Source organism: Liberiplasma polymorphum (assembly GCF_043951795.1).
Taxonomy (GTDB): Bacteria; Bacillota_I; Bacilli_A; order Izemoplasmatales; family Izemoplasmataceae; genus Liberiplasma; species Liberiplasma polymorphum.
In genome coordinates this window covers 1-56,592 of the sequence record NZ_JBIOAG010000002.1, presented here as the reverse complement: position 1 = coordinate 56,592, position 56,592 = coordinate 1, and the positions used below count along the sequence as shown (strand labels likewise).

At 33.6% G+C, this 56,592-nt stretch carries 71 protein-coding genes and 2 tRNA genes (1 of these 73 only partly in view); 66 read left to right on the top strand and 7 right to left on the bottom strand.

What is annotated here, in order from left to right:
* The 3 genes from ACHAJD_RS00845 to ACHAJD_RS00835 all read left to right on the top strand — a co-directional run.
* A protein-coding gene (locus ACHAJD_RS00845; protein WP_435583950.1) for a YczE/YyaS/YitT family protein crosses the window boundary here: on the top strand, positions 1-285 show its final stretch. Its footprint begins 366 nt before the window's first position; 285 of the gene's 651 nt are visible here — the last part of the coding sequence; the start codon falls outside the window, past its left edge; its stop codon occupies positions 283-285.
* A gap of 78 nt (positions 286-363) precedes the next feature.
* Positions 364-438: transfer RNA gene (locus tag ACHAJD_RS00840), tRNA-Val, on the top strand.
* 1 nt (position 439) lies between these two features.
* A tRNA-Leu gene (locus ACHAJD_RS00835) sits at positions 440-525 on the top strand.
* 236 nt (positions 526-761) lie between these two features.
* Here ACHAJD_RS00835 and ACHAJD_RS00830 read toward each other — a convergent pair.
* The 4 genes from ACHAJD_RS00830 to ACHAJD_RS00815 all read right to left on the bottom strand — a co-directional run bounded on the left by ACHAJD_RS00830 (position 762) and on the right by ACHAJD_RS00815 (position 5,110).
* Complete coding sequence (locus ACHAJD_RS00830; RefSeq protein ID WP_435583949.1) at positions 762-2,411, bottom strand: recombinase family protein; 1,650 nt, start codon at positions 2,409-2,411, stop codon at positions 762-764.
* Positions 2,401-4,116, bottom strand: a complete 1,716-nt coding sequence (locus ACHAJD_RS00825; RefSeq protein ID WP_435583948.1) for a recombinase family protein — start codon at positions 4,114-4,116, stop codon at positions 2,401-2,403. Before ACHAJD_RS00825 ends, ACHAJD_RS00830 begins: the two co-directional genes overlap by 11 nt.
* Positions 4,117-4,193: 77 nt before the next feature.
* Entirely contained in the window at positions 4,194-4,337 is a 144-nt protein-coding gene (locus ACHAJD_RS00820; RefSeq protein ID WP_435583947.1) for a hypothetical protein, read from the bottom strand.
* A 176-nt stretch (positions 4,338-4,513) separates the two neighbouring features.
* Positions 4,514-5,110 (bottom strand): helix-turn-helix transcriptional regulator, encoded by a 597-nt coding sequence (locus tag ACHAJD_RS00815; RefSeq protein ID WP_435583946.1) that lies wholly within the window; start codon positions 5,108-5,110, stop codon positions 4,514-4,516.
* 233 nt (positions 5,111-5,343) lie between these two features.
* On the opposite strand from ACHAJD_RS00815, the gene ACHAJD_RS00810 reads away from it, so the two are divergent.
* The 36 genes from ACHAJD_RS00810 (at position 5,344) to ACHAJD_RS00635 (ending at position 29,986) form a co-directional block, all read left to right on the top strand.
* On the top strand, positions 5,344-5,631 hold the full coding sequence (locus ACHAJD_RS00810) for a helix-turn-helix domain-containing protein (RefSeq protein WP_435583945.1): 288 nt from the start codon (positions 5,344-5,346) through the stop codon (positions 5,629-5,631).
* 296 nt (positions 5,632-5,927) lie between these two features.
* On the top strand, positions 5,928-6,548 hold the full coding sequence (locus tag ACHAJD_RS00805) for a tyrosine-type recombinase/integrase (RefSeq protein ID WP_435583944.1): 621 nt from the start codon (positions 5,928-5,930) through the stop codon (positions 6,546-6,548).
* Positions 6,549-6,578: 30 nt separating this feature from the next.
* Entirely contained in the window at positions 6,579-7,340 is a 762-nt protein-coding gene (locus ACHAJD_RS00800) for a BRO family protein (RefSeq protein ID WP_435583943.1), read from the top strand.
* Positions 7,306-7,491 (top strand): helix-turn-helix domain-containing protein, encoded by a 186-nt coding sequence (locus ACHAJD_RS00795; RefSeq protein ID WP_435583942.1) that lies wholly within the window; start codon positions 7,306-7,308, stop codon positions 7,489-7,491. The genes ACHAJD_RS00800 and ACHAJD_RS00795 overlap by 35 nt, the downstream gene beginning before the upstream one ends.
* Positions 7,492-7,569: 78 nt before the next feature.
* On the top strand, positions 7,570-8,442 hold the full coding sequence (locus ACHAJD_RS00790) for a Lin1244/Lin1753 domain-containing protein (protein ID WP_435583941.1): 873 nt from the start codon (positions 7,570-7,572) through the stop codon (positions 8,440-8,442).
* Positions 8,402-8,839, top strand: coding sequence for a hypothetical protein (locus ACHAJD_RS00785; RefSeq protein ID WP_435583940.1), 438 nt, complete (start codon positions 8,402-8,404; stop codon positions 8,837-8,839). The genes ACHAJD_RS00790 and ACHAJD_RS00785 overlap by 41 nt, the downstream gene beginning before the upstream one ends.
* Before the next feature lie 108 nt (positions 8,840-8,947).
* Entirely contained in the window at positions 8,948-9,583 is a 636-nt protein-coding gene (locus ACHAJD_RS00780) for a hypothetical protein (protein ID WP_435583939.1), read from the top strand.
* A gap of 3 nt (positions 9,584-9,586) precedes the next feature.
* Entirely contained in the window at positions 9,587-10,201 is a 615-nt protein-coding gene (locus tag ACHAJD_RS00775; protein WP_435583938.1) for a hypothetical protein, read from the top strand.
* 14 nt (positions 10,202-10,215) lie between these two features.
* Positions 10,216-11,316 (top strand): AccI family restriction endonuclease, encoded by a 1,101-nt coding sequence (locus ACHAJD_RS00770; protein ID WP_435583937.1) that lies wholly within the window; start codon positions 10,216-10,218, stop codon positions 11,314-11,316.
* A gap of 3 nt (positions 11,317-11,319) precedes the next feature.
* A complete protein-coding gene (locus ACHAJD_RS00765; RefSeq protein ID WP_435583936.1) occupies positions 11,320-12,855 on the top strand; it encodes an HsdM family class I SAM-dependent methyltransferase in 1,536 nt (511 codons plus the stop codon).
* Positions 12,856-13,505: 650 nt separating this feature from the next.
* Positions 13,506-14,024: a hypothetical protein gene (locus ACHAJD_RS00760; protein ID WP_435583935.1), complete on the top strand. Its 519-nt coding sequence runs from the start codon at positions 13,506-13,508 to the stop codon at positions 14,022-14,024.
* Positions 13,963-15,168, top strand: coding sequence for a DNA modification methylase (locus ACHAJD_RS00755; RefSeq protein WP_435583934.1), 1,206 nt, complete (start codon positions 13,963-13,965; stop codon positions 15,166-15,168). Before ACHAJD_RS00760 ends, ACHAJD_RS00755 begins: the two co-directional genes overlap by 62 nt.
* A gap of 76 nt (positions 15,169-15,244) precedes the next feature.
* Positions 15,245-15,676, top strand: coding sequence for a hypothetical protein (locus ACHAJD_RS00750; protein WP_435583933.1), 432 nt, complete (start codon positions 15,245-15,247; stop codon positions 15,674-15,676).
* Positions 15,669-16,043 (top strand): hypothetical protein, encoded by a 375-nt coding sequence (locus ACHAJD_RS00745; protein ID WP_435583932.1) that lies wholly within the window; start codon positions 15,669-15,671, stop codon positions 16,041-16,043. The genes ACHAJD_RS00750 and ACHAJD_RS00745 overlap by 8 nt, the downstream gene beginning before the upstream one ends.
* Before the next feature lie 3 nt (positions 16,044-16,046).
* Positions 16,047-16,328 (top strand): DUF6329 domain-containing protein, encoded by a 282-nt coding sequence (locus tag ACHAJD_RS00740; protein ID WP_435583931.1) that lies wholly within the window; start codon positions 16,047-16,049, stop codon positions 16,326-16,328.
* Positions 16,329-16,394: 66 nt separating this feature from the next.
* Positions 16,395-17,534: a methionine adenosyltransferase gene (gene metK / locus ACHAJD_RS00735; RefSeq protein ID WP_435583930.1), complete on the top strand. Its 1,140-nt coding sequence runs from the start codon at positions 16,395-16,397 to the stop codon at positions 17,532-17,534.
* Positions 17,509-17,796, top strand: a complete 288-nt coding sequence (locus tag ACHAJD_RS00730) for an HNH endonuclease (protein ID WP_435583929.1) — start codon at positions 17,509-17,511, stop codon at positions 17,794-17,796. Before metK ends, ACHAJD_RS00730 begins: the two co-directional genes overlap by 26 nt.
* Before the next feature lie 52 nt (positions 17,797-17,848).
* Positions 17,849-18,565 carry a hypothetical protein gene (locus tag ACHAJD_RS00725; protein WP_435583928.1) on the top strand — a complete coding sequence of 239 codons (717 nt, stop codon included), beginning with the start codon at positions 17,849-17,851 and terminating at the stop codon, positions 18,563-18,565.
* Between the two features lie 68 nt (positions 18,566-18,633).
* Positions 18,634-19,155 (top strand): hypothetical protein, encoded by a 522-nt coding sequence (locus ACHAJD_RS00720; protein WP_435583927.1) that lies wholly within the window; start codon positions 18,634-18,636, stop codon positions 19,153-19,155.
* A gap of 104 nt (positions 19,156-19,259) precedes the next feature.
* Positions 19,260-20,393 (top strand): DUF3800 domain-containing protein, encoded by a 1,134-nt coding sequence (locus tag ACHAJD_RS00715; protein ID WP_435583986.1) that lies wholly within the window; start codon positions 19,260-19,262, stop codon positions 20,391-20,393.
* Between the two features lie 82 nt (positions 20,394-20,475).
* Positions 20,476-20,661 (top strand): DUF4314 domain-containing protein, encoded by a 186-nt coding sequence (locus tag ACHAJD_RS00710; RefSeq protein WP_435583926.1) that lies wholly within the window; start codon positions 20,476-20,478, stop codon positions 20,659-20,661.
* Positions 20,662-20,764: 103 nt separating this feature from the next.
* A complete protein-coding gene (locus ACHAJD_RS00705) occupies positions 20,765-20,986 on the top strand; it encodes a hypothetical protein (RefSeq protein ID WP_435583925.1) in 222 nt (73 codons plus the stop codon).
* Complete coding sequence (locus ACHAJD_RS00700; protein WP_435583924.1) at positions 20,986-22,629, top strand: terminase large subunit; 1,644 nt, start codon at positions 20,986-20,988, stop codon at positions 22,627-22,629. Before ACHAJD_RS00705 ends, ACHAJD_RS00700 begins: the two co-directional genes overlap by 1 nt.
* 31 nt (positions 22,630-22,660) lie before the next feature.
* Positions 22,661-23,488 (top strand): GIY-YIG nuclease family protein, encoded by an 828-nt coding sequence (locus ACHAJD_RS00695; RefSeq protein WP_435583923.1) that lies wholly within the window; start codon positions 22,661-22,663, stop codon positions 23,486-23,488.
* Positions 23,489-23,550: 62 nt separating this feature from the next.
* Positions 23,551-24,768, top strand: a complete 1,218-nt coding sequence (locus tag ACHAJD_RS00690; protein WP_435583922.1) for a phage portal protein — start codon at positions 23,551-23,553, stop codon at positions 24,766-24,768.
* Entirely contained in the window at positions 24,752-24,949 is a 198-nt protein-coding gene (locus tag ACHAJD_RS00685) for a hypothetical protein (RefSeq protein WP_435583921.1), read from the top strand. Before ACHAJD_RS00690 ends, ACHAJD_RS00685 begins: the two co-directional genes overlap by 17 nt.
* On the top strand, positions 24,942-25,541 hold the full coding sequence (locus ACHAJD_RS00680) for an HK97 family phage prohead protease (protein ID WP_435583920.1): 600 nt from the start codon (positions 24,942-24,944) through the stop codon (positions 25,539-25,541). The genes ACHAJD_RS00685 and ACHAJD_RS00680 overlap by 8 nt, the downstream gene beginning before the upstream one ends.
* A 14-nt stretch (positions 25,542-25,555) precedes the next feature.
* Positions 25,556-26,686 carry a phage major capsid protein gene (locus ACHAJD_RS00675; protein WP_435583919.1) on the top strand — a complete coding sequence of 377 codons (1,131 nt, stop codon included), beginning with the start codon at positions 25,556-25,558 and terminating at the stop codon, positions 26,684-26,686.
* A 16-nt stretch (positions 26,687-26,702) separates the two neighbouring features.
* Complete coding sequence (locus ACHAJD_RS00670; protein ID WP_435583918.1) at positions 26,703-26,993, top strand: phage head-tail connector protein; 291 nt, start codon at positions 26,703-26,705, stop codon at positions 26,991-26,993.
* A complete protein-coding gene (locus ACHAJD_RS00665; protein ID WP_435583917.1) occupies positions 26,983-27,321 on the top strand; it encodes a hypothetical protein in 339 nt (112 codons plus the stop codon). Before ACHAJD_RS00670 ends, ACHAJD_RS00665 begins: the two co-directional genes overlap by 11 nt.
* Entirely contained in the window at positions 27,305-27,688 is a 384-nt protein-coding gene (locus ACHAJD_RS00660) for an HK97 gp10 family phage protein (protein ID WP_435583916.1), read from the top strand. The genes ACHAJD_RS00665 and ACHAJD_RS00660 overlap by 17 nt, the downstream gene beginning before the upstream one ends.
* On the top strand, positions 27,685-28,032 hold the full coding sequence (locus tag ACHAJD_RS00655) for a hypothetical protein (RefSeq protein WP_435583915.1): 348 nt from the start codon (positions 27,685-27,687) through the stop codon (positions 28,030-28,032). The genes ACHAJD_RS00660 and ACHAJD_RS00655 overlap by 4 nt, the downstream gene beginning before the upstream one ends.
* Positions 28,029-28,604, top strand: coding sequence for a major tail protein (locus ACHAJD_RS00650; protein WP_435583914.1), 576 nt, complete (start codon positions 28,029-28,031; stop codon positions 28,602-28,604). The genes ACHAJD_RS00655 and ACHAJD_RS00650 overlap by 4 nt, the downstream gene beginning before the upstream one ends.
* A 1-nt stretch (position 28,605) precedes the next feature.
* A complete protein-coding gene (locus ACHAJD_RS00645; RefSeq protein WP_435583913.1) occupies positions 28,606-28,953 on the top strand; it encodes a hypothetical protein in 348 nt (115 codons plus the stop codon).
* A gap of 31 nt (positions 28,954-28,984) precedes the next feature.
* A complete protein-coding gene (locus ACHAJD_RS00640; protein ID WP_435583912.1) occupies positions 28,985-29,143 on the top strand; it encodes a hypothetical protein in 159 nt (52 codons plus the stop codon).
* 39 nt (positions 29,144-29,182) lie between these two features.
* Complete coding sequence (locus ACHAJD_RS00635) at positions 29,183-29,986, top strand: DUF6946 family protein (RefSeq protein WP_435583911.1); 804 nt, start codon at positions 29,183-29,185, stop codon at positions 29,984-29,986.
* Positions 29,987-30,177: 191 nt separating this feature from the next.
* On the opposite strand, the gene ACHAJD_RS00630 is transcribed toward ACHAJD_RS00635, so the two are convergent.
* Positions 30,178-30,636 carry a hypothetical protein gene (locus ACHAJD_RS00630; protein ID WP_435583910.1) on the bottom strand — a complete coding sequence of 153 codons (459 nt, stop codon included), beginning with the start codon at positions 30,634-30,636 and terminating at the stop codon, positions 30,178-30,180.
* Between the two features lie 76 nt (positions 30,637-30,712).
* Here ACHAJD_RS00630 and ACHAJD_RS00625 point away from each other — a divergent pair, with 76 nt between their 5' ends.
* From ACHAJD_RS00625 to ACHAJD_RS00510, 24 genes are all read left to right on the top strand, one after another.
* Positions 30,713-32,932 carry a phage tail tape measure protein gene (locus tag ACHAJD_RS00625; RefSeq protein WP_435583909.1) on the top strand — a complete coding sequence of 740 codons (2,220 nt, stop codon included), beginning with the start codon at positions 30,713-30,715 and terminating at the stop codon, positions 32,930-32,932.
* The gene (locus ACHAJD_RS00620; RefSeq protein ID WP_435583908.1) at positions 32,929-33,753 is read left to right on the top strand and encodes a phage distal tail protein domain-containing protein; all 825 of its coding nucleotides are present in this window, start codon (positions 32,929-32,931) and stop codon (positions 33,751-33,753) included. Before ACHAJD_RS00625 ends, ACHAJD_RS00620 begins: the two co-directional genes overlap by 4 nt.
* A gap of 1 nt (position 33,754) precedes the next feature.
* Positions 33,755-34,867 carry a hypothetical protein gene (locus ACHAJD_RS00615; RefSeq protein ID WP_435583907.1) on the top strand — a complete coding sequence of 371 codons (1,113 nt, stop codon included), beginning with the start codon at positions 33,755-33,757 and terminating at the stop codon, positions 34,865-34,867.
* Positions 34,867-35,640, top strand: coding sequence for a hypothetical protein (locus ACHAJD_RS00610; RefSeq protein WP_435583906.1), 774 nt, complete (start codon positions 34,867-34,869; stop codon positions 35,638-35,640). The genes ACHAJD_RS00615 and ACHAJD_RS00610 overlap by 1 nt, the downstream gene beginning before the upstream one ends.
* 15 nt (positions 35,641-35,655) lie before the next feature.
* Positions 35,656-36,507 (top strand): hypothetical protein, encoded by an 852-nt coding sequence (locus ACHAJD_RS00605; RefSeq protein WP_435583905.1) that lies wholly within the window; start codon positions 35,656-35,658, stop codon positions 36,505-36,507.
* Entirely contained in the window at positions 36,507-37,178 is a 672-nt protein-coding gene (locus tag ACHAJD_RS00600) for a hypothetical protein (protein WP_435583904.1), read from the top strand. Before ACHAJD_RS00605 ends, ACHAJD_RS00600 begins: the two co-directional genes overlap by 1 nt.
* An 8-nt stretch (positions 37,179-37,186) precedes the next feature.
* Complete coding sequence (locus tag ACHAJD_RS00595) at positions 37,187-37,537, top strand: hypothetical protein (protein ID WP_435583903.1); 351 nt, start codon at positions 37,187-37,189, stop codon at positions 37,535-37,537.
* A 2-nt stretch (positions 37,538-37,539) separates the two neighbouring features.
* Positions 37,540-38,208, top strand: coding sequence for a hypothetical protein (locus ACHAJD_RS00590; protein WP_435583902.1), 669 nt, complete (start codon positions 37,540-37,542; stop codon positions 38,206-38,208).
* The gene (locus tag ACHAJD_RS00585; RefSeq protein ID WP_435583901.1) at positions 38,186-38,506 is read left to right on the top strand and encodes a hypothetical protein; all 321 of its coding nucleotides are present in this window, start codon (positions 38,186-38,188) and stop codon (positions 38,504-38,506) included. The genes ACHAJD_RS00590 and ACHAJD_RS00585 overlap by 23 nt, the downstream gene beginning before the upstream one ends.
* Entirely contained in the window at positions 38,493-38,981 is a 489-nt protein-coding gene (locus ACHAJD_RS00580; protein ID WP_435583900.1) for a hypothetical protein, read from the top strand. The genes ACHAJD_RS00585 and ACHAJD_RS00580 overlap by 14 nt, the downstream gene beginning before the upstream one ends.
* A gap of 130 nt (positions 38,982-39,111) precedes the next feature.
* Entirely contained in the window at positions 39,112-39,540 is a 429-nt protein-coding gene (locus tag ACHAJD_RS00575) for a hypothetical protein (RefSeq protein ID WP_435583899.1), read from the top strand.
* Positions 39,541-39,657: 117 nt separating this feature from the next.
* The gene (locus ACHAJD_RS00570) at positions 39,658-40,470 is read left to right on the top strand and encodes an SIR2 family protein (protein ID WP_435583898.1); all 813 of its coding nucleotides are present in this window, start codon (positions 39,658-39,660) and stop codon (positions 40,468-40,470) included.
* Positions 40,446-42,218 (top strand): ATP-binding protein, encoded by a 1,773-nt coding sequence (locus ACHAJD_RS00565; RefSeq protein ID WP_435583897.1) that lies wholly within the window; start codon positions 40,446-40,448, stop codon positions 42,216-42,218. Before ACHAJD_RS00570 ends, ACHAJD_RS00565 begins: the two co-directional genes overlap by 25 nt.
* An 81-nt stretch (positions 42,219-42,299) precedes the next feature.
* Positions 42,300-43,217, top strand: coding sequence for a DUF2971 domain-containing protein (locus ACHAJD_RS00560; protein ID WP_435583896.1), 918 nt, complete (start codon positions 42,300-42,302; stop codon positions 43,215-43,217).
* Between the two features lie 287 nt (positions 43,218-43,504).
* Complete coding sequence (locus ACHAJD_RS00555) at positions 43,505-44,566, top strand: DUF4365 domain-containing protein (RefSeq protein WP_435583895.1); 1,062 nt, start codon at positions 43,505-43,507, stop codon at positions 44,564-44,566.
* 113 nt (positions 44,567-44,679) lie between these two features.
* Positions 44,680-45,654 (top strand): Shedu anti-phage system protein SduA domain-containing protein, encoded by a 975-nt coding sequence (locus ACHAJD_RS00550; protein ID WP_435583894.1) that lies wholly within the window; start codon positions 44,680-44,682, stop codon positions 45,652-45,654.
* Positions 45,655-45,726: 72 nt separating this feature from the next.
* Positions 45,727-47,490, top strand: coding sequence for a hypothetical protein (locus tag ACHAJD_RS00545; RefSeq protein ID WP_435583893.1), 1,764 nt, complete (start codon positions 45,727-45,729; stop codon positions 47,488-47,490).
* 55 nt (positions 47,491-47,545) lie between these two features.
* Positions 47,546-47,677, top strand: a complete 132-nt coding sequence (locus tag ACHAJD_RS00540; RefSeq protein ID WP_435583892.1) for a hypothetical protein — start codon at positions 47,546-47,548, stop codon at positions 47,675-47,677.
* Positions 47,678-48,060: 383 nt separating this feature from the next.
* Positions 48,061-50,247 (top strand): peptidase domain-containing ABC transporter, encoded by a 2,187-nt coding sequence (locus ACHAJD_RS00535; protein ID WP_435583891.1) that lies wholly within the window; start codon positions 48,061-48,063, stop codon positions 50,245-50,247.
* Positions 50,237-50,827: an HlyD family secretion protein gene (locus tag ACHAJD_RS00530; RefSeq protein ID WP_435583890.1), complete on the top strand. Its 591-nt coding sequence runs from the start codon at positions 50,237-50,239 to the stop codon at positions 50,825-50,827. Before ACHAJD_RS00535 ends, ACHAJD_RS00530 begins: the two co-directional genes overlap by 11 nt.
* Positions 50,828-50,938: 111 nt before the next feature.
* Positions 50,939-51,274 carry a beta-barrel domain-containing protein gene (locus ACHAJD_RS00525; RefSeq protein ID WP_494337896.1) on the top strand — a complete coding sequence of 112 codons (336 nt, stop codon included), beginning with the start codon at positions 50,939-50,941 and terminating at the stop codon, positions 51,272-51,274.
* Between the two features lie 16 nt (positions 51,275-51,290).
* Entirely contained in the window at positions 51,291-51,761 is a 471-nt protein-coding gene (locus ACHAJD_RS00520) for a hypothetical protein (RefSeq protein ID WP_435583889.1), read from the top strand.
* 172 nt (positions 51,762-51,933) lie between these two features.
* Positions 51,934-52,242 (top strand): hypothetical protein, encoded by a 309-nt coding sequence (locus ACHAJD_RS00515; RefSeq protein WP_435583888.1) that lies wholly within the window; start codon positions 51,934-51,936, stop codon positions 52,240-52,242.
* 18 nt (positions 52,243-52,260) lie between these two features.
* A complete protein-coding gene (locus ACHAJD_RS00510; RefSeq protein ID WP_435583887.1) occupies positions 52,261-52,488 on the top strand; it encodes a hypothetical protein in 228 nt (75 codons plus the stop codon).
* Positions 52,489-52,716: 228 nt separating this feature from the next.
* Here the strand turns inward: ACHAJD_RS00510 and ACHAJD_RS00505 are convergent, their stop codons facing one another.
* Complete coding sequence (locus tag ACHAJD_RS00505; protein WP_435583886.1) at positions 52,717-52,947, bottom strand: hypothetical protein; 231 nt, start codon at positions 52,945-52,947, stop codon at positions 52,717-52,719.
* Positions 52,948-53,035: 88 nt separating this feature from the next.
* On the opposite strand from ACHAJD_RS00505, the gene ACHAJD_RS00500 reads away from it, so the two are divergent.
* On the top strand, positions 53,036-53,320 hold the full coding sequence (locus ACHAJD_RS00500) for a hypothetical protein (RefSeq protein ID WP_435583885.1): 285 nt from the start codon (positions 53,036-53,038) through the stop codon (positions 53,318-53,320).
* A 705-nt stretch (positions 53,321-54,025) separates the two neighbouring features.
* Positions 54,026-54,304, top strand: coding sequence for a hypothetical protein (locus tag ACHAJD_RS00495; RefSeq protein ID WP_435583884.1), 279 nt, complete (start codon positions 54,026-54,028; stop codon positions 54,302-54,304).
* On the opposite strand, the gene ACHAJD_RS00490 is transcribed toward ACHAJD_RS00495, so the two are convergent.
* A complete protein-coding gene (locus tag ACHAJD_RS00490; protein ID WP_435583883.1) occupies positions 54,257-55,375 on the bottom strand; it encodes an IS3 family transposase in 1,119 nt (372 codons plus the stop codon). The genes ACHAJD_RS00495 and ACHAJD_RS00490 overlap by 48 nt on opposite strands.
* Before the next feature lie 76 nt (positions 55,376-55,451).
* Here ACHAJD_RS00490 and ACHAJD_RS00485 point away from each other — a divergent pair, with 76 nt between their 5' ends.
* Complete coding sequence (locus ACHAJD_RS00485; RefSeq protein ID WP_435583882.1) at positions 55,452-56,177, top strand: nitrilase-related carbon-nitrogen hydrolase; 726 nt, start codon at positions 55,452-55,454, stop codon at positions 56,175-56,177.
* The last annotated feature ends 415 nt before the right edge of the window (positions 56,178-56,592 follow it).

Here is a 56,592-nt window from a genome sequence, read left to right as displayed (position 1 = left end):
TTAGTCTATGTCACGAGATATCCGGCGATGATTTTTGAAGAGTTCACGTTTGTTCTGATGAAATTACTAAGAATTAACAGTTTTTTAGTAACAAGAATCATTATTGAAAGTTTAGCCATTACATTAGCGATTATATTTGGGTTTATGGCATCAATTGGGTTTGGCCAAGTAAATTATGGCAGTGTATTATTAGCGATTACAATTGGGCCAATTATTGCATTTCAAATAAAATGGTTATCAAAAATAAGAAGTCATTTCGAATCTGATCCTAATACATTAAATTAAATCAATTTCTTGTCTAAAAACAGGTAGTTTTTCTTGACTTTAAAGGTTTTAAAGTGATATAATTCTACTCGTCTCATAGGAGGCTTAGCTCAGTGGGAGAGCACTTGCTTGACGTGCAAGGGGTCGTGGGTTCAAATCCCTCAGTCTCCACCACGCGAACGTGGCGGAATTGGTATACGCGCATGGTTGAGGGCCATGTGAGCACAGCTCGTGGGGGTTCAAGTCCCCCCGTTCGCACCATCATAATCATACCGAGTTTATTTATCACGCCTAAAGCCTATTATATGGCTTTGTTGAGCGGTTTAATGATAGATAAACTTTTTTATTTTAAGAAATAAATGCTTATTTTCAAGAGATTTAAAGGTGTATTTTCACTGATTTTTGTATCATTTTCAGTGAAGCGCACCTTTTTTTGTTATTTTAGTACCGGGGGGATTTGATGGTTTTTAGGGTAGTTTTTTAGGGGGATTTGAACTTTAAACAATCACTATACGATGCTTGAGTTTGTGTTTTGTTTTTCGTATAAAGTATTCAACATTTCCTGAGAATATTACTTCATTTTTTTTGGATTCTGTATCAGCAAAACGTATCTTAAAATCAATGGTTTTATTCTCATGAATGACAATGTCATTAAATATTAAGTTATAATCAACTTCGTTTACATTTTCTACAAAGGCTGGTAGCTCAGATATAACATTCTTTAGGATTTTCACTTTGTTTTTTACATTTAGCGTAGTAATTAGTGAGTTTTCGATTTCGATTACTGTCTTGTTCATTAGATTGATTTGATCTCGCAGTTCTTCTAAAATTTTATTGTCATATTCATCATTGGAATCAACATAGTGATTTGATTTGCTTTTTAAGGCCATCATTTTGCCCTGTGTTTCGGTTAGTTTCTCTTTTGCTTCTATGACCAATGGATGCTTATTAAAAGCGAGCTCGAGGGCTTTTATAAAGCCATTTTTGTTCTTAAGAATTAAGTTAATCTGATTCATTAAAACCTCATCAAATGTGTCACAAAATATATCGTTATTGACACATGTTTTCTTTCCTTTATTTGAAGCACATTTAAGGATTCTTTTTTCATAAGGAGTCCCTATATTGTTACGTTTAAATCGGTATGTCTTACCGCAAGTTCCACATGTTATTAAGCCGGCATACTCTGACCTGACATTAAACTTTTCTTTAAGTTCATCCTCGTTGGTGCATGAATGGTATTTTTCAATTCTTTTTAACCGTATCTTTTCTGCCTCTTTGAACTGCTCAATGGGAATGATTGCTTGATGAGAGTTTTGAACATAGTACATAGGTAAATCATGCGTTTTAGTAATTAAGTTCTTATTTCTAAAATCAGGCCTTAATGTTTTTTGAAGCAATGCATTTCCTGTATATTTCTCGTTTTTAAGTATTCCAAGAACAGCAGTAGAGTCCCAAACTTTTTTACTAAACTTAGTCTTAATACCCTCATGATTTAATTGGTCGCATATTTCTGCAACAGGTGTTCCTGTCGTATAAGCATTAAAAATATGTTTAACTATCTTTGCTTCATTTTCATTAATAATTAGTGAACCATCATCAGCATTGTCATAGCCTAAGATTCGTTTACTTACAGCGTAAAACTTTCCTTCGGCAAACCTTGAACGAACATTCCATTTAACATTTTCACTGGTATTTTTAGATTCTTCCTCAGCCATACTCGCAAGTAGTGAGATAACAAACTCAATTTTTGGATCAAACGATGATATGTTGTCTGTTTCAAAATAGACCTCTACATTATGACGTTTAAGCTCTTGAACAACACGTAGACAATCAACGACGTTTCTTGCGAAGCGCGATATGGATTTAGTAATGATTAAATCGATGAACCCTGAGGTTGCAAGTTGAATCATTAATCGAAAGTTATCACGGTAAGTTATGTTCGTTCCACTTTTGCCTTCGTCCGCATAAACACCTATGAAGTTCCAGTTTTCATTCGCAGTAATCAGTTCAGTGTAGGTTTTAACTTGATACTCATAGGATGTATATTGTAAATCCTTAGTTGTTGATACCCTTGCATAGGCACAAACATTACGCTTCTTTTTTTGTTTTTCATAGTGCTCAATTTCAAATATCTCTCTAACTTGCATGTGCTTGGCCTCCTAATTCTATGACTTTATAGTTGATGTATGCTTGGCGAGTTTTAGAGTAAACTTGACCGTCATATAAATGTTCGGTGATTTTCAAGCTAGATAAATTTGTTTCGATATATTTTTTCGCTATTTTTTGTGGACTCATAATAAAGATGACTTCATTTTGACTTAGTGCAATAATTGCTTTATAAGCAGTTGTGAGTATTGTTTTGTTAAGTGGCATTTCATTTTCTAAAAATTCTTTTATTTGCATGAGTCTATCTTGTTCTAGGTGTGTTTCAGCAAACTGGTTCTGCATGGTTTCAAGCGTTGCTTTTTCTTGTAATAGAAGTTCTTTTTTTCTTTGATATATCTCTTTGTAAAAATCAGCGTTACCATCTGTGATGTTGGCAACATTCATTTCAATAAGCGCTCTAATCTCATCTTCTATGCCAGCAATCTTAGCTTGGACTTTCATAATATCTTCATGTAAATGCTTCATGCTGAAGTTTGATTGAAGTAACGCTAACGTTTCATCAATTAAAGAAGAATCTTCCATGTTAAGTTCTTTAATAGACTTTTTAGCTGCTAACTCCAAATGAGTGTTATCAATTGGCTTGTTTGCACATTCGATTTTTTCCTTGATGGTATTTTTGCAACTCAGAACAACTCTTTGGTTGGGTTTGTTATAGTTGAAGTAGTGTCGATGCATCACGCGTCCACAACAGCCACAATAGACGATACCACTTAATGGATAATGGTTGCCAAACGTAGAAGAGGACTTTTTCTTTCCACGTTTTTTCTTTAGTTCTTGAACAAGCTCGAATGCTTCTCTAGTTACAATGGGTTCATGATTATTCATAATATGATATTTCGGTGCTATACCATTGTTTTTAACAGATTTGTGCGTGAGATAATCGACGGTGACATTTTTTTGCAATATGGCATCGCCGCAGTATTTTTCATTGGTTAGTATCGACTGTATACTTGCGACAGTCCATTTGACGAGCCCACGCCCATTTTTAAAGTTGTTTTTCATGAGGAAGTGCACAATTTCTCTTTGCGATGATCCAGCTAAATACATATCGTAAATCGTACGCACTGTTTTGGCTTCTTCATGGTTAATAGTGATTTTTCCATTTTTATCCTTATCAAATCCAAGAAAGGTTTTTGTGTTCACATGAACAATACCTTCTTTGAATCGTTGTTGATAACCCCATTTGATATTTTCGCTTATGTTACGTGATTCTTCCTGGGCAATTGATGAGAAAACAGATAACATGAAGTCAATTTTAGTATCAGAAGAAGCAATGTTTTCTTTTTCAAAATAAACCTCTACACCTAAACTTCTAAGTTCTCTTACCGTAGAAATACAGTCAATGGTGTTTCTGGCAAATCTTGATATTGATTTTGTTAGAATTAAATCAATTTTTCCTTCTTTAGCATCTTGAATCATTTGCATGAACTGCGGTCTTTTCTTGATACTTGTTCCTGATATGCCTTCGTCTGCATACATGCCTTGGAAGATCCATTCTTCATTATCGTTGATTTTTTTAGTGTATTCATTAATTTGAGCCTTATAACTATTTAGTTGATCTTCAAAATCAGTAGAAACCCTAGCATAAGCACATACACGTTTTTTTGATTGATATTTTGAACCGTGTGAACCACGTGAAGAGTTATGTGATTTTGGCTCAATAACAATTACTTTTTTATTTTGCATTTCATTTCCTCCTATTCAGCTTAGCACCATATATCACTTAAAAAGCAATAAATAGCAAGCCAAAACCAAGCATTTATTTATGCAAGTGCAGTTCGTATGTTATATTTTGTCAATAATGCGCTAAGTGCACTTAGCCATTCATCACTATCAATGAGGTTGTTTTTATAAAGTGCATCAAGTATAGTTTTTTGTTTTTCAAATTTTAGTTCGTCTTTATTCATACATAACCTTTCTTTAAGCAAAAGAAAAAAGGGGCTGCCCAAGAGCAACCCCTTTTAACGCTGAAAGGATAAAAGGATGTGGGGATATTAAATGTCTGCCTACAAAACCGATATCTAACCTACCGATAGTAGTATATCAAAAGCATAATCGAAGCGATACCGGCATAAAGCACGAATTAAAAAAAGTATGGAATTTCCATGCGTTTATCCATTGTGGCCATTAAAACGCCTTTGAATAAAATGTATTCAGCTTTTGCTTTGGTGAAAAAGTAGGGTTCATTATCTATATAGAAATAACCATTCCCTTTTGAATCGTAATATACCTTTGAAATGTAAAACTTACCTTGATATTCAAAGAGCATGGCTTGCCCTTTTTGATTGGTGTTCGTTTTCCAGAAGTATTTAAATGTTAAATCATCTTCTTTAACCACGATAACATCATCCAAGATAGTGGATATCTCTATCGGTGTTGTTTCTTGGTAAGCAACATGATCTTTTTTAAATGCCATAAAAGATAGAGATAATTCTTTTTTGAGTGAGTAAGGGTTATCGACAATTTCATCAATCGTTACGTTGTAATAACCAGACAACGTTATTAAATCATGAATATTTATTTCGCGGTTTCCGGTTTCATAATTAGTGTAACCTTGTCTAGACTTTCCGATAATTTTAGCAACATCTTCAGTTGACAACTTATGTTGTTTTCTGAGTTTTTTCAAATTAACACCAATAAATAACTTGTTGTGATTTTCATTTTGGGTAGGTTTTTCCATGTTTTAGCACTCTCTTTCGCTGAAATTCTAATTAAAGTATACGCAACAGCTAGTTGCAAGTCAATAAAAAAATGCAACGTTATGGCAGTAAAAACGCTTATTTGAGTATAGAAAACAGATGAAATATTAAACGATTTGTTGCTATTTGAAAAAAGTATATCCAAGTTATTTATTAGAAATTAATTACATTATATAATCTAATCACCGTCGAAAATTACATAAGGAGGATAGGTTTGAGTCAGAGCAAATCATTAAATAGTAATCAAGGTAGTTTTTTTCTTAAAAACCGTGAGTATTTAATAAAAAGACGCGAATCATTAGGTTATTCAAGAACCTTTGTTGCTGACGCGCTAGATATGTCGCTGGATTACTATTATCAAATTGAGAATGGACAACGTGGGAAAAGGATGAGTGTGGAGATGCTCGCAAGAATTGCAAAAGTACTTAAATATGAGCGAGCTCGCCTACTAGAGAATGAGGTAGATTACCTCATTCAATGCAACTTAATAAGTCTTAACTAAAACACAAATTGGATTACACATCGCTTAAAGAGAAAGTGGATGCCTACTTAGAATATGCAGATATTAAATCGATATCAAGAGCTAACTACAGAAGGATATTATATAAGTTCGCTGATTACATTAACGATTTACCTAACCTACCAACTAGGAAAGACGTTATAAATTATCGCGAAAGTCTTATTAATAGAGGGCTAAAATCTACAACCGTACAAAATACAATTGTGTGTATCCGAAATTTCTATCGATGGTTTTACGCGAACGGTTATGGACCTGATATAGCCGTAAATGTAAAGGGAATGAAGATTGATGCAAGTACATTTAGAAAAGAAGCATTATCGAGTGATAATTCTAAGCGATTAGTCGAGGCAACTCGAGCAGAGTCAGAAGTCAATATTTTTAAGTTAAGAAATTATGCAGTGATTTACTTACTTATTACAACAGGATTAAGAACGATAGAGATAGAACGAGCCGATGTTCAAGATATTGTTATGTTAAATGACACTTACGTATTGTATATAAGGGGAAAGGGACATGATGATAAAGACTCCTATGTGAAGTTGGGGACAGAAGTTTATGAAGTAATCCAACAATATTTAATTGCTCGTTCTGACGAATACAAGCCACTTTTCATTAATCATAGAAGGGATCGTGGCCAACGAATGAAGGCGGATAATATTAGTGTAATTGTGAAGGAAGAATTAAGAAAGATCGGCATAGATCATTCCAATTTCACAGCACATAGTTTGCGCCACACAGCTGCAACTTTATCGTTTGAATTAGGAGCTAACATCGAAGATACGCAGCACTTGCTTAGGCATACGTCTCCAACAGTGACACAGCGCTATTTGAACTCAATTAATAAGAAGAAAAAGAACTTTGAACAATTGATTTCGACGCTCTTATCTGGTAAAGACTAAAAATTCACATTAGACATGAGAGGATAAGAAATGATTAAGGAATTTGTGAATGCTCAGTATGGTGTTATTAAAACAACGTTAATAGAAGAAAAGCCCTATTTTTGCTTAAAAGACTTAGGAAACATACTCGATATTAAAAATGTTAATGAAATTCGATCTAAGATTCCATCATCAGATATCAAAACCGTTAATGTTGATCCTACCAACGCAAGAAAAGGTCAACTATTTATAAGTGCTGAACACTTAAGTAAATGTCTGTTCAGTTCAAAAAAACCAGAAGCAGAACTGATTAACGATTGGATCTATAGAAGCATATTACCAGAATTGTTAAAGTATGGTGAATATGCCATTGATGATTTTAAAGATCCAGATGTCGTTATCAAGTTTCTAGATGAGTATCAGGATTTAAAAATTAGAAACAACGTACTTGAAACTAACCGAAGACTCGATCAAAAGAAAATTGACTATATAAATAGATTACTAGGAACAGCGAATTGCGTTGATTTTGAGTTAGTGCATTTGGTTATAAAGTACAAAGGGATTCAGCTTGTCGAACTATTTAGGATATTAAGGCTGAGACATGTTATTAACGAAGCCAATCACCCCTACCAAGAGTTTTGTGATAGAAAGTTTTTTAGAAAAATAGAATCACATACAACGTGTGGAGGTCAAACAATCGTATGTACAAGAACATTTGTATACAAAAGTGGAATAGCGTTTATCGAACGTATTATCAAAGAACACGAGGTAAAAGCTCGTGTTAAAGCAGAAGGAAAACTATTATACCATTAACGATCTTATTAAAATGTTAAACGTCTCGCGCTTCACATTACACAAATACATCAAGAAAAAAGAAATCAAAGCATTTAAAGTCGGTAATAGTTGGCGCGTAACAGAAACAGAGCTACAAAGATTTATTGAGAAAAAATCAAATATTCATTAGTAAACTGACACTGCATAAGAAATCATAAACACTATGAGTGATGCAGTGTCAGTATGCTTTATATGAGAGGACAAAAACATGCCACGTAAAAGAAACCAGGGATTAGAGTATTTCCCATTGGATGTGAATGTTTTTGAGGATCCGAAACTGGAGGCGTTGCACTATCGCTTTGGACCCATTGGCGTCATGGTGTATATCCATATCTTAGTACTTGTCTATAAGAATGGTTATTACATAGAAATGAGCCTAGATGAGCTAACATTAGCTATTCATCGAAGAATTGGACCCAAGTGGATTAAGTTTCAACGCGTTTACGATATGATTCTTGGATGCGCTAAGCAGAGCTTGATACATCAAGACCTTATGTTGCAGGGGGTTATCACTTCGAAATCAATCCAGGAACAGTTTATTATGTCTACCCAAAAGCGGCATAATATCGATACAGACAAGTATTGGTTGCTTGACCAGCAACTGAAACTAAAAAACGGGGTCCTTTTAAGCATGCCAAAAAATGAAGAAAAACCGCCTGAAATTGAAGAAAATCGCCCGAAAAACGATGATTTCACAAATTTAGGTACACAAAGTAAAAGTAAAAGTAAAAGAAAAAAAGATAAAGAAGATAAATTAGATAAAAGCGTTTATGGGGAACCCAAAACGCATTTTCTTACAAATCTTATTTTTAAAAACAATTTAGAAACAAATGAAGGCTTTATTTTAAAATACAATGAAATGCTAGAAGAAGTGATAGAGATGTTTGGTTACGATGCAGCACTTAGTGGAGTAAACTATCTTATAAAATATTTTAGACACACTCAAGAGCCAATTGATGATCCGTATAATTACATAAAGACATCACTTCACAAAAACCTTGAAGACTTAAAGAAACGAAACGAAAGGGGAAAGCTATCCATTGAAGACATGTTCAAAGACCTTATTCAAAAAATGGATTGATGATGTAAGAAGAGCATATAGACGCATTCCAGAAATTAAAGCGAAGATTGCGTATTTTGAGTCACAACTCGACGGATATCATGCAGTAACATACGATAGTATCGGAGTAAAAACATATGGAAACTCACAAGAAAGAAGTTTGTTATCAGCAATCTATAAAATTAGTTATTATGATGAAAAACTTAAAAAATTCCATACAATAACGTCAGAATACAAAAATTTAAGTGATAAATTAAAAAAAAATGAAAAAAATCTATTATTCTATCTTATAGAAACCAATATAAAATCATCTGAGATATGTGTAATTATAGGAATCTCAAAGTCTATGTATTATCAACATCTAAACAACATAATGAAAATTTTTAAGTTAAGTGTTATTCCAGTTTCAAAGAATTAAGTATTTCATAAACAATCTTAAATTCGTACACGACCTTTATCCGGCCTCTATCTTTTTAATAGAACATATTGTAGAATAAAATGTATACAATTGATTGGAGGAATTTAAATGGTGGAGAAGATTGCTAAAGAAAGACATAAATTAGAGTTAGGGTTTCAAGCACTAGCAGATAACTTAGGCGATGTTCCGATTGCATCAAACATACTAATGCCATATGGTTGGAGAAAAGCAAAAAAAGGAAGGACTGTTTGGAGAATCCTTGAAGAAATTATTAGTCAAAATTTAGAAAAAGATGCAAAGAAGTACGGATTTCATAAAGTTATTCCAGCTACATCTGAAGTAGGAGTATTTGACTTTATTGTTTATTTAGATGAAGAAACTAAATGTTATGTGAATATTAAGTCATCAGTAAAAGGTGGCAGAACTAACAAAGATGACATATCAAAGGCACCTAAACTAATTGAATATTACAAAAACCATGTTGAAAGTTTGTTTGTTGCAACTTTTATTATTGATTTTAAAAAAGATATGACAATTGATGTTGAGAGAGCAATCGTCATGCCAGTATCCTGGATCCCTGATGTATATGTTAATCCTAGTAATAACGGAAACTTACAATCATCTAAATATAAAAACCTAGATGTAGCTATAAAAAGAACTAATTCTGAGTTTTTACAACTTCTTGTACAAGAACTTATAATTGCTGATGAAAAACGTAAAAGGAAAAGAGATAAGGTGGAGTAAGCTTTGAAACTTACAGTTGAAGAAATAAGTATAAGAAAAGATAGAGTTAGTAAACTATTTGATGATTTGGTTAAAGTAATACCAAACATTCCAATTTTAACAATGAGTCATTTGCCGTTAGGACTAGGGAACATATCAACTGCAAAAGGCTTTTCATTCCTTTTAAAAGAGGTTATCATTCAAAATCTCGTTTTTTCTAAGGACAAACTGGAGATTTTCAAGTTGAATTATTCTAAGGATGCAAAACAACCATATGATTTAGAGATACAGTTTGAGGATCATGTAGATGTCTTTATTAAGCTGAAATTTGCAAATATATCTGGAAAACCAAATAAAGACGGAATTACTCGATCAAATAAGTTGATTAGATTTTTAAATGACAAAGAAAACTCATGTTTATTTGTGGTGACATTTCATTTAAAGTTTTTTGAATCGAACAGTATTAGTCTGAAAAATATTGTAGTTATGCCAATAGATTGGATTGCAGATATATATGTAACACCAAATAAAACTTCTTATATGCAATCCACATATTATAGGTTTAATGAAAAGGCTATTAAAAGATCTAGACATACATTCTTAATCGAGTTTGAAAAAGTGTTAAGTAAAAGAAACTAACAGGAGTGTCATTAATGAAAAATAATATATATATTGAACAAGTTTTAAGTTTAATCAATTCTTGTGACAATGATTTGATTGACCTCAGTATTGATAGGATAAAGGGAACTGCTCCAACTCAAGCATTTTCCGAATTTTTAACAAATAAAAATCAAGGGGACTGGGCAGAATTAACTTTTCAGAAAACCTTTAATGATACATTTAATGAATATGTCGCAGTTAGATATGGTTTAGATAATGATTCTGTAGCAGGAGATCCAGGATTCAAGGATTTTTATAATGGATACCAACAAGAACTGGATACTATAGGAAAAAAACCAGATCTTTTGATATTTAAAATAGAAGACTATCAGGAGTGTTGGGATTACAATATTAGTAATTTTGATGAAAATAAGCTAGAAAAAATCGTACCTAAAGCAGTGATGGGACTAGAAGTAAGGTCTAGTTCATTTTTATATAATATTTATGAAATAAAACAAGAACAAAAGCAACAACATTCATCGACTATTTTATTAGATATTAGAAAAAATATAATTGATAGATATGGAGATTTACTTAAAGAAAAAAATGAAGCAATTTATGATCAGTTAGTAAATTTTAGTTTAGATTCCATTTATGACTTAACCTTTCGAGCAGTATCATGGAAATCATCAAGAGATTTGGTTGAGTTATCAAGACTTATAAGGAAGTTTAAATCTGTTTTAACTGTAATAAAAAAACGAGATTATTTGAGTGTAACTCCTAAGGTTGAAGACTTAAAGGTTGTTTATAACTGGATTAATAGATATGGTGTTCCACATTACTATTGCCAGATTTTTTTTGATTGTGCATTTATTATTGGCTTTTTAGATATATTAGAGTTAATATCAAAGTACGGCAAAGAGAAAAATGAATATTACTCTATTGAAAGTGGTGATGCTAAGAATCAAAATAAAACAACAATTAAGATCAATACTAGGAAATGTCATAAGATTATTGATAATATAACAATGCCTAAACACACTAGTATGTATAAGAAGTTAGATAAAGGTAGACTTTTGTTTTATGTAACGTTTGAGCCAAGTAAAGGTGAAATAAACAAAGAACTTATGAAAGTTGTGATTGGAGATGAATAGTAGATGCACGATGAAAGTGTTTATATTAAAAAGTTTGGAAGAACCAAGATAAAAAAATACTCGCAGTTTTTCACACCATACGAATTAGCTTCCTCAATGACTAAGTGGGTGTTAGAAAAGAATCCAAAAAAAATACTTGATCCAGCAGTAGGAAATGGAATTTTTTTAGCAAATGTTTCTGATAATATCGAAAAATTTGGTTATGAAATAGATTCAGAGATAATACAACATTTTAAAGAAAAAAATAATATAAATTATACACTACACATAAAGGATTATTTGAGAAATGATTGGGTTGATAAATACGATGGTATTGTATGTAATCCACCTTATAACAAGTTTCAAGCGCTAGAAGATAGAGAGCCAGTATTTGATAGTTTTCGCAAAATTATTGATTCAAAAATTACTGGTTATACAAACCAGTATTCACTTTTTTTATTAAAATCATTATATCAACTAAATGATAATGGAAGAATGGCTTATATTGTACCTGCTGAATTTATGAATGCAGGTTACGGAGAAATTATTAAAAGAAACTTATTAAAGAGTAAAAGTTTAAAGGGAATTATATTGTTTTCTCATAGTGTTAAGGTATTTTCAGAAGCGACTACAACTGTTTGTATAATTCTCATTGATAAAAGTAATGTTAATGAAGTAAGTTTTTCAGTCGTTAATAGTCTAGAGGAGTTAGAAAAATGCGACTTTAATCTGAACTTAGTATTAGAAAACGGTAAACACCTAGTTTTAGATGAGCTTGATCCTAAAGATAAATGGCTTATTAAGTTCAATAGTGAAGAAATATTGGAGTATAATACAACAGTTTTTTCTGATTATGCTAAGGCGAAGAGAGGTATTGCGACTGGAGATAATGATTTTTTTGTTTTCAGTAAATCTAAATTAAATGTTCACACTTTAAGTAAAGATAGCATGATTCCATGTATAACTAAGTCACAAGATGTTAAAGGATGTATTTTTTCTCCTAACACTTTTAAGTCACTTAAGAATCTGGATAAAAACGTTTATTTATTTGATGGGACGTTAGTAAAAACTAAGTATGTTGATGAATACATTAAGTATGGTGAAGATAAAGGATCTAATTTAAAATATTTGACAAAAAAGCGTTCTCCGTGGTATAAAATAGAAAATCGTAATCCAGCACCTATCTGGATAAATGTTTTTAGTAGAGACAAGTTAAAGGTTATTCGTAACTTAACTGAAACTAAAAACTTGACAACTTTTCATGGCATTTATTTAAATAAAGAAAAATCTAGTTTAACAAACATATTGTTTTTGTATTTGCTCACTCCAATTGGACAAGAGATTCTATATAGAAACAAAAGAGAATATGGGAATGGTTTAGATAAATTTGAACCAGGCGATATAAATAAAGCTGAAGTCCTTAAGTTAGATGATATTAACGTGATTGATCGAATGAGGTTAGAAGAATTATATGAAGATATTAAGGCTAACGAATCAAATGATTTCATTATTAATAAGTTGATAAGTAAAGCTGATAATGTTTTTAGAAATTATCTATAATTGATTAACAAATAAGCTTCAAATTTTTGATTATGTAAGCTAAAATAACTATAAACGTAAAAAGAGTCATTGACTCTTTTTTTGTATATTAGAAGCTCAATAATAAAAATAAAGAGTACGTATTTTTTAAAAATAAAACTATGGCATAATAAAATTAAAAATCTAGTTTTATTGAAATTGAAACTAAAAAAAGAAAAAGTTAAATTAGTTGGAAAGTTGTTATAGTTTCTTGAAATGAAACAACAAATAGTAACTACTCAATTGTTTTAGTGAATTCTAAATCTCAAATATTTATTGATTATTCCGATTTCAACTAATAACTTGATAGCGCCAATTATTAAGCAAGTATTGCCAAGTATATATTAAGTGATACAGCCAAAGCGGCTATATAGGGCTTAAATCGTGCTTAGTGCAGGTAGACAAAAATTGACTTTTTAAGTAGACTAAAAGTACGATGGAGTACTGGCTTTCAAGCGTATTCACTTAAAAAATGATTTTACCGCTTAATTTAGGCATTAAACGCTGAAACCTAGGAGTAAAAGGGTCTGATTTTTGGATCCTTTTTCTTTTGCAAAAATACATGTAGTGCTCAACTAGTAAATAACTTCAGTTTTTGGCAAAAAAATGAAGGTTTAGGAGTTGAAAATGGCATGCCAAAGTTGTTAGATACATATCAAGAATGGCTTAGAGACGACGTTTTGGAAGATAAACTCAAAACGATACAGGAACTTACTAGTAAGAGAGTCAGTCAGGCCGAAATTTGCCGTGTTTTAGGGGTCTCTGAGCGCACTTTGATAAAACTCAAAAAAACACACCCAAGATTGAACCAAGCGTTTCTTTTTGGCAATGATGATCTAAAGTATAAATTAATCGACGCTTTATTCTTAAAAGCGACCGGTTATGAGTTTGAGGAAATACAAACAACTATAGAGGAAAGTAAAGCTGGAACGAAAAAGAAAATCGTTAAAACTAAGAAGAAGGTTGCGCCAGACTATAACTCTATTGTTTATTTATTAACCAAGAAGTTTGGTAAGGAGTATCATCCAAGATATGAGGATTTTGAGTATCGTTTAGAAAAACTAGAAAACGCACAGGAGACATGGTCCAATGAAAATCGTGATGATCAAAGTAACACAACTGAATCCGTATCAGAAAAATCCAAGGCATAATGACACAGCAGTTGATGCTGTTGCATCAAGTATAAAAGAGTTCGGATTTAAAGTACCGATAGTGATCACACACGATCATGTGATTGTAGCAGGCCATACAAGGCTCAAAGCTGCCCAAAAAATCGGCCTTACAGAGGTTCCTTGTATTATTGCGGATGATTTAAGCGAAGACCAGATAAAAGCCTTTAGGTTGGCAGATAACAAGACCAGTGAGCTTGCAACGTGGGACTTTGAGATGTTAGAGAGTGAACTGCTTAATATTGACATGGATATGCTTCAGTTTGGTTTTGAAGAATTAGAGGCGGCCCTTCCAGAAGGTAGTATTGATGATGACTTTGAAGAGGAAGTTCCTGAAGTACCATTCTCACAACCAGGAGACATTTATCTATTAGGAAATCACAGGTTAATGTGTGGTGATTCCACAAAGGCAGAAGATGTCGCAAAGTTACTTGATCAGCAGAAGGCTGATATGATCTTTACCGATCCACCTTATAATGTCGATTATGAAGGAACCGCTGGAAAAATTAAAAATGACAAAATGGAAGACGACTCGTTCTTCCAATTTTTATATAGTGCTTTCACGAATATGTTTGAAAATATCAAACCTGGTGGTGCAATCTATGTTTGCCATGCAGATACAGAAGGGATTAACTTTAGAGTCGCGTTTAAAAACGCAGGTTTTAAACTCGCTGAGTGTTTAATTTGGGTTAAGAATGCATTAGTGCTTGGTCGACAAGACTATCACTGGCGCCATGAACCCATTCTATATGGGTGGAAAGAAGGCGCAGCGCATTACTTTATCGATGATAGAACTCAAGACACCATCTGGGAGTACAACAAGCCATCTAAGAACGGGGAACATCCAACGATGAAACCTTTAGAGCTAGTTGGGAAAGCCATTGCTAACTCTTCAAGACGTGGTGAGCTTATTCTAGATTTGTTTGGTGGCTCTGGATCCACAATGATCGCCTCTGATCAACTTGATCGTAAGTCAGCCCTCATGGAACTTGATGAACGTTTTATTGATGTCATTGTAAAACGCTATATAAGACATAAAGAAAGCAACGAGAATTGCTTCTTACTTCGTGATGGAAAGAAGTATCCACTCAGTCAGCTTGAGCTGTTTGAAAATAACTCACTATAGTGTCGAATTAGCTTGCTATTAGTTGCCTTTAGAGTGATATATGGTAGTAACCAAAAAGGCAAAGGAGATAACTTAAATGGAAAACATGAAGCTAACAGAATGGATTAACCGATTTAATGCAAAAGAGTTTGAAAGCAAAGATGTCACGACACAAATCAAGGCCGGTTGGTACGATTGGTTTTGTAAAGACACAAGCTTAGCTAACAAAACAAAGGTCATAGGAAACATTATCAAACAGATTAAATCAGGTGGAAAAGTTGACCTTGAAACGAGCTATGTATGGTTCAAGAATAACTGCCCGCTCGGTGGACCACTGTATGACGATTTTAGAATTGCAGACTTAGAAAGTGGAAACAACCTCTTTGTTATCCAAATCAACTGTGTGTGGAATGAAGAACGTTACACTGTTTATGAAAGACTGGATGGATTCCAAAAACCTGTGTTTAAAAGCAACTCATCAAGAGAGCTTGTTAAATGGTTTAATGAAGGGTGGGCTAAACATGTTTAAAGAATACAATGCGCATCCTAAAGGAATTAAAACAACTGATTGTGTTGTGAGGGCAATAGCAACAGCAACTAATACAGACTACATGGAATGTAGACGCGAGTTAAACCAAAAGAAGCGAGAGCTTGGATTTTCTAGCTATAAAGACACAAAGTTTTTATATAAATATTTTGAAGGTTATCCTCGACTGATTTTTAAACCAGTTAAAGGTGAACCAAGACTTAAAGGGTCTGGATTTACACAGATCCACCCTAAAGGTAAATACATTTTGAAAATGGCTGGCCATATTGCAGCATGTGTTGATGGTGTCATACTCGATACATGGGACTGCACGTATCGCTCAGTCTATACAGCATGGAAGGTGGGGTAAAAGATGAAAGCAATGTTTGTGTTTAAACCGACTGAGGAAGAGTTGATTCCTCAAGATGCATATGTAATCGAAAAGACAATTACACTAAGTGTTGATGAGTTTGATGAGTTTGTAGAAGATCCACTAAAAGACTATGAGTTCATTAAAGAAAACATCGATTTAATGTATCATGCGAATAAAACGCACCACTGCATATTGGTAACAAGTGAAGACCATGACTTTGGCATTCTCGTTCAAAGCGAAGGTTATCATTACGCACGATACGCAGCATACTTAAAGAAATAAACCCATGAATTGAAGGAGCTATTGATAGGCTCCTTTTTTCGTATTTTAGAAAGTGAGTGATTTTACATGAAAATTATATCAAGTGAGTCGGTGTTCAAAGGTCATCCTGATAAAGTCTGTGACCAAATAAGTGACGCTATTTTAGATGCTATCTTAGCACAAGATAGAAAGGCAAGAGTTGCAGTTGAAACAGCTATCAAAGATGATCTTATAGTGATCTTTGGGGAAGTAACTACAACAGCTGTCGTAAGCTACTCTAAGATTGCCAAAGAAGTGATGAAGCAAATCGGTTATCAAGAGATCTATCGAGTGCTAGAAAACATATCAGTACAATCTCCGGACATCGCTCTAGGTGTTGATAAAGAAGATCAGGGTGCTGGTGACCAAGGCATGATGTATGGCTTTGCATGTGATGAGTCTGAAAACCTTATGCCAATACCGATTCATCTTGCGCATGAAATTTCTAAACGTATCGATAGCTTGCGTGAGCTTCGCTATGGTGACTTGTTAGGTCCTGATGGTAAGTGTCAAGTATCTGTTGTATACGATGATTTTGATAGGCCCATTAAAGTAGATACCATTGTAATCTCAACTCAAACGAAACCAGATGCTTGTATCGGATTAGTAAAACGAGTCTTGTACAAAGAAGTATTAGAACCAATCCTAGGCATTAACATTATGGAGACAAACGTACTGATTAATCCAACCGGTAAATTTGAAATTGGTGGTTCATTTGCGGACGCTGGGTTAACTGGTCGTAAGATAATCGTTGATACTTATGGCGGTTATTCTAAGCATGGCGGTGGTGCCTTTTCTGGCAAGGACTCAAGCAAAGTAGACCGCAGTGCGGCTTATTACGCTAGGTACGTAGCAAAAGCCGTTGTAGCGGCAGATTTGGCCGGTAAGTGCGAAATTGGTGTCTCTTACTCCATAGGAATAGCAGATCCTGTTTCAATTAGCCTTGATACCTTTGGAACTGGAATCATACCTGACAGTGAAATTCTTACCTTAGTTAAAAAGGTGTTTAACTTTAAACCTGCAAACATTAGAAAAGAACTGAAACTTAATGAAGGTTTATTTAAGTATCAGTCCTTAGCGAGTTATGGCCATATGGGTAGAAACGATCTAAACATTCCATGGGAACAGGTAGATGGAAAAGTTCAGGAGTTAGAGCGAGCGTATGAAGAAGCCGAAGGTAATACATAATTTTTATAAATCTAATGCTTGGTATCTTGCAAGAACAATTAAAGTGAACAGCACAGACGGCAAGTGTGAACGATGTGGTGCAATAGGTGAGGAAGTTCATCACATCATTCGTTTAACACCAGGTAATGTCAAAGACTATAATATTAGCTTAAACCAAGAAAACTTGGAGTTGCTTTGTAAGACTTGTCACAACAAAGAGCATATGAGGTTCAACAAGAAACAACAGTTTGATTCCGATGGGAACCTAATAAACTCAAATTAGCCTAGTTTATAGCGGTGGTATTTGCTATAATTTAAACTAAGAGGTGAAGCAGATGAAAAATAGTAAAAATGGAATTGATTTAAAAAAAATAGTCGCGATTATATTGTTTTTTTATGTTGTATCTATAGCCATCGTATTATTCATAGTAAATAGATTAAACTATGATGATTTTGATACAATTGTTGTTCTTAACTTTTTAGCTTTATTGATAGCACTAACTTCACCTATTATTGTAGTCTCTATAAGCAATAAGGTGGAGTCCCTAAATTACCTTAAAAAAGAGTATTTAGAAATGCACTATGAACTAAGCAAAGAATTTCATAAGTCAAACCCGTTTGATAGATACATAGATTACGAAGAAGCTTTTCTAATGGTTCAGCATGGTAGTTTTTCATTTGATCCAAGAATTCACAAAGTCTTGATAAGCTTAGATGATGATGAAATAAGAAATAGAGTTATACTTCTGGAAAAAAGCATAAGAAAATATTCAAATCGAATACGTGCAGCATTTATATCTGCTAGAAAAAGTGGTTTTGAGGATGCAGACTACATCCTGACTGATAAATACCTTGATATATTTACTGTAATAAATGAAGTTAATGGAGAAACAGAGCTTACGAGAGAAATGATACTCGAAAAAATAGGAAGCAATGCAGATTACATAGATCAGTTAATAGAGATTGTGTCAGAGTATAAAAAAATAATTGTTGAACTTAATGGTATATATGACTGTATTAAACTAAAATTTAAGGTTAACTACTTATTCTAATTTAGCAAAGTGATAGAATGATATAGCAATATGATGCATTCATGTATCATAACTTTGGAGGTGTAAATATGAATCTAAATATGTCTGAGTATTGTCAATATTTAAAAGCTTTAACCCAATTATCCGAACTCCATAAAGAACTCTTTAAGGAAGATAAAAATGTTGTAACTCCAGGATTAATCTCAGAATCAATTGTAAAATACCTATTAGAACTAGATGCTTCAAACGATGGTGAAAAAAGATTTGATGCTATGAAAATTACAGACGGGTTACCTGTTTATTATGAAATTAAGGCAACTTCTTCAGCAGCTGGAACAACTACAATAAATATTAGTTCTAGGCCTGATGTTTTAGTATGGGTTTACTTTGATTATGAGAAACAAGAAATAGTACTTAGTGAACTGTCTAACTTTAATTCAATCGATTCAATAGAGACATTATTTAACGAAGAAGCGTTAACCCGAATAAGAAAAGATATTTTTAAGAAAGATAATGTAGTTGAAAAAAATAGGGTTTCAATAACATTGAAAAACGTAAATTGGGATTCAACAAAGAAATATAATATGGATGACTTAAAGGAAATTAACTAATCACCCCCCGGATGTTCAGTTAAAACTATTGCTGGGGTACCGCACGAGGGGACCATTAAAATACGGGAAGCGTTTATTTTGGAAATCCGAAAAAAGGGTGTGAGATTATTACTTCACTAGATGAGCAAATTAAGTTTTTAAAAGATTCTTTTGGTTATAAACCAGATGTAAGTGGTGTTTTTTACTATGATGAAACAAATATATTTCATAAGTTAAAGATAAATTCAAATGGCGCAAACAATGATTTAAGTAAACAAAGTTTTTTTGTACTTGGTGGAATCCATATAAAAAAATCTGAAAATAACACTAGAGAACTAATTGATAAATTAAAGCCACAAAAAAATATGAAAGAGTTTAAGTTTTCATATTTTTCTAGAGGTAATTCAGATTTAGCAAAAATCCTTGCATCCAATAGGCTTTTAACGCTCATGAAATGGATTGATCAAAATGAAATTGCAATCCATTTTACTATTTTGGATTATTTATATTTTGGTATATCTGATATAATTGACTCCCTTCCTAATGCTAAAGAAACCTACTTGTTTAATCGTCAAATGAAAGATGAATTATATCAAGTAATAAAACCAAATATAAATGAGTTCTTTGAGTTGTTTTTCAACTTTGATTATCCTAATATTTCAAAAGAAAAAAGGGTTGATTTCTTAACCGAGATATATAATGCGTACATGAGCAAAGTCAAGTATGATAATTTTGATGTACATGATTTTCCTAAAGAACTTTTAAGACAAATGATTAAATCAGCGATGTCTGAACCAGAGTTGGTTTTTCTACATGACAATGAGCCACATGTTCTATTTTCAGCTTATGCAAGTATATACATAGACAGACCAGTAAGGTTTCCTAATGCAAAACACGTTTTTGATGAGGTTAGCGACGTTAAAGAGCAGCTAAAGGAATGGGATAGTGAGTATGAGAAAAAATTAAACTGTCAATTTGTAAACTCAAAATCAGAACTTTTCGTACAGTTATCAGATGTTGTAGTAAGCTTAATATCTAGACTTTCGTTTCAGATCTTACACTTAAATTACAATGATATTATAAGCTTTATTTCAAAATTGGAAGATGATCAAAAAAATGTGTTAAGGTTACTTTTTAAAAGTATTAACAGAGGTGTATACGTATCTGATTTTTATAATCAAAGCATCGCATCAAATTCGTTTCTAGAGAAACAAGCATTTCTTGTTAATGTATTGGGTAAAGCAAATATACAATACTAGAAAAGTCACTAATTTGTGGCTTTTTTACTTGCTAATTTAAGCATGATAAGTGATATATAGTACTAAGAAAGAAGGTGCTTTATTGACTAAAGTTGGAGATAGAATTAAAATTGTTTATATGAAAGATGATGAACACTATAACGATAGAGAAGGCATTATTGAGTTTATAGATTCAAAAAACCAGTTACATGGAACTTGGGGAAGTTTAGCGGTGATTCCAGAGGTTGATACATACAAGGTTATTGGGCGGGTTAATGATGATACATAACAAGTCCATAGAAAACGAGTATAATTGCTTAAAAAATCTGTTCAGTTCTATAGAAGAAAATAAAAGCAAGCTTGTTGATAACCTCATTCAACAAGCTGCTTTTATGAAAGTTGAACTCGAAAAATTACAAAGCCAGATTTTAAAACATGGTGCAGTACAAATATCCTCTAAGGGTGCACAAAGGCAAACCGAAGCTGCTAAATATTACACCAAGCTTGTGAACTCTTATGGCACTGTCATTAAGACGCTTAACTCTATATTAGCGAAAACCGTCGATGATGATGACGACGAGTTTGATGCATTTATTAAGCGAGCCATAGATTAATGAATTATCTGTTAGAGTATTACCAAAAAATAAAAGCTGGTGAGATACTTGTTGGCCAGGAGCTTAAAAGTGTGCTTAATGATCTCATAGCTGATCTGGATAATCCCAGATATACATTTGATGAGAAACCTGGTAGTTTGCGCATCGACTTCATTGAAACATTTTGTAAACACACAAAGAGTCCATTCAACGGTATGCCATTTATCTTGGAGCTATGGGAAAAAGCAATCCTTCAAGCGGCTTATGGTTTTAAAATGGCAGATACCGGTTTAAGAAGATTTAATGAAGTTATTCTACTTATTGCTCGTAAAAATGGAAAGACGACGTTTATTGCAGGAATAGATTTAGCAGAATTCTTTCTTTCACAGGGCGGTGTTGATATTGTATGTGCTTCAAATACTACAGAACAAGCGAACATCCTGTTTGAGGAAATTAATAATATGCGCGAGCAATCCAAGTCACTTTCAAACGAGAAAAGAAGCAAGAAAAACATCTTCTTTATCTACTCACCTAAAACCAAAAACAAAATAAAGAAACTATCAGCTCAAAGTAGAAATAAAGACGGATACAATATAGAAGTAGGTTGTATCGATGAAGTACATGAAATGACTGACTCAAAAGTTTATGATGCAATCAAGCAGAGCCAATCAACAAAAAAAGAACCACTTATATTTATCATAACCACCGAAGGGACAACCGTTGGTGGTTTTTTAGATAACAAACTCGATTACTCTAGACGAATGATTAAGAAAGAAATTAAAGACGAGCGTGTGCTTCCTTGGCTTTATACACAAGACTCAATACGGGAAATTTATGACGATCCAGCAACAAGGCAAAAGAGTAATCCAAGTCTAGGTACGGTTAAACTAGAATCTTACCTGGATGATTTAATGAATAAATCCATGAATGACCTATCAACAAGAGTAACGATGCTGTGTAAAGACTACAATATAAAGCAAGTTGACCAAGGTTCATGGTTAACATTTGAAGAACTTAACAATGAAACATTGTATAAACTTGATGATTTAAGAGACTCATACGCGATTGGTGGTGTGGATTTATCCTCAACCACTGACTTAACAGCCGCAGTATTATTGATACAGGATAAAGATACAGGCCGTAAGTTTGTTATTCCGCATTTTTTTATGCCACAAGAAGTCTTAAACAAGCGCATTGAAGAAGATAATGTACCTTATGATATTTGGGTTAAAAAAGGCTTTATTACATTAACCAATGGGAGTCAGAACGATTTTTCATTAGTCACAAAGTGGTTCCTTAAAATGATTAGGGAGTATGGTATAAGGCCACTATGGATAGGATATGATCCTTGGAACTCTGCTTATTGGGTTAAAGAAATGGAAGAATCAGGATTCAACATGGAAAAAATTAGACAAGGGATTTACACCTTGTCAGAACCAATGAAACAGCTAGAAGCAGATTTAAAAAACAACATCATAAATTACAATAATAATCCTATCTTAAAGTGGTGTTTATCAAACACTCAGGCTAAGGTGGATTTAAATGGGAACATTCAACCCTCTAAACTAGGAAGTAAGTATAAACGAATTGATGGAACAGTCGCTCTTATCATTGCTTATGCAGTTTTAAATCGATATAAAATTGATTATGAAAACATGTTATAATTGAATTATCGTTTTGAAGGGGTGACTAATTATGATTTCATTAACTAATATACTGGGTATAAGAGATTCTGACATTAAGAGCTATAAAGTTCATTTTGCGATAGGTAAAAAACATAATCCAATGGATGAATACTTGCTAGGCAAGTTTAAGGAATACCAAGAAATTCAAACTCGACCTAACTTTAAAAGAAAGTATATCATTTCATTAATTTATAGTTCAAAATCTGTTTGGATGTTTGCTGGTGTTTACGAGGTTTTGGGAACGCCAACATCTGATAATAATAGCAATGAATACAAGTATGCTACAAAACTTATAGATGTCCAAACAGACTTGATTGGGAGGTTATATTTCAAATATGATAAAGCTTTTCGACAATCCTATCCTAACCTAGAAACAATCTTAAAGAAAAGTGATGAGCATTTACCAATAGAAGTGCTTAAACTTGAAGAATTTAAACATACCATTAGAGACTTTCCTGGTTTCGATAATGTGAAAGTTAGTTATGAAGTACTGAAAACTATTGTTGAACAGGATATTTCGTCTTGGAAGGCTACCTTGTCTAAAGCAAAAGGCATATACTTAATTGTTGACTCGAAAACTGGAAAGCATTATGTTGGTAGTGCTTCGGGAGATGAAGCTATATGGAATCGCTGGGTAGATTATGTTAAAAACGGACATGGGGGAAATAAAGGTTTAAAAGATGTTATTGAAGTTAAAGGCTTGTTATATGCCCACAACTTCCAGTTTTCAATATTAGAGATTAGTAATTTGAATACCAGTGATTTATATATATATGAGCGTGAGTCTCATTGGAAAGACGTCTTGCTATCAAGAGAATTTGGACTAAATCATAATTAAATTAATCTAAAGTCTGTAGATCGAACTCTACAAGACTTTTTTCTTTAGAAAGAAGGTGAACAGTGGGCATTTTTACTAGAAAGAAAAAAACAGGATCCACAGATTTATTTACACTATCCAGCAGCTCAAACAGTATGTTTATACCATTCGGTTCAAACATATCAAAAAGCGATGTGGTAAAAATCTGCATCGATAGAGTTGCCAGTCAGTGCGCTAAGTTAAAACCAAGATACATTAAAAACGCTGCTGATAATACGATCACAGAGAAGAAAGGCACGATCGCCTTTCTCTTGAAACACAAACCAAATCCGCTCATGACACCGTATCAATTCATCTATAAAACTGTGACATTGTTGTTGAAAAACGACAATGTTTTTATTTACCCGATGTTTGATAAGCGTACACATGAATTAAAAGCGCTCTATCCTTTGCGGCCAATCATTGTTGAGCCGATTCTTGACAGTTTAAATAGCACTTACTTAAAGTTTACGTTTGAAGATGACCGCGACTTCACATTGCCTTATGAGAATGTGATTCATTTAAAACGCTTTTATGGTTCAAATGACATCTTCGGTGGTAGTGGATCCAGCGGTGATCATGAGGCGTTACTCAAAACTATCAAGATAAATGATAATGTCCTTCAAGGTATCGATAACGCTATCAAGAGTTCGCTTCAGATAAAAGGGTTACTCAAAATGAATGGTATGTTGTCGGATAAAGATAAATCAAGACAAAAAGATGCCTTTGATGAAGCCTTAAACGATGCTATAAATCAAAAAGGTAGTTCTATCGTCCCTGTTGATTTAAAGGCAGATTACATTCCGATCCAAGTTGATCCTAAACTTATCGATAAAAACACCTTAGAGTTTTTACAGTCTAAGATACTTGATTACTTTGGTGTTTCAGTACCTATTTTCACAAACAAATATACAGAAGATGAGTTCAACTCATTTTATGAGTCCACGATTGAGCCTTTAGCTATTCAACTTAGCGAGGCTTTTTCTTTGGGCTTACTTACTGATAATGAGCTCTCAAAAGGCGAAGAAATTATCTTTTATAGTGAACGTCTTCAGTATGCATCCTGGAACACAAAAGTAACCGCCATTGAAAAACTGATGGGACTAGGCATTATGTCACTAAATGAGTCGCGAGCATTACTAGGATTAGAGCCGGTTGAGAATGGTCATAAACGCTTGCAGTCATTAAATTATGTTGACGCTGATAAAGCGAATATCTATCAAATAGGAGAGGAGCCAAAGAAAAATGAAAGTAACGATTAATGGAAAAGTAAATCCTGAAGCTCTAAAAGTTAGTTTAAATGAGCAAAAGCAAAAGTGTAAAGCAATCGATGAGTTCTGCAAAGAAAACAAAATGTCACAGCTCTTTTATAAAGACAGTGAACTTGAGTATGAATATGAAAAATCCAATGTCAAACTAAAGGTGGAAACAAGACATGGCTAAACTTAAAGAAACAAGACTAGCAGAAGTTAACTTTCAAGAAGCAGAAGACGGTGTCATGACCTTAGAAGGTTATGCCATCGTTTTTAATCAAGAAACGCTAATCGGTGATGAAGACTATGGTTTCATTGAAGAAGTTGACGCACGTGCATTAACTGAATCAGTTATCAAAGACGTACCCATGAAGTATAACCACATGGATAATTTTTTAATTATCGCAAGAACGAAAAACAACTCATTACAACTGTCGATTGACGAAATCGGTCTTAAAGTAAGAGCTGAACTCTTAGACACCAATACCAATCAAGACATCTATAAAATGGTTAGAAGTGGATTGCTTGATAAGATGAGCTTTGCGTTTACGGTTGATGAGCAAGAGTGGAATTATGAAGGAAAAATCCCTAAAAGAAAAATCACAAAGATTAATCGTTTGTATGATGTGTCGGTCGTGGATACACCGGCTTATGATCAAACGAGTATCTATGCACGATCTTTAGAGTCTATGGAGTTAGAACTAAAGGCCATGGAGTTGGTTAAAACGCAAGAGCAAATCGATGTGGTTAAACGAAAAATCAAAATAAAAACACACTATTAAAGGAGCTAAATCAGATGAATTTAGAGAAAAGAAAAAAAGAGATTGAACTACGTCTTAAAGAAATCAGAAATCTTGTAGAAAAAGAAACAAGTCTAGAGACTTTAGATGCGTTTGAAAAAGAAAGTGATACCCTTCAAGAAGAACGCATGGTCATCGAAAGAAAAATGAGTCTTGCGTCAAAAGTCGAGTTTAACCCAGTCATCATTGAAACAAAATCAACTGAAGCAAAAGAAATGTTAGAGCTTCGTGGTAAAAGTCTTAAAGAAAGTCGCGTTATTCAAGTATCAAGTGCTGAAGTATTGCTTCCAGAACATACGGCTAAAGCAATTGCACCATATCCTTATGCACAAGTTTCAAGCCTTGTTGACAAAGTTAAAGTGGTTAATCTTACAGGCGGTGAAACATACAAGAAATCGTTTGTTAAGTCTAATGGTGTTGCAGGACTTACAGAAGAAGGAAAACCTTACAGTGAAACCGAGCCTGAATTTGGCTATGTAACGGTCACCAAAACGAAAATCACTGCGTACACTGAAATCACTGAAGAACTTGAGAAACTTCCGGATTTACCGTATCAAGCAGAAGTCCTAAGAAATATCAACATTTCACTTAAAAAGAAAATCTCACAGCAAATCCTTCATGGTCAAGGTTCATCTAACACATTTACCGGTATCTTTAGTGAAAACGCACTTGCTTTAGCTGATGCATCGCCTTTAGAGATTACAACAATTACTGATAGCACACTTGATGATATCATTTTTGCTTATGGTGGCGATGAGGATATTGAAGGTGGCGCAGTCTTAATCCTAAACAAAAATGACTTACGTGCTTTTGCAGGCCTTAAAACGAATGAAGGTCGCAAAGTACACTCCATTGATTACATTAATCAAACCATTGATGGTATCCCTTATATTATCAACTCAAATTGTAAAGCTTTAGCGGATACTAATACAGCAGATGGCGATTACTGTATGGCTTATGGTGCACTTCAAAACTATGAAGTCCCAGTGTTCTCGCCAGTTGAGATTGGTAAATCAACGGATTACAAATTTAAAGACGGCATTATCTGTTATAAAGCTTCAGTGTTTACAGGTGGTAACGTTGTCGGTTATAACGGATTTTTAAGAATTAAGAAAAAAGCTGCGTAGATAAGGAGTGATTTTGGTGTTGTTAGAAACGGTCAAGAAAGCATTGTTGATTCCGATTGGTGAGCAATATGCTGATAGCGAGTTAAATGCTTATATAGAGGCATGCAAAGAACTAATCATTAGCACTGGAGTAGATCCATCATTAGTCAATGAAAGTAATAAGACTGTCGAAACTCTGGTTGTCATTTATTGCAAGACGTTTTATGGCTTCAAGAACGACGGGAGTGTCAAAGAGCTACCTAAGGCTTTTGAGATGTTGCTAAGACAACTGATATTATCGAAAGGCGGTATAGTCAGTGTTTCCTAACTCACCAAACACACGGTTGCGATTACTCCAAACAAACTATGTAAGTGATGGTATTGGGCAAAAACAGCTTGTAATAACGAACTCTAAAGAGGTCATCGGGATTAATTTCTCAGTGACCTCTTTAGAGTTTTATGAAAGTAAAAGTTTAAACACGAAAGTCGATCTGGCACTTAAAGTTCAAAGCATTTTATATGATGGTAGCAAGCATGCAATGATTGGTGATGTTGTCTATAAAATCGAAAGAACATACCTTAAAGGTCAGTTCATCGAACTGTACCTTGTAGAGACAAAGATTAAAGAAGGCGATCTCATTGGCCACACTGGATAAGCTATCAAATGAAATTATGGATATCATTAATGAATACTCAAATGAGGTAAAAAAAGAACTTGAGTCATTACTTGATAAAACAGCAACAAAGGTGCTTGATTATGTGATTAAAAACGCACCTCGAAGTGGTAGAAGAAATGCCATGGCTGATACGTTCACAACAGCAACGTTAGGTGAAGGTATTAATAAGACGGTTGTTATTTACTCTAAAACAAAAGGACGCATGATTCATTTTATCGAGTTTGGGTTTAAACATAGAAACGGCAAGTTTATCCCTGCACGTGCGTTTATGAGACCTGCTTTTGATAGGTTCACACCAGAAATGCTAGATGAAATAAAAAAGATAATTGAGCGAGGCACATCATGAAAAAAGTCATTAAAAAACTTTATAACGCATTAAAAGAAATCACTGAGTGTGATGTGTTTTATGGAACAAACAACTCAGTGAAAAACCCTAGTGATAAAGTACCTTTTATTGTTTATCAAGAGCTTTATAGAAACACCATTTTTTATGGAGACAACCAATCATTATTAAGAAGCATTACCTTTCAAGTGACACTTGTGACTGAAAGCAAAGATTTAGATATTGAAGAGAAACTTGAAAAAAAGCTTACGGATAATGATTATCGTTATACACTGCTTTCTGAGTTTGTAAGTCCTGAAGGCAGCATTACAAGAAACTATGAAATCAAACAGGAGGTAAACGTATGAGCAATATAGTAACATTTGGTTTAACGAATGTTCATTACAGTATGGCAACAGTCGGTGAAGGTAATGCGTGGACATTTTCTCAACCAAAAAGACTGATTGGTGCACAAGAAATAACAACGGAAGCAATCGGTGGATCCACACAAGTGTATGCGGATGATAAGGTTATCGCAACACTCATTGGAAATGCAGGTACCACTGTAACACTTAAGTTCTCAGAAATTGATGATGCGTTTAAAAAGGATGTCTTTGGTTTTAAAACAGATGCCCATGGTAATTTAGTCGAAGTCATCAATAATGAGACAAAAACTTTTGCATTGGGTTATGAAATACAAGGTGATATCCATGCACGACGTATATGGTATTTCTTGTGTACAGCAACACCAATTGCAGATGGAAGTAAAACGAAAGCTGACTCGATTGAAGCAAACGCAATCACTCTCAATATTACTGCACGTCCGATCGAAAGTGGAAACGACCTAATCATGAGAACGATTAGTTATCCAGTGAATGATAACTATCAAAGTTTTTTAACTAGTACACCGGTTATTCCAAATTTAACGGTAGGAACGTAATATGGAAAAAGTCATAAAATTAGGAGGTAATGAAGTCAAACTTCATTCCTCCTTATTTACCATTATTGAATATAAAAATGTGTTTGGCAGTGAGCTGTTTTCAGATATTAAAAAACTAGAAACAGTTAAGAGTGGCCAAGAAGAAGATTTCTCGTTAATCATCGGAACGATTTTTAAGATTATCTACATTTTACACCGACCATTTAGTAAAAACACGTATGACGAATTCTTAATGGCACTCGATTTTAGTGTCTTAACTAATCATGATGAGTTAGAAGCACTTACTTCCACAATCACTTTAATGCTTGGGACATTAGGAGACAGTAAAACTTCCCCACAGTTCAAATAGAGCCAGTTCAAAAGTAAGTGTAACATCATCTGTGATCTTTAATCTGGCTCACCTTAATCTATCGATTGAGGATTCCAAGTACATTGATTTAGAGACCTACTTTGAACTGATAGAACTTGAAGTAGAAACATTCTCTAAATCAGATGTTAGGTATGGTTCACAAGTAGATATTGATAGATTTTTTCTTTAATGCTATAATTTTTACATAATGACAAGGGGTGGGATAAGAATGAAGGTATATTTTAGAGACCTAAACAATTATGCAAGTAGTTTTGAAGATTTAGAAATGCATTTTTTGAAGTTCAAGGAGAAAGATTGGAAAGATCATAAAAGTGCGAAATCATTAAGCCGATATGTTCATACTGATTTATTTAAAAAGGATTTTACTAGTTACTTACTAGAGAACTTTAATGCAAACTTTAAAAATGACAGTAAGATTTTTATTGAAAAATTGACAAAATTTGATGAGGCTCTAAGTGGTTCAAGGGATCATGATTTATGTAGCAATGATTTGTTAATTGATAATGAAGGCATGACATTATGCATTGAGGCTAAAGTTAATGAGGAATTTTCTGCGCTCAACTCAGTTCAATATTTAAAAGCATTAAGCGCTAAACTAGATAATCCATGCAGTAAATTTATTGATAGAATTTGCAGCTTGTTCTTCATTTTTTCGAGTACCAACAGCAGTAGATTAAATAAAGAAAAATGGGGAGATTTTTTGAATCTTAGATATCAACTATTTACAGGTTTAGCTGGGACAATTGCAGAGGCAAAAAGAAATAATTCCGGTACTGCTCTCTTTCTGGTTTTATCATTTAAGACTGAACATACAGATGAAAAAAAACAAGTTAAAAATAAGCAAGATTATCTCAATTTCCTAGACTTCTTAGGAATTGATAAAACTGCAAAGCCACCATACAAGTTGAATCTTAACCTAAAAAGTGAAGAGAAATTTGAAGTCTTTTATGCAGAAAACGATATGGATATTTATATTGACTATCTTTCAATTGATGATAAGGATTTTGAATAAGATTAGTTTGTGCCTTTTTATGGATTAACCAGTTTATCCATTTGAAAATAAATAAAAAAAGAACGTATGCATTTATAATTTTTTCAGATGCAACTGAGGTTTTTCGCAACCTTATTAAGTTAGAATTAAATTAAAGTAAACTAATTTTTTAAAGAAAAACAAACTGCCGTTACAGACAGTTTGTTTTTCTTTTAGGTTATTTTCGCAAATATTCTATTAATCTCGTTAAAAATGTTATCCATCTTAAACGGATTTCTCATTTGATGTGTACCTAAAACATTAAAACCAGATTCTTTCAACTTCTCAGCGAGAAGTTTTTCAATTGTAGATACATAGTCTCGTGAATGTATGTGTTCTTCTTTAGTATTAGGAAAACCAAAGTATGGACCGAATGCATAAAAATGATAATCACAATCTTCAAGGGATAGGTCGTTTTTAATCATATTTGTCTTAAGCGCATTGCTATTTTTATTGTCACCAAAATGCGCAAACAGTCTCTTTAGAGGACTACCGACTTGAAATTCTTTATTGTCACCTGTTCTACCGATGTAGTAGAACAGCTGATTTTCTCTTGTTGTTATTTTATAACAATAGATCCAAAATCCTTTATTTAATAACACACCATTAAAATTAAATTCGTAATCGTTCATATATATTCACCTCTTTTTCATTATAGCCGTGGAGCGCGGGTTGGACAACCCCCATGTTAAACGTAGGAGGCACAACATGGCAGAAACAATCAAAGGTATAAATATAAAACTTGGCCTTGATGGTAAGGATTTAGACCAAGATCTAAAGGACATTAATTCAAATCTTAAGGAACAACAAAAAGACTTAAACGCCATTAACAAAAACCTAAGATACGATTCTGGTAACTTGGACCTCTGGAAGGATAAGCAATCAAAACTTAATGGCGTATTAGAAGATACAAAGAAGAAGCTAGTTAATCAAAACGCACAGCTAGAACAAGCAAAAGAAGCCGTTAAGATAGGTGCGATGAGTGAAAGTGAGTATAACAAACTTAAACGTAGCGCATCGTATACTGAAACAGAAATCGCAAGACTGAATAACGAGTTAACAAGGACACAATCAAAAATTAAAGAGTTAGGTAACGCAAAGTTTGATAACTTAGCTAAACTTGGTGGAACCTTAACTAAAAGCATAACTGCACCTGTTTTGGGTGCTGTGACTGCATTAAGTGCCCTTGCAGTAAAGTCGGCGTACACTGCCGACACCATTGGCGACACCGCTACAAAACTCGGGCTTAGTGCTGAGAACTTACAAGAATGGAACCACACTGCCAAAATCATGGGAAGTTCCACAGAAAGCCTAAATAAGGCGTTTATAAAAGTCAACGGTATCCTTGGTGAAATCGCTACTGGTAATGGTGATAAAGTTGCGGATAGCTTAGCGCAAATTGGGCTTACAGTTGACGACTTAAAAGGTAAAAACACTGATGAGGCATTTGAAGTTATAAGAGAAGCCTTGGCGGGTGTAGAAGATGCCAGTTTAAGAGTAGGCGTTGCTAATAAGTTCTTTGGTGAAAAAATCGGAACGGAACTTATCCCGGTTTTATCAAGTGAAAAAGATACTATTAAGGATTTACGTGAAGAAGCTAGAAGACTGGGGATTGTCACAAACGAACAAGCAGAAATAGCTGGTGAGTTCACAGATGCCTTAGATAGAACGAAACAAGCATTCTCAAGTTTAATGATTGATCTCGCCATGACTGTCATGCCAACGCTTAATAAGCTTATTGAATCCGTGCGAGATGGTGTTATCCCTACATTAAAAGGATGGATAGAAGCTTGGCAAAATCTAGATGGAACAACCAAAAAGATAGTGTTAACCTTAGTCGGTCTAGCTGCTGCAGCTGGACCTGTTTTATCTATTATTGGTAAATTCGGCCCCATTATAAAAACAGCAACAATAGCCTTTAAAGCACTCGGCGTCAGCGGCTTTTTTGCTGGTGCAGGGATTAACTTTGCAACTCTTGGTATTGGTGCGCTGGCTGCAATTGTGGCCATGGCATTACTATCTAATGAAGCGTTTAGAGCAACCCTCATGCGACTCGCTGAAGCATTTATGCAATTGTTAGAACCTATTATGGATATTGTGATGATACTCATGGATGCATTAAAACCTATATTTGACATTGTGATTGATTTAATCATGATGCTAATCGACTTATTGATGCCGCTAATAAACATTATCTTAGAGCCATTGCTCATGCAAATAGAACTATGGGCATCACTCTTTCAAACCTTAGCACCGCTTATTCAGCTTGTAGGAAATATTCTCCAAGCCATACTGGTTCCAGCACTTAAACTCATTCAAAAAGCACTTGAACCTATTTTATGGTTAATCGAGAAGATACTTGGGCTCATAGAGACGTTGTTTGGTTGGGTCGGTGGGCTCACTTCAAAAATGAAAGATGTCGGTGGATCATTTGGTGATCTTACTGGTGGTGTACTTGATAATTTATCTGGATTTACCTCAAACTTAACAGAGGGTATTAGTGGTTTTGTTGGTTCAGCTATTGAAGGCGTAACCGGAACAGTATCATCTATTGCAGAAGGGATAAATGGTGCATTAGGTGGTGCTAAGGATTTCATTGGTAATGTATCAGAAAACATGAGTGGTTTTGTAACTGGGACAATGGGCAAAATATCCGAAGTGTTAGGCGTTAATTTTAGTGGTGTTACTAACTTTGCAAATAAGGTTGGTGATGGACTAAAGGACGCTGCAAACGCTGTAGGTGGTTTTTTTGGTAAAGTTGGAGGCCTCTTTTCAAGTCAAGGCAACCTTAAAAAAGAACAGATAAACCATAATACCTCAAACGCAAACTCAAGTAGTGCCACAACCAACCACGTCACCGTTAACACAACCTCACCAACCTTTGATATTGAATCTATAAACAAAGCATTAGGAGGCAGCTACTTATGATAAGAAAACTTTATCTGCTTAATGAGAAAGGTGTCTCCTTTATGTTTGATTACACGACACAAGTGTTAATCAGCGAACTCGATGGTTTAGGGTTTAGCCATGACATAAGTTACTTAAAGTATGGGAACTACTATTTTAGTGTTGATAAAGAACATCCATTAACGAAAGTTACTGCAAGGCTAACCTTCTTAAATGGCTATAAAGGGTATACTAACTTACTTGATTACTTAAAAGGAAGTCAATCATTAGAACTACACTATTTCGCAAATGGCACCAAATATTGTTACATTGAGATTGAATCAATAGATAAAAAAGAGTTGATTGCAGGGACACTTCAAAGTTTAGTCACATTCGATAAACTCTCTCCATGGTTAAGGAAATCAACATTGTTGATTGACTTAGAAGAAAACACGCAAGGTAAGATTTATCCACACACTTATCCGCATAACTATTCAGTAACATTTGAGGGGAAAACAACACTCAATAATAGCGGAAATTATAAAGCTTTTATTCGTGTTGAGATAAGTGGTGCAGTCACTAATCCTGAGATTAATATTTATCAAAACAGTAAGATTGTTACATCCATGAAACTCAACGTAGAAAGTGAATTCTGTGAAATCACTGTGGATCCAAACCCCATGCAACAAGTTATAGAAATGACAGAAAATGGACTAACAAGAAACATTTATCAAGAGCAAGATTTTACAAAAGATAATTTTCTGAAGGTTGATCCTGGGTTATTTGAAATTGAATTTAAACCAGGTGTTTCAGAGTCAACATTATGTAGAGTCATTTTGACTGAAGTTTTTACAGGGCATTAACATGGAGTTACTATTTTTTGAAAGAAACACGTTAATGTATAAAGACTATGGCTTAGTGGACTCTGATTTTGATATCAATATGGATTTGGTGATAAGACAAAAATCAACGTTTAAAGTAAACAAAACAAAGCTAAATATTAAACTAGGTGATGTCGTAGTCATCAAGGGGTTTAGTTACTTCTATATTGGTGTTATCGAGTCAATTGAACTTGAAGATAAGCATCATACAATCGTACATACAATAGATTTCAAAGAGATGTTCAATCTTGATGTACTTGTGAGTAACTTTACAGGTGATGTCGCGCAATATCTAGAAGACTTGATAAAGGATCACTTTATTCAATCAAGTGATCCAAATCAGAACCTAAACTATCTAACGGTGATTAATGAATCCAGTGTACAAGGAACACTCTATTTTGATGAAGATAAAATTATGGCCATCTCAGATGTCATAGAACTTATAACCAAATCCTATGGTGTAAGTGTCTTATTTGAAGTGGTCTTTTTACGTGGTAGAGTCACAGGCATCAAACTTCGTATCGTTGAGATTACAAGAGGATTAAAAATTAAAAGCAGTATCACAGAGATTACCGACTTAGTCATTAATGACAGTGAAGCCCAAATGACAAATAAAGTCGTGTTTTACCCGCAGTCAGATAATGAAATAAACACAAGTGCTCGTCCATACTTTTTACTTACTGACGGTTCGATTACAGAAGAAGTAAATCATCCCAATAGATATCGTAATGTCAACGCGAAAGCATATATGTACTCTGATAACGAAACTGAATCACTGAGTATTAAAGCACGAAATGAAATGATATCTTCCAAGCTTGATCATCATATAAGCTTTGTGATCAAGAAAAGCAGTAAACTTGTCACATTTAACCTTGGTGACTTTGTTGAGTTTATTACAGAAAGCAAAACCTATGACTCGATAGTGACAGCCTTAAGGTATGAAGGTTCATTAAACAAGGTGGCAGTTACACTTGGTGAGTATCGAATTCGGTTAACGGACAAGATTAAGTTGCTTAACAAAAGTGTAAAAACCAATACTGGCAATGTGCACATCAGTCAGGCAAATATTATAAATTTAGATGGAGGTGAGTTTTAATGGGTGTACAAAAAATTACTTTTGATGGTGCGAATGTTACCGCTAAGGTTGATGCAGATTTGCATCATTTTTTATTTTCAAACGAGATAGGGATTTTAAACGGACTGAAGTCTAGTGTGGGCTTTACGCTTGCAAATAACACAATCACATTTACTGACGGCTATGTGGTTATTTATGGAAGGTTAATATACATTGAACCAGGCACTTCAGTAAGTGTCACACCAAATGCATCGCGCATGGGATTAGTCGTTCTTGGTGTAAACACAAGTTCAAATGAAGTGAGCATTTATACGAAGGAACAATCTGGAAGTTATCCAACGCTAATAAGAAACAATCTGCTAAATACCAATGGAACGTATGAGTTTGCACTTTGTGCTTACTCGAAAACAACGACATCAGTTACTTTAAATAGTTACTCACGTATGATGATAAATTCAGCGAAGGTCCAGGCGTTTGAACAGCGAACCGAGATATTTAATGCCCTAAGGTATGAGCGTAAATCATTATCGAAAATTTCTAATGGTATATTTAGGTTTACCGTAAATGGCTCTCAAGATATTGACAGTGCATTAGTAGTGGCCATGGTTAACTCAGGAACAAGTGTGGTGGTACCAGGTGCCATGCTGTTCATCAATGTTGGGTCTAATACCTTTGTAAGATACGATTATGGGTCATCGAGTTATACGATGGTTTTAAGTTATGAAAACAATAACGTCACCATTTCATTGAGCAACACGACACATAACGTCACAGCATTATTTCTATATAGATAAAGAAGGAGCATTCATATGGCAACGATTCAAATAAAAAGACGTACCACAGCAGGTACAGGTCCTTTAACAGGAACGAGCGGCTCAGTTAGAGTGGGTGAACCACTCGTTGATATTGGCGGTGAGCATTTATACATTGCAAAAGCAAACAAAACGGGTACCTCAGTAAACCCATTAGCTGCAGCAGACTATGTAGCATTTCCATCAGTCACAAAAGTTAATGGTCAAATTGATACTAAGATTAATGCATTAAACCTTGGAACAGCAGCAACAAGAAACACCGGTACAGGATCAGGCAACATTCCGATTCTTGATAGCAGCGGTAAACTTGTCGATACGATTATCCCTAAAATCGCAATTACCAATACCTTTGTGGTTGCGACGCAATCAGCGATGCTTGCATTGTCAACCGCTCAAGAAGGTGATATCGCAGTAAGAACAGACTTAAACAAGTCGTTCATTTTAAAGACTAATGGGTTTAGTACCCTTGCGAACTGGCAAGAATTACTTACCCCAACAGACTCTGTCCAAAGTGTAAACGGTAAAACGGGGACAGTTACGATTTCATTATCTGAACTTGGTGGTGTTGCAACAGGCACGTATAACACCCATGTATCTAGTAATCTTCACTTAACACAGGATCAACGTGACATTATTGCTGGTGTGATAAATAGTCGTATTGCCGGCGCAGGCGGTGTTTCATATATCTCGAGCCTAGATGCATATAACAGTGCAGTTATCCCTGCAGGACTTAAGTTGTTTACAGAGGTTGATACAACGTATACACCAAATCGAATTTATTACCGTTTAGGGATTGATACTGATAAGGTTTTACAACCAAGTTCAATTATTGATGGTGGAACTTACTAATGGCCACAATAAGAGTTAGGCGAGGAACATCAACCCCTACAACCTCAAACTTGAGCTATATTGGTGAGTTAGGGTTTGACTATAACAATAACGCCTTATACGCAAGAAGCGCTTCAAGTGTTGTAAAAATTGGTGGAGAGACGGAGTTGGTTTATTACTATCAAGGAGGTGTTAGCGCACATACTTTAAATTACGCTTTTGATCGCGATTACATTTATAAGGTTCATGTTCTTTGCTCAACAACTACCTCGCATGTGGGTAATACATTAATTAACTACCGAGTATCAGGGACAACAAATAACCTAGGTTCATACATCAATATAAACACTAATGATAGTTACGCTGGCGTATCAAAGGCGAACACACGTAACACAGCATCCTTTACGGTATTTGATGGGTATTCTGGGACTGTGACCGCATCAAGTGGCACAACCAAGGTTATTGATTTTGAGTTATCAGCAACCTTGCATAATAGTGTAAACATAACGCAACAGTGGATTTCAAAAGGCTATAGTGTTTGCTCAGCCACCGGTCAAAGCAATACTGGAATCACTTATGCAGATTTCGCACATAGTTTCAACGGCACATTCGGCGCGTTAAGAGTAAACTCTGGATTTACTTCAGGGACACGATCGTTTGCGATCAGCATTTATAGAATAAGAAGAAGGTAGGTAACATTATGGCACTTATTAAATCATTAGACTCGAGTTTTGGTGTTCCTGTTGAATACCACCGCATTACTGCAATAAATCTTAATTGCAAAACGAAAACAATCACAATCTGTGTTGCTTCTTATTTGTCTAAAGAGGCTAGATCGAAAAACCGTATTCCATTAGAAGAAGTCGATATTGAAGTCCCTAAGCAAGATTTTAATCTATTCTCACAGACTGACGTTACTCAAGCAGCCTATGATTGGCTTGTCGATAATGTCGTCGGTTTTGAAGATGCAGAAGACTGCTTTATCGAAATGGACGCAATCCTTAATCCGCCGGTTGTTGAAGAAGATGAAGGAAGTGAAAGTGAGGACTGAGTATGACAGAAAGCAAGAAAGAATATCTCGTTAATATCATAAGAAACATGTATCCGGATAAAGAAATCATGTTTATGTATTTATGCGGAGCCCATGTGTATGGCGCAGATGATGATAACAGTGATTATGATGTATCTGTGATGCTAAAAGGCTTCTTTGGCTACATGCATATGGAAGTTGAAAATGTAGATTTCTTTGTCTACGGTGAGGATTATTATCTAGAAAAGCAAAGATTGAGTCCACACGTTCCATTATATAACAGGGCTCATATGGACGAGGTTATCGGCATCGACTCTAGGTTGATTTATCTCAATCCTAACTACAAACAAGAGTATGAATGCTATAAATCGGTTGATTTCAATAAGATACTACCGGCATTTCTAAAGGCATTTATTGAGTTTCATGAGATTAGATATCAAGTAACCGATGAACCGGCAAAAAGGCTTTATCATATTTTGAGGATACGTGGACAATTAGATAATTACGATGAAACAGGTGTCTTCACATTAGAGTGCAAAGAACCCTGGAAAAGCTATTACATGAACTACAAGAAGAATTGGCAAGCATCTGTTGGACTAGCGTATAAACATTTAATCAAAGAGCAGCTAGATTACATTAAAGCATATCAAGAGCAACTGGAGGTTAAACATGGACTACGAAACAGTGATTAGATTAGATAATATCATCTATTGGGTCGTAACAATGGTTATAGTAGTTCTTACAACTATTAAACAGTTCAACCGCCAAGAACGTAAAAACAAGAATGGGAATGATGAGATAATTACTAATCTTCATAAAATTGAGAAGCAAAACATCAAGATGTTAAACCTCTTAGAACTCCATTCTCAAGATATCAAGACAATAAAAAAAGATATTAACGTGCTTGAACATCGTGTTTCTAGGCTTGAAGATTCACATGTCAACTTATATAAAAAGATGGGAGATAAACCAAAAAATGACAATTCTTGAAATAGTACTTGTTTGTTTACTCGTATTTATGTTATTGCTTTATGGTATATCAAAATACAGTAAAGAAAAAGATCTCAATGAGGTCATTATGGAAGTAAAGCGTGATTTTAATCTAACGGCCAATACGATTGGAAACATTGCGAATAAAGCCACAGATATTCTGTTTGACGACGCTGTTCAAAAAGCGATCAAAGAGTTTATTATGATCGTTGAAGAAAAGAATGTAATCGCCAAAGCTAAAGGGCAAACCTATTTATCTGGTGAGCAAAAGAAGCTGAACGTTATATCACGTCTAGGTGAATGGTTAAGCAACGTCACAGGTAGTGTAGATAAAGCGGTAGACTTTGTAGAAACGCACCAGGGACGTATTGAAGCAATTATAGAAGATTACGTTTCCTTCAGTAACAAAATGGCAGGTAAAGACACACTATCTGAAGCAGAAAAAATCATTCAAGAACAACTCAATCATAACTAAAATAATAACCACGAGCGCTTAACTTGCGTTTGTGGTTATTTTTTTATGCAATTTTTTCAACTAAAAAAGGGTTATATTTAAACCGCTAAAAGTGTATAATGAAAATAACGTGAGATTTGTGGGGGATAATATGGACAACAAGACGATAGCAATCAAGATGGTAGATTACGCCTCAACATTACTTGGATTAAGTGATATTGAGGTGTTTTTTAAATCAGGGGACTTTTTCCCACATAAAGATGTTAACTCAATGTTTATTGATAATTATTATGCAGTGGTATTTAATGAAGAATGGTTAGAAACTGCAAATTATGCAGAGATATTCGTAGCATCTCTTCATGAAACAAGACATGCATACCAGAAGGCAAATATTGATTTCCCTGAATTTTTTATTGGCCGTGAAAGTAAAGAAACAATCGAGAAGTGGAAAGCCAATTTTGAAAATTACATTAAGCCTAATGGAGAAAATGATAAGCATTATTTAGATCAAGCTATTGAGAAGGATGCAATTGAATATTCCAAAAAAATAATGAAGCAAGAGTTTAAACTTAAGGTTTAAGGATTCTTATTATTTCATATCATGTTAATGGAGGGTTTGAAAATGCAAAAAGAAAACTATAATTTTAACTCTAGAATTTTATCGTCTTCACACCTTAATTTTTTCTTTGGTGCGGGCGTGAATGGTAAAGCAGTTAAACAAATGGGTGGTCTAGTTAGAACTAATGAAAAAATGAAAAAACATCTAGGTAAAGCTGTTAAAAACTTTGAGAATGATTTACTTTGTTTGACAAAACATAAAAAAGATTTGGTCTTAAAAGAGTTTACAAAAGAGTTGGGAAAAAGTATAGAAAATGTTGATTGGAACCATAAAGATATATTAGATATCTCAGTGATGTTTGGAACCATCAATCAACTTGTAATGAGCTCTGAAAACAGAACAAGAACTATGAAGCAAGTAAATATTTATACCACGAATTATGATGATGTAATCGAAAAAATACTTATTAAAAGTGGGAATCTATGTAATGTTGTTTCATCTAGCAACATTGACAGCAATGATAAGTTTTTCGACATGATTGGATACGATTATGCAAAGGAAACATTTCTTCCAACCTACTTAGTTTCTAAAATACATGGTGATCTTCTTAATCCCATATTACCAAGTAAGAATAAGTATGATGAAACACTACAGAAAAAAAGATTTGAGATTTTGTTTAGAATGAAATCACAATTATCGCGAGAAAACTCAGTTCTATTTATAATAGGATATTCTGGTAACGATGAACATTTAAATAGCATAATATCAGATGCAATTGGTTATGGACTTACTGCCTATTGGTTTAAGTTTGATAATGACGACAAAGTTCCTGAAAAACTTGATGGAAAAGTACATATCATCGAGCAGCCTGACAACAGTAACAAAGTAAACTCTACTTTTATTTGCTCAGAAAGGATACGAGAGTTATGGGACAACCAATCGGTAGAATAGTAGAAGTAAGAGGATTAAATGTTAAGGCTAAGTTAGATAAACTACTGCCACCGTACCTTGTTAAAAATGGAAAGTATGAAAACGCACCTAAAATCAACGGCTTTTTAAAGACCAAAGTTGGGTTAGATACAATAATTTGTCAGGTTGTTGGAGAGTTTTCTGAATATAGAAATGGCAAAGTTGATTCGCATTTTTTAGAGCTTCAAGTAAAAGGGTATATTAGTAAAAACCAGTTTATACAGGGTTTACGAATGTTGCCGATTGTTTCAGCAGAGGTTGAACTGCTAGAGCAGTTAGATTATAAATACATATACAACGCAGGTTCTGAAAATACCATTCATGTTGGACATGATTTATTTGATGTTAGTAAAGAAATTGATGTAGATATAAATAATTTGATTCCAACGCATATAGGTGTTTTTGGTAATACTGGATCAGGAAAATCAAACACGTTGACAAAGCTACTACTGGAATATGAAAGTAAAGTTCGAAGTCATAAAACAAATCGAGGCAAGTTTATAGTTTTTGACATTAATAATGAATATTCTATTGACGCAATATGTGAAGAAAACAAAAAAAAGGTATATAAACTAAGTACAAGAAAGGCAAAGGGTGACAAAATACCGCTTAACCTTAAAAATTTATCCGAGGATAATTTTATTGTTTTAATGAATGCTTCAGAAAAAACCCAGGTTCCAGCCATTAAAAATGCTTATAGATGGACATTCATTGATGAAGAAGATCGTAGGGAAAAAAGATTTTATTTAGAACGAGTTAAATCTATGTTATTGAATGGTAAGCGCCATTTATTCTTCTCATTGAGACACAACTTAGATGGCTATTTCAAGTACATTGATAATTTCAAATTTAACTCTACAACTTCGGATTTCTACTATCGGGATGAGTATGGAAACATAATATATGTAAATCATGTAAAAGAGTTTGAAGAAAAACTTAATCAGATTGATTTGGATCTCCCCGAAGATAGTTTAGACAGATTTATATTTGAGTTGTATTTTGCAGTTGCACACGAAAATGAAAATGGTGTTCAACTTGATTTTATGATGCCTTTAATCGCAAGAGCAAACAGATTAATAGCCGACTTTAAAAAAGTTTTTGACTTTAGTTTAAAAGACAATGATAAAGATATTTTATTTGAAGACAAAAATGTATGCGTTGTACAATTGGGTGATGTGAATAAGGAAATGAAGGAAATAATACCTTCTTTAGTTTCTAATAGAATTTTTGATTCTCTCGCTGAGAAAAAAGACGACCAAGGTGAAATAGTCCAAATAATTAACATAGTTATTGATGAAGCTCACAACCTATTATATGATGAACCAGGACAAAGTAACTCACATAAGAATGTTTTAGAAGTTTTTGAGAGGATTGTAAAAGAAGGACGCAAGTTTGGTTGTTATTTAATGTTAGCTAGTCAAAGACCAAGTGATATTTCGCAAACAATTATTTCTCAATTACATAATTATTTTATCCACAAGCTCGTTAATCCTTCAGATATTGCTAAAATAAGGAAAGCTGTTGCATACTTAGACGAAACTACACTAGACTTTTTAACAATTCTTGCTCCTGGTGAATGTATTGTATCTGGAACAGCATTTCAAATGCCAAACTTCGTATATGTTCAACAGGTAGAAAAGTTGAATCGACCACAAAGTGAAAATGTTAAACTGTTTAATGTAAATGGGGAAGGATTGTTTCAGAAGGGAAAACTAGTTGAATCAAAGTAAGTTAAATAATAAGAACTGCTTCATTTTAATAATCACAAGCATGAAAACCTTGATATAGAGCAGTCATTGGAGGCAAAAAAAATGTTCAGCGACAACCATTTATTCAAGTATAATTCTTTATCTAGTTATGATAAAGAAAATCTAAAAAATAAGAAATTGTTTTTAAGAACTGCAACTAAGTTTAATGATGTCTTTGATTCTACACCTTATTATTCAGATGAAATATTTTTAAAGATGCTCAGAGATCATATCAATGAAAATGGTATCGTTGTTCCTAACTATATAAATTTTAATCGCTTAACATATCAAGAGAAACTGAAAGTGTTTAAGAGTTACTTTCGTCATAATTTTGATTCAACATTAAAAGATGCTGGATTAATCTCGTGTTTTTCTAAAGCTAGTGATAGTAATATTATGTGGGTAAGATATGCAAAAGAGTATGAAGGTGCTGTGTTCGTTTATGATAAAACAGATTTAAAGAATGCTGCGATTAATCATTTATTAAAGTTGTCAAAAGAAAACTTATTTCATAATGTCCCAGATCAGATTCTTAGACGAGCAGTAACATTAGAAGATGTCTCTTATTCTGAGTATCGTCCAGATATAACAAAAGAGTTAGAAAACACCTACGAAGACTTTTCAAAAAATAAAGAAGTATTTATGAGTAATGACGATTTCGATAGAATTACTAATAAGATGTTTTTTTTCAAAACATATGAATGGGAATACGAAAAGGAAGTTAGATTGCTCATTCATAATTTCTTAAATGGAAAAGCATACCCATATAATGACCAAGGTAAAACCTTGTTAATCGATATTAAACCAGTTGCTGTAATTTTAGGGTTTAAAGTGCCGCGTAGTGCCGCTAAATACATAATTGAAGTTTGCTTGAATGAAGGTATATCCCTGTATGGTTCAGGGCCACATTTTTTGGATAAGAAGTGTAAAATAAACGTTGAGATACTGAAAAAAGAGTATATAGAAGAAATGCTAAAGTAGTTCCTCTGTGAAATAGGTAATGTGACGATAAACGAGATATAAAGACAGAACTTATATATTGTCGAAATCAAGAATCTCTTAGATGATTGCTTTTTAAACTATAATAACCTTTTCTGTTGTTCTTTTGGAATGAGAAAACCAAAGAGTCTCATCTAAGAAAATTAGCTAGATCATTTTGATTTATGGCTCGGGAAAAAAGAATGGTATATGAAATTTATGCATGTAACTCATACACAAACGAAAAATATGTATGTTAGTTACTTAGTGAAAGATTGTGAGGTAGTAAAATGTGCAAAACAACTAGATCAATTGCTGCGCTCGGTGTCAACTATGTCCAAAAAGTTGTTCTAGAGAATGATGATATTATGACTGAAATCCATCAAGAAAACGATCGAGGACTTGACATGATCATTGAGTTTAATGATGAAAATGATTATTATGCCTTTTCTGCTCAAGTAAAAACAGGGAAAAGTTATTTTAATGTTAGTAAAGATACAGTATCATTTACTAGCGACTTCAAACATTACAATTATTGGTTAAATCATAATCTATATGTTATTTTATTTGTTTATGATAATAATGAGGAAAAGTGCTATTGGCTAGATCTAACTGCTTATATCAGTAATGACCTAGACACCAAGAATTTTAGAATCAAATCTAATAATCTTAAACTGTTAACGTGTGCTACCTATGGAGATTTAATAGATTACGTAAAGAAAAAAATATATGAGCAAAAGAAAAATCACATATTAAGCAACCTAATAAAGAGCATTATCTCGTTAGATAGCTCAAAGAACTTTAAAAAGTTAAGATTTAGTTTTATGAACTTTAGAAACGAGATTTTTGTTTGGTTAACCATCTTTTATAAGTTAAAGGTATCTGAAGACAAAGAAACACTAAGATTTCTGATTGAGCTAATGTCCTTAATGACACATAACCCAGACATCTTCTGGACTGAAAATATTATCTTGAACTTGGTAGATCGTGATCAAATTGTCAAAGAATTTGACGATATTTTAACAACAAATATTGCCGTTAAATTAATACAATCTTTTGATGTTGACGAGTATTGTAGAGGAATGTTGGGTCAGACTGTTTATCATATCTTTGAGGTTTGTAACAGTGTGTCTGAACTCTTGTTTGAGATATTTAGCAGCGACACCGTTGATCCTGAAAGTAGATTAAAGGCATGGTATATGTACCCTATTTCGCATGATGATTATGACAATAAGTTTGTGATTAAAAAAGTGTGGCTAAAAAAGTTAATCGCAATAGGGGTTATTGATGCAAATCTGGAGAGTGTTTTAATTGAAAAACTTAATAATGAAGGCTTGTTTAACTATGATTGATGTAAAATATTTTTTGACTCTAGTTAGTTCACTAAGTGTATGTTCTATGTATGCCATTAACTCTGTAACTTTTAGTAACTTTATATAAATAAAGTTGTGGGAGAGGATAAATTGTGTTATTAATTAATTTTGATATTAAGAGCTATAATAATGAATTCTATGAAGCAAGAGATAATATTAGAAAAGAGTATGGAAACAAAAAATATGAAATAAAACCATATTTTGTGATAAGTAACGATTCGGTTCCTAATGTTGGGTTCTATATTGACGGAAACAACGTAAAATATCAAAATGAAAAGTTTAAAGCTAGGTTATCAACAGGATTAATTGGATTTATTGTGAACTTAGAAGCTGCTATAGTTGAATTTATCAATGAAAAATATATGTTTTCTAAAAAGAGTTTCAGCTTGCACTTTGATGAAAGTAAAACATACTTGCGAACCGAAAATATAAATGAAAAATTCAGAGAGTATCTAAAAAGACTAAAAAGCTTATCAATTGATTTTGATGTTATTGAACTTGGTCATATCGTTAGTAGAAACAAAATGCTACATAATTTCAAGGAAGAACTTATTGAAGCAATGAGTAAAAATGAAGTTGATATTCATATAGTCTTTAAGAAGTTCAAAGATATACTATCTATTGTTCTTTTGGGAGTGGATTCAACACTAGGATTTGAGTTGAGAGTTTCTGGTGACGGTTTTGATGAAAATAGAGTAGATATTGCAAGTGAGATTCCTGATAAACCTGTTAACCTTATAGAAATTAAATCTGCTAAAGAAAAGTTATTAGATAGTAAGATGTATAGAAACAACACGTATGTGCCAACTCAAGCTCTATCAAAAGCAATACAACAATGCAACATCCAAAGAGCTAATATTGTGAAAAATTCGACTTCAATCTTAGGTATTCTTTCAAGGTCAGTATTGATAATTGGCAATAAAAAAGAGGAGTTTAGCTCTAAGGACGATCCAAATCGTTCTATCTTTAATTTTGAAGTAATAAAGTTTAATAACAAGGATATTACAATCATGACTTATGATGAAATTATTGAAAGAGTAAATAACCTTATAGTTGAGGTGAAATGAGTGTTAAACACAAACTGTAAATAGTGCTCTTAGCTTTGAATGAAACATCATACTGTTTATTTTGGAGGTAAAATGAGAAGTGTAATTATTGAGAATATAAGGTCAAAATTCCACGATTTTGTGGACTTTTTAAATGAGTTAGAAAAAATTAACCATACAATCTTTGCTAACAAAGATATGAGTTCTGCTAAATCATATAAACTACTGGTGGATGGATTTACGAATCGACTAAAAGGTCTGTTCTTTTTGCTAAACTTAAATTATAGCAGTGAAGACAAGTTGATTACAATGAATTATCAAAACTGTGATGGCGTTAATATTTTATTAAGAGGTGCAATCGAGTCGGTTGTTGTAATGAGAATATTGCTTGAAAGAAATGAAGACTATTTATATGAATCTTTTTTTAATCAAGCTGAATTAGACAAAAATGATATCGTTTCAAAATTCAATGGAACAAGCAGGTTTTTTAGTAAATTTAGCAACGGAGATTTATTAGCCTACAATCGTTACGAATGGATAAAACCGATACTTGATAAAAAAGTTATTACATTGGATGATTTAATAGGATTAACTGATTATGATGAGGAAAGAAAAGCATATTACAAAAGTGAGGTTTTACATAATAACAACTTGTCTCACCCAATTTTGAAAAATGATAGTATCATCCTAGATGGGATGTTTGGTTCAGGAAATGTCAACGAAATCATCTATTTTTTTGAAGTAATTAGTAATCTCTCATATGATCTTATGAGAAATATCGTAGAGTTTGACCAGATAATTTTAGAGGGCTTAAATTTTAGAACAATAGCACATATTAAATGCTTACCAAGTTTAAATCATTTAGAAGAAATTACGGGTAATAAAAAAATTGATAAATGTGAGTTGCACGAAGAGTCAAAATCATTATTAGCAATTAGAGAAAAGAATTATGATACCAAAGTATCTCATGCTGATAATATACAGTCATGGATCTTGTTTTACTTAATGTCTATTAAAGCTATTCAAGAAGATAAACCAAGGTTGTTCAAAACATTAGATAAGTATATGGAATCTCTTATGCTTAATATGCAAGAGTTAGTCATATCGTACGAAAATAAAATGAGCTACATTTTTTTTGCGAAGCTGAGGTATGTTCTTGAGTTAATCGCAACAATAGATATTTTAACTACATTTGATGAACATGAAATGGAAGTATACCAAGCACATACAGATGTTCTTAGGTACTCTGCTTGGAGCAAAATACCGAAAATCATGAAAGAGCGCTTGCGAGACGCAGGAATGATGAATGAAGATCCAAGCAAAGTAAAGATAGAGTATGATGGAAAAGAAACTACGGTTTTTCATCTGTATTTGAAAAACTTAGATTTCCTTAAAAAACATTACAAAGATAGATACAATTTAGATATTTCAAAAGGGCAAGTCAAGCATGTAAATGGATGGGCAATTAATATTGTCGGGACAAGCAATAAAGCACCTTCAAATTTAGCAATAATTCTAAGTTTTATAGAGAACAATGCTGATAAGTTTAGTGAAAAAACAGACAAAGTGAATGATTATTTTAGTGGATTATATACATTGATTTGCTCGTACTGTCATTCAACAGCATTTGCGTCAATTGAAGTAAGCGACGACAACGATAGTTTATACATCGAAGAAGCATATTATTATTTGATTAAAGTTTTTGATGTTTTAATGAAAAACATTGAATCAAGATTTGAAGAGGTTAGTAAAATGAAAAAACATATGAGCCAATCCGACAAATTGGATAAAACCAATACTCTTGAATACTCGATTGCTCAGATATTGAAAAAGTTAGAAGATAAGGTTATAATATAGTTAGTCGATTCCATATTAAGCATTTAAGTCACCTTAATATGAGAGGAGGCTACTTATGTCTAAGACAAAAATGACACCAAAGGCTGCGGCAAGAATTCAATCAGCTACAGCTAAGAAAAGTGGTGGCAAGACTACTAAAGGTAGTTTTGCATCAAGAGCTCAAAGCGCTGCTTCAAAGAAGAAGTAGAAACAAAGCGCCCCTTATAAATGGGTCGCTTTACTTAACATCAATAATGGTAGAAATCTTGCTTAAAGCACAAAATAAATAAACTCGTACAACTATTGGAAATAAACTCGTACAACTATTGCCGAAAAATGAAATAAACTCGTACAACTAAAGACAAAAAAATAAAAACAGTCATTTGTCAAGTTCAAATCTTGTCAAATGATTTTTTTATGTGTAGATCAAAAAAATATACAATGTAAGCACTAACTACAAAAAAAGTACGACATATCCGCGCTGTTCAGGAGTGAAAAACAGTAATATAATGGTTTTATACACAATATATAGGGATAAGTGTGAGCCCTTTTTGCGTAGGGCTTTTATCATTTTATAGGGGATGTTTATATATGTTAAAGAAGAAGTACATTTGTGTGAAACAACATGATATCAAAGATTGTGGGGCTGCGTGTTTATCAACGATTAGTAAAACGTATGACTTAAAGCTACAAATATCAAAGATAAGAGAAATCGCAGGGACGGATTCTTATGGAACGAATGTGTATGGGATTGTTAAAGCTGCCGAGCAATTAGGGTTTACCGCTAAAGCAATCAAAGGAACAAGAGAAAACCTGCTTACACCATTTCCTTTGCCAGCAATTGCGAATGTTTTAACCGAAGATAATATCCAACACTATGTTGTGATTCATAAGATAAGTGAAAAGAAAGTGATTATTGCTGATCCTGCAAAGGGAGTTAGAAAACTATCCTTTGATGAATTTGCAGGGATGTGGACAGGGTACTTAGTTGTTTTAAAGCCAAGTTATACATTTGAGAAGAGGAATGAAACCGAAGGGACTTTCACGAGGTTTTTCAAAATGTTAATACCTCAAAAAAGCCTTATGATTAATGTTTTCTTAATGAGTATTGTATTAACTATATTTGGAATAATTGGTTCATTCTATTTCAAATTTTTGATGGATGAGATTATCCCTTTTGGGCTAGAAAGAACCCTTCATGTTGTGTCGATTGCCTTTGTGGGTCTTTACGTTCTTAACGTTGTTTTGGGCGCGTTTCGAAGTCATTTGCTAATGTATTTATCGATACGACTTGATATTCCATTAATGATGGGATATTACAAGCATGTTACAAAACTACCTTTAGGATTTTTCTCAACTAGACAGATTGGGGAAATCACCGCAAGGTTTGATGATGCGGGTGTTATTAAAGATGTAGTGAGTGGCGCAACATTAACTGTCATGTTAGATAGCATCATGGTTATCTTTGGTGGAATTATCCTCTATACAATTAATCCTACAATGTTTTTGATTACAGTGATTATCGCTGCGTTATATGGAATTCTTGTGTATGGCTTTATTCGTCCCTTTAAAAAGATTCAACGTGCTTCGATGGAACAAGGCGCGAAGGTGAGTTCACATTTAATTGAGAGTATTCATGGGGTTGAGACGATAAAAGCGTTTAACGCAGAAGACAGTGCAAGTTTAGAAACCGAAGGCAGATATATCAAAAGTGTGCTCATTAGGAAAAAGGGTGGCGTACTAGGGAATGTTCAAGGCTCACTCATCGGTGTTGTTGAAGCATTAGGCGGTTTATTTATTCTTTGGTTTGGAGCGCTCATGGTAATTCGTGGTGAAATAACACTAGGACAACTCTTAACCTTTAATGCACTCCTAGCATATTTCTTAAGTCCATTAAAGAATTTAATTGGATTGCAGCAACAAATTCAAAGTGCAGTCGTCGCAAGTGAGCGATTATCTGAGATTATTGATTTAGAACTAGAATACGATATCGATGAAGAAAAGAAATACAAACCTGAAACATTAAAAGGACAAATTGATTTAAAAGAGGTTCAGTTTAGATACGGAACGAGAAGACTAGTTTTAAATAACCTTTCAATGCGTATTCAACCTGGAGAAACGATTGCGATTGTTGGAGAATCTGGAAGTGGAAAAACCACCCTCGCAAAGTTACTTCTTAATTTATACAGCATTGAAAACGGTGAGATAAAAATTGACGATATGGATATTACCGCTATGAACAAAGAAAGTTTACGTCATCATATCGGTTATGTATCCCAAGATGTATTCTTATTTAGTGGCTCCATTGAAGAAAACTTATTTTTAGGGCAAGGGATGGTAAATTTTGAAGCGATGAAAACAGTATGTGAACGCTTAAAGATTGATGAGTTTGTACAAGCGTTGCCTAAAAAGTATAAATCAGCACTAATAGAAGGGGGTCATAACTTAAGTGGTGGTCAAAGGCAACGCTTAGCGATTACTAGAGCACTACTTAAAAACCCACCCATGCTTATTTTAGATGAAGCAACTTCTAATTTAGACGCCAAAACAGAAGAAGCGATTACGAATGTACTTTTTAATGATTATCCAAAGATGACAAAAATCATCATCGCTCATAGGTTATCAACGATACGTAAAGCTGATAAGATTGCCTTAATGGATCAAGGTGAGATTAAAGAGTTTGGCAGCCATAAAGAGTTGCTTGCCTTAAAAGGCGACTATTACGCAATGTGGGCATCACAAGTAGGCGGAAGCGAGGGATTAATCGATGCGAAGTAAAACGTATGAATTTAATGAATTATCCGATGCAAGAGAAGTCGTTGAGCATCAAGTTCCTAGGTTTATGTTATGGTTTTTCTACTTTGTTTTAGCGACACTTTCTTTGTTACTTGTATGGAGTTACGTAGGAACTAAAGAAATCGTTGTTCAAACGCAAGGCATGGTAAAACCACAAGCAACACAAAGTGTCGTTCCTTTAGTAAATTCATCGGTTTTAGCGGTTCACTTTCAAGAGGGCGATTTTGTTCAAGCAGGTGATTTGATTGTTGAACTTGATGGAAGAGCCATTGAAAGTGATATTGCGAATTACGATGCAGCGTTAGAACAACTCTTAACTAATCATCAACTTGAAATGCTACTCTTAGAATCCATAGAGATAGAAGAAAATCTCTTTGATGTAGATAATCTTAACCATATTACAAAATACTATGAAGTCAAAAATTTCTTAGACATGTTAGAGCTATCCAATAATCCAGAACAAGAAAAACGTATCAAGAAAGCAAATGTTAAAGCGACCATCGATCAGCAAGCACAAACGATTTCACAATATGAAAATGAATTTGAAAAGCTTGAGCAATAACTTGAACACTACAAAATATACGCTTCATTTGATGGTTTAATTCACTACGTTCAACCATTACAAGTAGGGAGTACAGTAGCCGCAGGCCAAGAACATTTAAGGGTTCACCAAATGGAGGAAGATGATACCTTTACCATACAGTTTTATGTTTTAAACCAAGATATCGCACAAGTTCATGTAGGGCAAAGGGTGCGTGTAGAGATTCCTGCATTACCCGCAAGAACCTACGGGTTTGCCGAAGCAGAAGTGATTCATATCGAATCGGATAGTCGCGTTGATCAGTCAAGTGGCCAATCATTCTACATAGTCACCGCAAGGCTCGCTTCAAATACATTATCAAGGGATAATCAAGAAGAGAGTATTCGTATTGGGATGCAAGTAATGGGGCGTATGATTACCGATGAACAAAGATACTTGTTTTGGGCTATTGAAAAACTAGAACTATAGATATTTAGGTGAGCTGATGAAATTTATCGAAACGGGTATAACCTTAAAACTTAATCATGTTTTAAAACACCAAAGTGTTTTATACAATACACAAATTGATGACGTCATTTCAAAGATGATTACATACGCCGAAAGCAAAGCCACTAAACCCATACGCATACTCACAGTGACTAAAGGCATAAACTTTGAAACCGGTAAACAACGCATGGTAATGGATTTTTACTTAGAACTCAATCAACCCACCACAGGGAATCATCACTATGTGTACTTAAGCCGTTATCAACTTGAAAACTGTGTCGTCTCTAAATATAAAGGTCATCCACAAAACGCATCGATGGCAACGAAAGAAGTGAATGACTATATTAAAAAGCAAGAACTTGATCCAATCAGTCCAGTGCATCAAGTGATGAAACTGGATAAAAAGACAAAGAAAAAAGAAAAGAAGAAAAATGAAGTGGATGTAGCGGTTTACATCCAAGTCAATTAAAACAATATAAGGGGAACACGGTCACATGTTCATGGCGGATAAGGGGGTTATGAATCCGAAGTATCCTATATGTTGACTAGCTATCAACAATAAAAATCTTTAATCGAACGATCTATAGGAAAAAAAGGATTTATAACAAAGCAAATCAGTGATAGAATAGGAGGTGTTAAGTATGACATACGCGATGACGTTAGATAATTCTTGGGAACTCATGACTGAAGAAGAAATGTATGATGTTAATGGGGGATTGAGTGTTTGGGCTAAAGCAGCAATTTCTGCGGCTATTGTAGCAGCAGGTGTTGGTTTGATTGTAGCGCTAGCCTATGGTCAAATCTATCTGGCAGCTAAAATAATGGGATTGACGTTTAAAAGTTTTGTTAGTAAACATGGAGCTGCAGCGGTGATAACATTTGTAGCTACCGCTACGGGGGTATCAGTTGGAATAGTAGCAACTGCAATTACTTTGGTTATGCAATTGTAATAGAAGGAGGTGTTATCAATGAAAAAAACAAAAAAACAAGGATTAAAAGTCGCTTATATTGTTAATACTACCTTTATTTTGCTATCTACGTTAATAACTATTTTTGTTCTTATTCTATTTGAGCTGCAAGGCGTGGCTTTTTATCTTCCTATCATTCTTGTGTTTTTTATACCAATTGGATCTAACTTATATTTACTTTGGGCATATCTAAAAGAACCAAAAGATAGTCAAATAAATCAAGTATAGTTTCGATTCGAATCGATTTCTTTTCAGGGAAAGTCGATAGACTAAACCAAAGGGAGTTTCATTTCGGTGAAGCTTCCTTTTTTGTTTATTTAGTCAATAAAATGTTAAACATTATGAAAAGTATGATAACATTATAATAGCCCTAAAAACATGCGAGATAACGTTAGATAATTCTTGGGAACTCATGACTTAAGAAGAAATGTATGATGTCAACGGGGGATGGACGACTTACACAGGCGCTAGTGCTTGGGTAGAAATAACAAATATGATTGCTAATATTGTTGGCTGGGGAGGTTTGAGTGTTGCTTTAGTTAAAACAATGCTGGCAGGAGCAGTTACTGCAGCCTCAGTTGTAGGTGCATTAGTAGCATTGGCATCAGCAATTGGTTTAAGTGCTTCGGTTACAGCGGCTTTAACTAATTCAGCTACTTTAGGACTAGCGGTCTTGTACACCAACATGGATGGTGGCTTTAGATCCAAAAGTTACGGAGCTTTTGGTTTCTCTTTAACCCTTGTAGGGAGAATTTAGATTAAATGAGGTATTATTATGAAAACTAAACCATACTACAAACTCTTTTTATCAATACTGATTGTCTTAATTGTACTAAATAGTGGCTTTTTTATTACTAATTTAAACGCTAGGTTAGTCTTTAACATAATATTTATAATCATTGCAGTTTCACTTATTATTTGGGCGATAGTAGACGATAAAGAGAGTCTAAAGGAAAGTTTCATCGAATCAAACATTTGGCTTAAAAGGCTTATAATAGGGTCTTTTGTAACAGCAATTATTCTAACGATTTTCATTTTGATTTTTGCTTATGTAATATAGGTTGAAAGTGATGCCTATACTTGTAGTTGTTTATTTGCTATATTGCCAAATAGGTCATTAGTGGTTTTAAAAAAACTCATCATAAAAGGCTTTAAATTGTGAGTTTAAGAAGCTTCTAAAGGACTGAAATAAAAGTACCTCCAAATCGATTACGATTTGGGGGTATTAAACTGTTTAATTTCGATTCATAAAACATTTAGACACTTAGAATTACATATTTTAAGTGCAACGTTTTTATATTAGAAATATCAAATAAGGAAAATGTTCACTGCTGCACCATAAGTTAATATTGAGTTATTTCTAGACAATGAAGTTGTTTTTTAGCTTAAAGTTCGTGCTTATTACACAAAATAAATAAACTCGTACAACTATTGCCGAAAAATGAAATAAACTCGTACAACTAAAGACAAAAAGTAAAATAAATCCATTTGTCAAGAATAATCTTGATAAATGGATTTTTTAGTATAATTAAGTTCGAAAAATGAAAAGAAGCAAAATGAAGTGGATATAGCGGTTTACATCTAAGTCAGTTAAAACAATATAAGGTGAACACGATCACATGTTCATGGGCGGATAAGGGGGTTATGAATCCGAAGTATCCTATAAGTTGACTAGCTATCAACAATAAAAATCTATAATCGAATTATCTATAGGAAAAAAGGTTTATAACAAAGCAAATCAGTGATAGAATAGGAGGTGTAAGATATGACATACGCGATGACGTTAGATAACTCTTGGGAACTCATGACTGAAGAAGAAATGTATGATGTTAATGGTGGATGGACTAAAACTACAACAGAGTATTTATCAGGAAACGCAGCACGCATCTGGATTATTGACAAAATTGGACTGTATAGGGTATTTCCAACACTTATTTTTGGAATAGTACCTTTTAAAATAGAAAAACCATCAGGAATGATGGTCTTTTTTATGGCTTTAATTGGTCGTATTTTCAAATTCATTTGGGGTTACATACTTAAGTGACGCATGTGGACGTAGTGTGTTAAAAAAGATGATGTATTCGTCAATAGCTTTTTCTAATTCTTCAAAGCTATTATAGATATGACGATAGATTTCTTCTTTCTTTAAACTTGCAAAGAAACTTTCTGCTACTGAGTTATCATATGGACACCCCTTTTTGGAAAACGATTGTGTAATTTCATTATCTGTGAGTAATCTCTTGAATAATATAGCAGTATATTGTTGCCCTTGATCGCTATGAAATATTAACTCTTTTGGTTTGTTTCTAGACCTATATGTCTTTTTCATTAGATCGATTAACTCTGATGCTTCTAATGTTTTAGCCAACTTATGACCTATAACTTTTCTTGAGTATAAATCAATAATAACAATTAAGTAATAGTGTTCTTTTCTAACGCGTATATAAGTAATATCGCTAACCCATATCTTGTTAACTTCTGGATAGTATTCGGATTTAGACATGATATTTGGTTTATAAGCGTATTTTCTTTTATGATAGTTATTATAGTTTTCATCGGGTTGATTAGGTATAAGATTCATTTCCTTCATTAATCTAACAACACGAGCGTGACTAATGATATAGTCACCCTTTTTTAATAATACTCGAATCTTACGTCCACCAAACCTGCCGCCTGAATCCTTAAATATTGATTGAATTAATGGTTTATAGTGATGATCCTCTTCATCAACTCGATATGTTTCAGGTTTTCTGTTTTTATCATGATAGAATGCTGCAGGATTTATGTTAAGTATTCTGCAGATTGCTTTTATAGGAAACTGCTTTTCATCGAGTAGGTATACCAAATCAATCTTATTTCTTTTTGTGATGTCTAGGGTTGAAATAACATACTGCTGTATCTTGTTTTCTTTATCTAGTTTATCTATCGTTCTTTGATACTCACTAATTTTACATTTGCTAATAGAAAATTCTTTTAATGATTTATCAGTATGTTTATCAATCCAGTTATAAATGGAGGACCTTGGAACATTGTAATATTTAGATAGTTCAGATACACTTTTTCCATTCATATAGTTTTTAATGATAATATTTTTAAACTCTATTGTATAACTCACTTTTTTATCTCCCTTTTATTTTTCATCTTTATTATTATACGTTAGATGATATAATTTGGAAGAAGAGGTGAAGTCTATGGTTATTGGATTGGTTCCAACTATGTGTAAAAATGACAATATAGATTATAATTTAAGTCAGTTGTTTAAGTTTTTAGAAATAGCATCCCATGATCAAATTGATTATATTTTTTTCGGTGAATCATTTTTACAAGGTTTTGATAGTTTATCTTGGTCATTTGAAAAAGATAAGACAGTTGCTATAAGCCGAAATTCGTTAATCATAGATTCTATAAAAGATAAAGCAAGACATTTTGGTGTGGGGATAGGCTTTGGTTATTTTGAGTTATCCAAGGAATCTATTTATAGTAGTTATCTAGTCATCTCTCCTCAAGGAAAGGTTATCACAAACTATAGAAGAATATCAAAAGGATGGAAAGAAGTAAGCAAAACTGATCATCATTACAAGGAAGGCAAATCGATTGTTCAGATTGAGTTAGAATCTTATAAGTTTACTTTGGCATTGTGTGGTGATTTATGGGATGAACAAAGTTATCTACTGTTCCTTAATGAGTCGGTTCATAATACTAAAATTATTTGGCCGGTCTATGTTGATTTTTCAAAGGAAGAATGGCTCAAAGAGTTGCATGCCTATAACGATCAAGCAATGAAGTTCTCAAATCATGTGTTTCTTGTTAATAACATTGCTGAACCAAATTCACACGGTGGTGCATTCCACTTTAATAAAGCTGAGTTTGAGGCTGTAGAGTTTGATAAGGAAGATATACTTAGAATCTGTCTTTAGAATAAATTCAACATTTATAGTTGAATATATGATGACAATAGCTATAGAGTTACAACACTTTGGCTCTTCTTATAATATGGATAAAACAAGGATAATTTTCGCGAGTTATATTACAGCAGTGATTAGTAGAAACACAAGTTTTAATTATCAATAGATGTTAATGTTTGAAATTCTCAAATTCATATAAATCATAGACGGGTACCAGCACTCAAGAATTGTCTATTGATACGATCCTCTTTTTAGAAATAAAAGAAAATTCATTTCAGATTTAATAATTTAGTAAATCATTCACATAAAACATCAATCTTTAAGAATTATCATAGAAAAGAAACATTGAGTTAAGTTCATTTACACGAAATATTGACACCATATTAATTTCCATGTTAAAGTATTCATGAAGAAGGGGAAGTAGTTG

What these genes read in the sequence shown, in the direction of transcription:
- ACHAJD_RS00830 (WP_435583949.1), bottom strand. Translation starts at nt 2,411, where the DNA reads ATGCAAGTTAGAGAGATATTTGAAATTGAGCACTATGAAAAACAAAAA.
- ACHAJD_RS00825 (WP_435583948.1), bottom strand. Translation starts at nt 4,116, where the DNA reads ATGCAAAATAAAAAAGTAATTGTTATTGAGCCAAAATCACATAACTCT.
- ACHAJD_RS00820 (WP_435583947.1), bottom strand. Translation starts at nt 4,337, where the DNA reads ATGAATAAAGACGAACTAAAATTTGAAAAACAAAAAACTATACTTGAT.
- ACHAJD_RS00815 (WP_435583946.1), bottom strand. Translation starts at nt 5,110, where the DNA reads ATGGAAAAACCTACCCAAAATGAAAATCACAACAAGTTATTTATTGGT.
- ACHAJD_RS00805 (WP_435583944.1), top strand. Translation starts at nt 5,928, where the DNA reads ATGAAGATTGATGCAAGTACATTTAGAAAAGAAGCATTATCGAGTGAT.
- ACHAJD_RS00800 (WP_435583943.1), top strand. Translation starts at nt 6,579, where the DNA reads ATGATTAAGGAATTTGTGAATGCTCAGTATGGTGTTATTAAAACAACG.
- ACHAJD_RS00790 (WP_435583941.1), top strand. Translation starts at nt 7,570, where the DNA reads ATGCCACGTAAAAGAAACCAGGGATTAGAGTATTTCCCATTGGATGTG.
- ACHAJD_RS00780 (WP_435583939.1), top strand. Translation starts at nt 8,948, where the DNA reads ATGGTGGAGAAGATTGCTAAAGAAAGACATAAATTAGAGTTAGGGTTT.
- ACHAJD_RS00770 (WP_435583937.1), top strand. Translation starts at nt 10,216, where the DNA reads ATGAAAAATAATATATATATTGAACAAGTTTTAAGTTTAATCAATTCT.
- ACHAJD_RS00765 (WP_435583936.1), top strand. Translation starts at nt 11,320, where the DNA reads ATGCACGATGAAAGTGTTTATATTAAAAAGTTTGGAAGAACCAAGATA.
- ACHAJD_RS00760 (WP_435583935.1), top strand. Translation starts at nt 13,506, where the DNA reads ATGCCAAAGTTGTTAGATACATATCAAGAATGGCTTAGAGACGACGTT.
- ACHAJD_RS00755 (WP_435583934.1), top strand. Translation starts at nt 13,963, where the DNA reads ATGAAAATCGTGATGATCAAAGTAACACAACTGAATCCGTATCAGAAA.
- ACHAJD_RS00750 (WP_435583933.1), top strand. Translation starts at nt 15,245, where the DNA reads ATGGAAAACATGAAGCTAACAGAATGGATTAACCGATTTAATGCAAAA.
- ACHAJD_RS00745 (WP_435583932.1), top strand. Translation starts at nt 15,669, where the DNA reads ATGTTTAAAGAATACAATGCGCATCCTAAAGGAATTAAAACAACTGAT.
- ACHAJD_RS00740 (WP_435583931.1), top strand. Translation starts at nt 16,047, where the DNA reads ATGAAAGCAATGTTTGTGTTTAAACCGACTGAGGAAGAGTTGATTCCT.
- metK (WP_435583930.1), top strand. Translation starts at nt 16,395, where the DNA reads ATGAAAATTATATCAAGTGAGTCGGTGTTCAAAGGTCATCCTGATAAA.
- ACHAJD_RS00730 (WP_435583929.1), top strand. Translation starts at nt 17,509, where the DNA reads ATGAAGAAGCCGAAGGTAATACATAATTTTTATAAATCTAATGCTTGG.
- ACHAJD_RS00725 (WP_435583928.1), top strand. Translation starts at nt 17,849, where the DNA reads ATGAAAAATAGTAAAAATGGAATTGATTTAAAAAAAATAGTCGCGATT.
- ACHAJD_RS00720 (WP_435583927.1), top strand. Translation starts at nt 18,634, where the DNA reads ATGAATCTAAATATGTCTGAGTATTGTCAATATTTAAAAGCTTTAACC.
- ACHAJD_RS00705 (WP_435583925.1), top strand. Translation starts at nt 20,765, where the DNA reads ATGAAAGTTGAACTCGAAAAATTACAAAGCCAGATTTTAAAACATGGT.
- ACHAJD_RS00700 (WP_435583924.1), top strand. Translation starts at nt 20,986, where the DNA reads ATGAATTATCTGTTAGAGTATTACCAAAAAATAAAAGCTGGTGAGATA.
- ACHAJD_RS00695 (WP_435583923.1), top strand. Translation starts at nt 22,661, where the DNA reads ATGATTTCATTAACTAATATACTGGGTATAAGAGATTCTGACATTAAG.
- ACHAJD_RS00685 (WP_435583921.1), top strand. Translation starts at nt 24,752, where the DNA reads ATGAAAGTAACGATTAATGGAAAAGTAAATCCTGAAGCTCTAAAAGTT.
- ACHAJD_RS00680 (WP_435583920.1), top strand. Translation starts at nt 24,942, where the DNA reads ATGGCTAAACTTAAAGAAACAAGACTAGCAGAAGTTAACTTTCAAGAA.
- ACHAJD_RS00675 (WP_435583919.1), top strand. Translation starts at nt 25,556, where the DNA reads ATGAATTTAGAGAAAAGAAAAAAAGAGATTGAACTACGTCTTAAAGAA.
- ACHAJD_RS00655 (WP_435583915.1), top strand. Translation starts at nt 27,685, where the DNA reads ATGAAAAAAGTCATTAAAAAACTTTATAACGCATTAAAAGAAATCACT.
- ACHAJD_RS00650 (WP_435583914.1), top strand. Translation starts at nt 28,029, where the DNA reads ATGAGCAATATAGTAACATTTGGTTTAACGAATGTTCATTACAGTATG.
- ACHAJD_RS00645 (WP_435583913.1), top strand. Translation starts at nt 28,606, where the DNA reads ATGGAAAAAGTCATAAAATTAGGAGGTAATGAAGTCAAACTTCATTCC.
- ACHAJD_RS00635 (WP_435583911.1), top strand. Translation starts at nt 29,183, where the DNA reads ATGAAGGTATATTTTAGAGACCTAAACAATTATGCAAGTAGTTTTGAA.
- ACHAJD_RS00630 (WP_435583910.1), bottom strand. Translation starts at nt 30,636, where the DNA reads ATGAACGATTACGAATTTAATTTTAATGGTGTGTTATTAAATAAAGGA.
- ACHAJD_RS00625 (WP_435583909.1), top strand. Translation starts at nt 30,713, where the DNA reads ATGGCAGAAACAATCAAAGGTATAAATATAAAACTTGGCCTTGATGGT.
- ACHAJD_RS00620 (WP_435583908.1), top strand. Translation starts at nt 32,929, where the DNA reads ATGATAAGAAAACTTTATCTGCTTAATGAGAAAGGTGTCTCCTTTATG.
- ACHAJD_RS00615 (WP_435583907.1), top strand. Translation starts at nt 33,755, where the DNA reads ATGGAGTTACTATTTTTTGAAAGAAACACGTTAATGTATAAAGACTAT.
- ACHAJD_RS00610 (WP_435583906.1), top strand. Translation starts at nt 34,867, where the DNA reads ATGGGTGTACAAAAAATTACTTTTGATGGTGCGAATGTTACCGCTAAG.
- ACHAJD_RS00605 (WP_435583905.1), top strand. Translation starts at nt 35,656, where the DNA reads ATGGCAACGATTCAAATAAAAAGACGTACCACAGCAGGTACAGGTCCT.
- ACHAJD_RS00600 (WP_435583904.1), top strand. Translation starts at nt 36,507, where the DNA reads ATGGCCACAATAAGAGTTAGGCGAGGAACATCAACCCCTACAACCTCA.
- ACHAJD_RS00595 (WP_435583903.1), top strand. Translation starts at nt 37,187, where the DNA reads ATGGCACTTATTAAATCATTAGACTCGAGTTTTGGTGTTCCTGTTGAA.
- ACHAJD_RS00590 (WP_435583902.1), top strand. Translation starts at nt 37,540, where the DNA reads ATGACAGAAAGCAAGAAAGAATATCTCGTTAATATCATAAGAAACATG.
- ACHAJD_RS00585 (WP_435583901.1), top strand. Translation starts at nt 38,186, where the DNA reads ATGGACTACGAAACAGTGATTAGATTAGATAATATCATCTATTGGGTC.
- ACHAJD_RS00580 (WP_435583900.1), top strand. Translation starts at nt 38,493, where the DNA reads ATGACAATTCTTGAAATAGTACTTGTTTGTTTACTCGTATTTATGTTA.
- ACHAJD_RS00575 (WP_435583899.1), top strand. Translation starts at nt 39,112, where the DNA reads ATGGACAACAAGACGATAGCAATCAAGATGGTAGATTACGCCTCAACA.
- ACHAJD_RS00565 (WP_435583897.1), top strand. Translation starts at nt 40,446, where the DNA reads ATGGGACAACCAATCGGTAGAATAGTAGAAGTAAGAGGATTAAATGTT.
- ACHAJD_RS00560 (WP_435583896.1), top strand. Translation starts at nt 42,300, where the DNA reads ATGTTCAGCGACAACCATTTATTCAAGTATAATTCTTTATCTAGTTAT.
- ACHAJD_RS00555 (WP_435583895.1), top strand. Translation starts at nt 43,505, where the DNA reads ATGTGCAAAACAACTAGATCAATTGCTGCGCTCGGTGTCAACTATGTC.
- ACHAJD_RS00545 (WP_435583893.1), top strand. Translation starts at nt 45,727, where the DNA reads ATGAGAAGTGTAATTATTGAGAATATAAGGTCAAAATTCCACGATTTT.
- ACHAJD_RS00540 (WP_435583892.1), top strand. Translation starts at nt 47,546, where the DNA reads ATGTCTAAGACAAAAATGACACCAAAGGCTGCGGCAAGAATTCAATCA.
- ACHAJD_RS00535 (WP_435583891.1), top strand. Translation starts at nt 48,061, where the DNA reads ATGTTAAAGAAGAAGTACATTTGTGTGAAACAACATGATATCAAAGAT.
- ACHAJD_RS00530 (WP_435583890.1), top strand. Translation starts at nt 50,237, where the DNA reads ATGCGAAGTAAAACGTATGAATTTAATGAATTATCCGATGCAAGAGAA.
- ACHAJD_RS00525 (WP_494337896.1), top strand. Translation starts at nt 50,939, where the DNA reads ATGGAGGAAGATGATACCTTTACCATACAGTTTTATGTTTTAAACCAA.
- ACHAJD_RS00520 (WP_435583889.1), top strand. Translation starts at nt 51,291, where the DNA reads ATGAAATTTATCGAAACGGGTATAACCTTAAAACTTAATCATGTTTTA.
- ACHAJD_RS00515 (WP_435583888.1), top strand. Translation starts at nt 51,934, where the DNA reads ATGACATACGCGATGACGTTAGATAATTCTTGGGAACTCATGACTGAA.
- ACHAJD_RS00510 (WP_435583887.1), top strand. Translation starts at nt 52,261, where the DNA reads ATGAAAAAAACAAAAAAACAAGGATTAAAAGTCGCTTATATTGTTAAT.
- ACHAJD_RS00505 (WP_435583886.1), bottom strand. Translation starts at nt 52,947, where the DNA reads ATGTTGGTGTACAAGACCGCTAGTCCTAAAGTAGCTGAATTAGTTAAA.
- ACHAJD_RS00500 (WP_435583885.1), top strand. Translation starts at nt 53,036, where the DNA reads ATGAAAACTAAACCATACTACAAACTCTTTTTATCAATACTGATTGTC.
- ACHAJD_RS00495 (WP_435583884.1), top strand. Translation starts at nt 54,026, where the DNA reads ATGACATACGCGATGACGTTAGATAACTCTTGGGAACTCATGACTGAA.
- ACHAJD_RS00485 (WP_435583882.1), top strand. Translation starts at nt 55,452, where the DNA reads ATGGTTATTGGATTGGTTCCAACTATGTGTAAAAATGACAATATAGAT.